Here is a 56,919-nt window from a genome sequence, read left to right on the forward strand (position 1 = left end):
GGGCGAAGTCGATCGTGAACCGGGTGCCGGGGGCGTCGCGGATGCCCTTCGAGTGGACGGTCAACCCCTACCGCGGCTGCACGCACGCGTGCGTGTACTGCTTCGCCCGCAAGACGCACAGCTATCTGGACCTCGACACCGGCCTGGGCTTCGACAGCCAGATCGTGGTGAAGGTCAACGCCCCCGAGCTGCTGCGCCACCGGCTCGCCTCGCCCCGCTGGCACGGCGAGCACATCGCGATGGGCACCAACGTCGACTGCTACCAGCGCGCGGAGGGCAGGTACGCGCTGATGCCGGGCATCATCGAGGCGCTGCGCGACCACGCCAACCCGTTCTCGATCCTCACCAAGGGCACGCTGATCCTGCGCGACCTCGATCTCCTGCGGCAGGCCGCCGCCGTCACGGACGTGGGCGTCTCGGTGTCCGTGGGCTTCGTGGACGAGCAGCTGTGGCGCACGGTCGAGCCGGGCACCCCCGCGCCGGGCCGCCGCCTGGAGGTCGTGCGCACCCTGAGCGAGCACGGCATCGGCTGCGGAGTCCTGATGGCACCGGTGATCCCGTTCCTCGGCGACCACCCGGACCAGCTGCGCGCCACGGTGCGGGCGATCGCCGAGGCCGGGGCGACCTCCGTGACACCGCTCGCGCTGCACCTGCGGCCCGGCGCCCGCGAGTGGTTCATGGCCTGGCTCGCCCGGGAGCACCCGCACCTGGTGCGGCGGTACGAGCGCCTGTACGCCGGCGGTGCCTACGCCCCGAAGTGGTACCAGCGCCGGATCACCCGGTACGTGCACGACCTGGCCCAAGAGTTCGGCATCGGCCCCGCCCGCGCGGGCGGGGCCCGCCGCATACCCGAGCCCGAGCGGGTACCGCCCGCCCCGGAGGGCACGCAGCTCACCCTGTTGTGACGTGCCGGTGCCGACAGGGGGCACCGGCACTGGGCCATCGCGGGGGTCACCGTGCTCCTTTCAGGTAATCGCCTCCTGGATCGGCGTCTTCGGGGCGGGCTTTCCGCGACGATGCCGCGGGGGTCGTGGGCCTCGCGGCCCCGAACCCTCCGCCCTGGGAGGCTCGATGAGAGCAACCGCCGTCTCGTTGTGCGGCGCCGCCGTCCTGGTGACCGGTCTGGTCGCGGCGGTCCCGTCCGCCGCGGGCACCACCCCCCGCGCCCCGCACACCCCGCACCACCTGGCGTGGAAGAAGTGCCCGACGAAGAACCACCCCGAGCTCCAGTGCGCGTCCGTGCGGGTACCGCTCGATCACGACCGGCCGCACGGCAAGAAGATCGCCCTGGCCCTCTCGCGGATCCCGCACACCGCGAAGCACTACCGGGGCCCGCTCCTCGTGAACCCCGGCGGCCCCGGCGGCAGCGGTCTGAGCATGGCCGGCTCCGTCGCCAAGGCGCTGCCCGAGAAGGTGGCCGCCGGATACGACGTCATCGGCTTCGACCCGCGCGGCGTCGGCCGGAGCAAACCCGCCCTGAACTGCCGCCCCGGCCACTTCACCCCGGTCCGGCCCTCCTCGGTGCCGTACACGCACTCCCTGGAGCTGGCCAACATCGACCGCGCGCGGACGTTCGCGCGGGCCTGCGCCTCCAAGTACGCGGACGTGCTGCCGTTCATCGACACGGTCAGCGCGGCCAGGGACCTGGACGTGATCCGCGCCCGCCTCGGCGACCGGCGGATCAGCTATCTCGGGTACTCGTACGGCACCTACCTGGGCGCCGTGTACGCCAAGCTGTTCCCCGAGCGGGTCCGTCGCATGGCTCTGGACTCCGTGGTCGACCCGCACAAGGTCTGGTACGACGCCAACCTCACCCAGGACCACGCCTTCGAGGCCCGCCACCAGGCCTTCCTGGCCTGGACCGCCAAGCACCACGCGAAGTACCGGCTCGGCTCGGACCCGGCGCGGGTGGAGTCGCGGTGGCACGCCATGCGCGCCGCCCTCGCCGAGAAGCCGGCCGGCGGGAAGGTCGGCGCGGCCGAGCTGGAGGACACCTTCATGCCGGGCGCCTACTTCGACGGCTACTGGCCGGTCCTGGCCGAAGTGTTCTCCGCGTACGCCTACGGCGGGAAGACGGCTCCGCTCGTGCGGGCGTACGAGAAGGCCGGGGCGCAGGGCGCGGCGGGCGAGAACAGCTACTCCGTCTACACCGCGATGGGCTGCCGGGACGCGGGCTGGCCGCGCGACTGGGCGCAGTGGAGCGGTGACCACTGGCAGGCGCACGCGAAGTCGCCCTTCATGACTTGGAACAACGCCTGGTACAACGCTCCGTGCGCGTTCTGGCGGGTGCCCTCGCTCGACCCGGTGGACGTGACGAACCGCTCCCTGCCTCCGGTGCTGCTGCTCCAGGCCACCGACGACGCGGCGACCCCTTACGGCGGTGCGGTCACGATGCACCGGAAGCTGCGCGGATCGAGCCTGGTCGTGGAGCAGGGCGGGGGCAACCACGGCGTCACCCTGCGCGGGAACGCCTGCCTCGACCGGCATCTGGCGAGGTATCTGACGTCCGGTGAGGTGCCGCGCCGCAACGGTGGGACCGGCGAGGCCGACGCGGTGTGCGAGCGGCTGCCCGAGCCCGGGCCGAAGGGCACGGCACGGGGTGCGCGGGCCGCCGGCCCGGGTACGGAGCTGCACGGCTCGGGTACGGAGCTGCACGGCCTGGTGGGGTTCCGCGGCTGACACCGCGCGTACGCGGTCAGGGCCCGGGCGCGGCGCACAGCCCGCCCCGGTCCTGGCCGGTCCCGGCCCTGGCCGCGGGGTCCGTCGGGGGCGTTGTCGGTGCCATGGTCCACCATGGGGATCATGAGCCGACTGACGCACATCCACGCCCCCACCGGAGTCGCGCCCGCGACGGCGTACACCCATGTCGTGACGGGCTCGGGCCGCCTCGTCGCCGTCTCCGGGCAGGTGGCCGTCGACGAGCGGGGCGAGCTGGTCGGCGCGGGCGACCCGGCGGCGCAGGCACGCCAGGTGTTCGAGAACCTGCGGCGCTGTCTGGCCGCCGCGGGTGCCGGTTTCGACGACGTGATCAAGCTGACGTACTTCGTCACGGACACGGCGTACATGCCGGCGGTCCGGGCCGCGCGGGACGCCTTCCTCGACCCCGACCGCCTGCCCGCCGCCTCGGCCGTCCAGGTCGCGGCCCTGGTGGCGCCCGAATTCCTGATGGAGATAGAGGCGTTGGCGGTGGTGCCCGAGTAGCACCCGAGGGACCGGCCCCGGTCGGCACCTCGCCCCGCCGCCGCACACGGAACCCGCACCACCGCGGGGGGTTCGCACCGCACCCGGCACACCCGGGACCACACCCGGCACCCGCACCGCTCCCGGCCCCCCGGGAACCACGTCCGGCACCTGCACCACGTGCGGAACCCCGCACCGCACCCGGCACCCACCCGCGTGCGCAACCCCACCCCGCACCCGACACCCGCACCACGCGCGCAACCGCTCAGGACCCCTGCGCCCGCACCGTCACCCGTGCCAGCGCCGCCGCGGCCGCCGCCGCGAGCCGCGGGTTGGCGGACGCGGCCGTGAGCACCGGTATGGCCCGCGCGTCCCCGAGCGCCCCGAGTCCTTCCACGCACGCGAGGGCGACCTTGCCGTAGGGGTCGTTGGGCGTGAGGCGGCGCTGGAGGGTGACGATCAGCGCGGGCGCCGACTCCGGGGCCCGCAGCTCCGTGAGCAGCCGCACCGGGTGCAGGGCGTAGGCGACCCGCAGCTCGTTCGTCGCGAGGGCGGCCGCCGCGCGCGCGGTGCGCGGGTCGCCGAGGCGCGCCAGGGCGTACGCGGCGGCGGCGCAGCGCGGCGGATCCCGGTGGTTGAGCAGCAGCACGAGGGACTCGAAGGCCCTGCGGTCCCCCAGCAGCCCCAGTCTGACCGCGGCCAACTCCCGCGCCCACAGCGGCTGTCCGGGAGCGTGCAGGACCTCCGCGAGCGCGTCCGGCTCACCGGCGGCCAGCAGTCTCCCGTACAGATCCAGCGCTCCCGACGCCGCTGCCTCGCGTCGTAAGCGATCCGTCACCGTCCGCAACTCCGCATCCATGCGGTGAGCCTAGTCGCGACGGAGGTCACAGACACCGGGGGCTGGCGCGCTCGTTACTCACGGGTTAATCTCATGTGAGCGGGGCACACTCCCCGTACGCAGTTCGCTCTCAGCATCTCGACTCATGACGGCCTGGTGACGCAGCCGTCGCGAGTGTTGTCGGTTCGGTACGCATGTACCGCAGGACGGTGTGGCTCCGGGACAGGGCCCGCCGGTTCTTCCTTCGTGCGCATTCCGCACATCTTCCGCACGCCGTATGTCACTTCACGCCCGCTTGCGTGCTTGCCACGCCCGCGCGTGCGTCCCGTGCCCGGCGTGCTGCTCGCCACGCGCCGTGCGCGTGCGCCCCTCAGTCGTCACTCACTTCCTGGAGTCCACCCATGGACGCTCCCCTCAACCCCATCAACACGGTCGCCGTCGTCGGTCTGGGCACGATGGGCACGGGTATCGCCGAAGTCCTGGTCCGCGCGGGCCGCGAGGTCGTCGGCATCGACATCAGCGAGCGGGCCGCCGCCCACGCCGTCGCCTCCTTGGAGGCCTCCACGGCGCGCGCCGTGCGCCGGGAGCGGCTCACCGAGCGCGAGCGCGACGACGCGCTCGCGCGCTTGCGCACCTCCACCGATCTGCGCGCCGCGGCCGACGCCGACCTGGTCGTGGAGGTCGTCCCGGAGTCGTACGAGATCAAGCAGCGGATCTTCCGTGAGCTCGACGGCCTGGTCAGGACCGACACCATCCTCGCGACCGGCACCAACGCGCTCTCGGTGACCCGCCTCGCCGCCGAATCCGCCCACCCCGAGCGGGTGCTCGGCATGCACTTCTTCAACCCGGCCCCGGCGATGAGGCTCGTCGAGATCGTCTCGTCCGTGCTCACCGCGCCGGCCGCCGTCGCCGCCGTCACGGATCTGGCGCACGCGCTCGGCAAGGAGCCCGTGGCCGTCGGCGACCGCCCCGGCTTCGTCGCCGACGGGCTGCTCTTCGGCTACCTCAACCAGGCGGCGGCGATGTACGAGTCGAAGTACGCGAGCCGGGAGGACATCGACGCGGCGATGCGGCTCGGCTGCGGCCTGCCGATGGGCCCACTCGCGCTGCTCGACCTGATCGGCGTCGACACCGCCCGCACGGTCCTCGACGCGATGTACGCCGAGTCGCGGGACCGGCTGCACGCGCCCGCCCCGATCCTCAAGCAGCTCAGCGAGGCGGGCCTGACGGGGCGCAAGGCGGGCCGCGGCTTCTACACGTACGCGGAACCGGGCGGTGGCGAGGTGGTGCGGGACTCCGCGACCCCCCTGGAGGGCACGCGGCAGGCGCGCGGGCGCGAGGTCCGCTCCGTCGGTGTCGCCGGGTCCGGCACCATGGCGTCCGGCATCGCGGAGGTCTTCGCCAAGGCCGGGTACGACGTGGTGCTCGTCGCCCGCACCGAGGAGAAGGCCGCGGCGGCCAAGGCCCGGATCGCGGGGTCCCTCTCGCGCTCGGTCGCCAAGGGGCGCATGACGTCGGAGGCCGCGGCCAAGACGTTGGACCGGGTCTCGCCGAGCGGGTCGTACGAGGCGTTCGCCGACGTCGACCTCGCCCTGGAGGCGGTCGCGGAGGACCTGGAGGTCAAGCGGCAGCTGTTCACGACGCTCGACAAGGTCTGCAAGCCCGGCGCCGTCCTCGCCACCACCACGTCCTCGCTGCCGGTCGTCGCCTGCGCCCGCGCCACCTCGCGCCCCGGTGACGTGATCGGCCTGCACTTCTTCAACCCGGCCCCGGCGATGAAGCTCGTCGAGGTCGTGCGCACGGTCCTGACCGAGGACGACGTGCACGCCACGGCCCGCGAGGTGTGCGCGTCCATCAAGAAGCACCCGGTGGACTGCGGCGACCGGGCCGGCTTCATCGTGAACGCGCTGCTCTTCCCGTACCTGAACAACGCGATCAAGATGGTCGAGGAGCACTACGCCTCCCTCGACGACATCGACGCCGCGATGAAGCTGGGCGGCGGCTACCCCATGGGCCCCTTCGAGCTCCTCGACGTCGTGGGCCTGGATGTCTCCCTGGCCATCGAGAAGGTGCTGCACCGCGAGTTCCGCGAGCCGGGCCTCGCGCCCGCGCCGCTGCTCGAACACCTGGTGGCCGCGGGCTGCCTCGGCCGCAAGACGGGCCGTGGCTTCCGCGAACATGCCAGGCGCTGACCGGCGCGCGGACCCCGGGCCCGGAGCACAGCGGGCGGTGCGCGCCGAGCGCGCGGACTGGGGCGGGCTGCTCGAACCCCCGGGCGGCCCCGTCCCGCATCCGCACCTGCCTGCGCACATGCAGTACGTTCAGGGCATGCCCAAGGCCGCCAAGACCCCTCGTACGACAGCTACGCCCGACGCTCCGGAGAGCGCCGCGGGCAGCCGCGCCGCAGCCCAACGGCTCAAGATGCGCCGCGAGCTGGCGGCCGCCGCCATGGAGCTCTTCGCCTCCAAGGGCTACGAGGCGACGACGGTCGACGAGATCGCCGCCGCGGCCGGGGTGGCCCGGCGGACCTTCTTCCGCCACTTCCGCTCCAAGGAAGAGGCCATCTTCCCCGACCACGACGACACCTTGATCCGCGCGGAGGCGGTCCTGAACGCGGCACCCGCGCACGAGCACCCGCTCGACACCGTGTGCCGCGGCATCAAGGAAGTCATGAAGATGTACGCGGCCTCGCCCGCCGTCTCCGTGGAGCGGTACCGCCTGACGCGGGAGGTCCCGACGCTGCGCGAGCGCGAGATCGCCTCCGTGGCGCGCTACGAACGCCTCTTCACCCGCTATCTCCTCGGCCACTTCGACGAGCAGGCGCACCACCACGGCAACGACGATCCGCTGCTCGCCGAGGTGGCGGCGTCCGCCGTGGTGACGGCGCACAACCACGTCCTGCGGCGGTGGCTGCGCGCCGGCGGCCAGGGGGACGTGGAGGCCCACCTGGACCATGCCTTCGGCATCGTCCGGCGGACCTTCGGCACCGGCATTCCCGCCGGGCGGGACACGGCGTCCTCCCCGGGGGCGGCCGCCGTCTCCGACGGGGGTGAGGTCCTCGTGGCCGTGGCCCGCACCGACGCGCCCCTCGACGAGGTCATGCGCACCATCGAAAAGGCCCTCCGCACCCGCGCCTGACTTCTCCTCCCCCGCCCCCCGCCCCGCTCCGTCTGGGGCTGCGCCCCTTTCCCCCCTATCGCCGCTCCGCGGCTCGTCCTCAAACGCCGGACGGGCTGAGACCCCCAGACGTGGGCCCGGCGCGTGGTTCTTCAGCCCGTCCGGCGTTTGAGGACGAGGCGCGCAGCGCCGTCAAGGGGGGTCCAGGGGGCGCAGCCCCCGGTTACGGGAAAGGGGCGGGACTGGGGCGCCCCGCGAGGGACAGCACCCGCACCCCACCTGACCTGCAATGATCGATCATCGCTCAGATGAAGCTCCCCGCCGTCAACTGAGACAAACTCTTGGCACTGAGTGTCTTGCCGACTGGCACGCGGTGTCATACGTTGATGTCGTCCGAGCGGCCGACGGGAGGAGAACCTCCCCCCACCGGCTGTCCCCGCAAGCCTCAGGCAAGCGCGCCCGGACGCCTGCGTCACAGGCACCCCCCGCGCCCCACCACGGCGCCGCCGCACAGCACCACCTCCGCCGAACCGACGGCACACCCCTCTTCAAGGACCACCCCGACGTACCCCCCAGAGCGCTCCCCGAAAGCGCCCTTCGCCGGAGGCACCCCATGCAGGAAATCCTGGACGCGATCCAGTCGCCGGACACCTCGGCCGCCGACTTCGCCGCACTGCCGCTGCCCGAGTCCTACCGCGCGGTGACCGTGCACAAGGACGAGACGGAGCTGTTCGCCGGGCTCCCCACGCGCGACAAGGACCCGCGCAAGTCGCTGCACCTGGACGACGTCCCGGTGCCCGAACTGGGCCCGGGCGAGGCACTGGTGGCCGTGATGGCGTCCTCCGTGAACTACAACTCGGTGTGGACGTCGATCTTCGAGCCGATGTCGACCTTCGGCTTCCTCGAGCGCTACGGCAAGCTCAGCGACCTCAGCAAGCGCCACGACCTGCCGTACCACATCATCGGCTCCGACCTCGCGGGCGTCGTGCTGCGCACCGGACCCGGCGTGAACGCCTGGCGCCCCGGTGACGAGGTCGTCGCGCACTGCCTCTCGGTGGAGATGGAGTCCTCCGACGGCCACAACGACACGATGCTCGACCCCGAGCAGCGCATCTGGGGCTTCGAGACCAACTTCGGCGGGCTCGCGGAGATCGCCCTGGTGAAGTCCAACCAGCTGATGCCGAAGCCGGACCACCTGAGCTGGGAGGAGGCGGCGGCTCCCGGCCTGGTGAACTCCACGGCCTACCGGCAGCTCGTCTCCCGCAACGGCGCCGGCATGAAGCAGGGCGACAACGTGCTCATCTGGGGCGCGAGCGGCGGACTCGGCTCGTACGCCACGCAGTTCGCGCTCGCGGGCGGCGCCAACCCCATCTGTGTCGTCTCCTCGCCGCAGAAGGCCGACATCTGCCGGGCCATGGGCGCCGACGCCATCATCGACCGCAACGCCGAGGGCTACACGTTCTGGAAGGACGAGCGCACCCAGGACCCCAAGGAGTGGAAGCGCTTCGGCAAGCGCATCCGCGAACTCACCGGCGGCGAGGACATCGACATCGTCTTCGAACACCCCGGCCGCGAGACCTTCGGCGCCTCCGTGTACGTCACACGCAAGGGCGGCACCATCACCACCTGCGCCTCGACCTCGGGCTATCTGCACGAGTACGACAACCGCTACCTGTGGATGTCCCTGAAGCGCATCATCGGCTCCCACTTCGCCAACTACCGCGAGGCCTGGGAGGCCAACCGCCTCATCGCCAAGGGCAAGATCCACCCCACGCTCTCCAAGGTGTACTCCCTGGAGGACACCGGGCAGGCCGCCTACGACGTGCACCGCAATCTGCACCAGGGCAAGGTCGGCGTGCTCGCGCTCGCGCCCGAGGAGGGCCTCGGGGTGCGCGACCACGACAAGCGCGCCCTCCACGTCGACGCCATCAACCGGTTCCGCGACATCTGAGGGGCGGGGACCCACCTATGACCGAGCGTCAGAAGGACCGGCCGTGGCTGATGCGCACCTACGCAGGTCACTCCACGGCCGAGGCGTCCAATGAGCTCTACCGGCGCAACCTGGCCAAGGGGCAGACCGGCCTGTCGGTCGCCTTCGACCTGCCGACGCAGACCGGGTACGACCCGGACCACATCCTCGCCCGCGGAGAGGTGGGCCGGGTCGGCGTCCCGGTGTCCCACCTCGGTGACATGCGGCGGCTGTTCCAGGACATCCCCCTGGAGCAGATGAACACCTCCATGACGATCAACGCGACCGCCATGTGGCTGCTCGCGCTGTACCAGGTCGTCGCCGAGGAGCAGGGCGCCGACATCGCACGTCTCCAGGGGACGACGCAGAACGACATCGTCAAGGAGTACCTGTCGCGCGGCACCCACGTCTTCCCGCCGGGCCCGAGCCTGCGCCTGACCACCGACATGATCACGTACACGGTGGCGCACATCCCCAAGTGGAACCCGATCAACATTTGCAGCTACCACCTCCAGGAGGCCGGGGCCACGCCGGTGCAGGAGATCGCGTACGCGATGAGCACGGCGGTCGCGGTGCTCGACGCGGTGCGCGACTCCGGGCAGGTGCCCGAGGAGAAGTTCGGCGACGTCGTCGCGCGGATCTCGTTCTTCGTGAACGCCGGTGTGCGGTTCATCGAGGAGATGTGCAAGATGCGGGCCTTCGGGCGCATCTGGGACCAGGTGGCGCGGCAGCGGTACGGCATCACCGACCCCAGGCAGCGGCGGTTCCGCTACGGCGTGCAGGTCAACTCGCTCGGCCTGACCGAGGCGCAGCCGGAGAACAACGTGCAGCGCATCGTCCTGGAGATGCTCGCGGTCACGCTGTCCAAGGACGCACGCGCGCGTGCCGTGCAGCTGCCCGCCTGGAACGAGGCGCTCGGACTGCCCCGCCCCTGGGACCAGCAGTGGTCGCTGCGCATCCAGCAGGTCCTCGCGCACGAGAGCGACCTCCTGGAGTACGAGGACATCTTCGCGGGCTCGCACGTCGTCGAGGCCAAGGTCGACGCCCTCGTCGAGGAGTCCCTGACGGAGATGGACCGGATCGAGCAGATGGGCGGCGCGATGGCCGCGGTCGAGTCCGGCTATCTGAAGGCGCAGCTGGTGTCCTCGCACGCGGAGCGCAGGGCGCGGATCGAGGCGGGCGACGACAAGATCATCGGCGTGAACGCCTTCGAGGCCACCGAGCCGAGCCCGCTCACCGCGGACCTGGACACGGCCATCATGACGGTCGACCCGCGGGTGGAGGCCCGGGTCGTGGACGCCATCGGCACCTGGCGCACCACCCGCCAGGAGTCCTCGGACCGGCAGGGCCTCGGGGACCCGTTCCACTTCCCCACCGTCGGCCAGGCACTCGACCGGCTCAAGGAGGTCGCGGCGGGCACCGGCAACCTGATGGAGGCCACCCTGGAGTGCGCGCGCGCCGGTGTGACGACCGGCGAGTGGGCGGGTGCCCTGCGGGAGGTCTTCGGTGAGTTCCGGGCGCCCACGGGCGTCTCGGGGGCGCCGGTGGCCGTCGCCGCGGAGGCGGGCACGCCGCTCGCCCTGGTCCGCGAGAAGGTCGAGAAGACCGCCGCCGACCTCGGCACCGGCAAGCTGCGCTTCCTCGTCGGCAAACCGGGCCTCGACGGGCACTCCAACGGCGCCGAGCAGATCGCGGTGCGCGCGCGTGACGCCGGGTTCGAGGTCGTCTACCAAGGCATCCGGCTCACCCCCGAGCAGATCGTGGACGCGGCCCTGGCGGAGGACGTGCACGCGGTGGGCCTGTCGATCCTCTCGGGCTCCCACGCGCAGCTCGTGCCGGACGTCCTGACGCGCCTGCGCGGCGCGGGCGCGCACGACATCCCTGTGATCGCGGGCGGCATCATTCCCGGCAGCGACGCCGAGGACCTGAAGGCGGCGGGCGTGGCGGCCGTCTTCACCCCCAAGGACTTCGGCATCACGGAGATCATCGGCCGTATCGTCGACGAGATCCGCAAAGCGAACCACCTCGACCCCCTGGAGGTCCCCGCATGACCCCGTCCCCTACGCGGCCCGGCGCCGTGAACCGGCTCCGCCCGCGTCGCTCCTGCCTGGCCGTGCCGGGCTCGAACCCGCGCTTCCTGGAGAAGGCCCAGGGCCTGCCCGCCGACCAGGTCTTCCTCGACCTGGAGGACGCCTGCGCGCCGCTCGCCAAGCCGGAGGCGCGGCACACCATCGTCAAGTTCCTGAACGAGGGCGACTGGACGGGCAAGACCCGCGTCGTGCGTGTCAACGACTGGACGACCGAGTGGACGTACCGCGACGTCGTGACCGTGGTGGAGGGCGCGGGCCCCCACCTTGACTGCATCATGCTGCCGAAGGTGCAGGACGCCCAGCAGATCGTGGCGCTCGACCTGCTGTTGACGCAGATCGAGAAGACGATGGGCTTCGAGGTCGGGCGGATCGGCATTGAGGCGCAGATCGAGAACGCGAAGGGTCTGGTCAATGTTGACGAGATCGCGGCGGCCTCGTCACGTCTTGAGACGATCATCTTCGGCCCCGCCGACTTCATGGCATCGATCAACATGAAGACCCTCGTCGTGGGCGAGCAGCCGCCCGGCTATCCCGCGGACGCCTATCACTACATCCTGATGCGCATCCTGATGGCGGCCCGCGCCCACGACCTCCAGGCGATCGACGGCCCCTACCTCCAGATCAAGAACGTCGACGGCTACCGCGAGGTGGCGGGCCGTGCGGCCGCGCTCGGCTTCGACGGCAAGTGGGTGCTGCACCCGGGCCAGGTGGAGGCAGCCAACGAGGTGTTCTCGCCGTCCCAGGAGGACTACGACCACGCCGAGCTGATCCTGGACGCGTACGAGTACTACACGTCCGAGGCGGGCGGCAAGAAGGGCTCGGCGATGCTCGGCGACGAGATGATCGACGAGGCCAGCCGGAAGATGGCCCTGGTCGTCTCCGGCAAGGGCCGTGCGGCCGGCCTGCGTCGCACCGGCAAGTTCGAGGCCCCGGAGGCGTAGGGATCATGCAATTCGGCCGCACCTACGAAGAGTTCGAAGTCGGCGCCGTGTACAAGCACTGGCCGGGAAAGACGGTCACGGAGTACGACGACCACCTCTTCTGCCTGCTCACCATGAATCATCATCCGCTGCACATGGACAGCAACTACGCGGAGAGGACGACGGACTTCGGCAGGAACGTCGTCGTCGGCAACTACATCTACTCGCTGCTCCTCGGCATGTCGGTGCCGGACGTCTCGGGCAAGGCGATCGCGAACCTGGAGATCGAGTCGCTGCGGCACGTGGCGCCGACGTTCCACGGCGACACGCTCTACGGCGAGAGCACGGTCCTGGACAAGACGCCGTCGAAGTCCAAGTCCGACCGCGGGATCGTCCAGGTGGAGACCAGGGGGTACAAGCAGGACGGCACGCTGGTGTGCGTGTTCCGCCGCAAGGTGATGGTGCCGACCGGGGCGTACATCGAGGAGCGCGGCGGCGAACAGCCCGGCCGCCCCGAGCCTTCCGCGCCCGCGGAGAAGAAGCCCGCCCCCGCGCAGAAGCCCGTGCCCGCGGAGAAGAAGACGGAGAAGTAGCCATGCCGCGTCTCGCCCAGACCGCCGGTCTGACCGACATCCAGCAGGAAATCCTGTCCACCGTCAGGGATTTCGTCGACAAAGAGATCATTCCGGTGGCGACGGGACTCGAGCACCGCGACGAGTATCCGCAGGCGATCGTCGACGGGCTCAAGGAGTTGGGCCTGTTCGGCCTGATGATCCCCGAGGAGTACGGGGGTCTCGGCGAGTCGCTGCTGACGTACGCGCTGTGCGTGGAGGAGATAGCGCGCGGCTGGATGTCGGTGTCCGGCATCGTCAACACCCACTTCATCGTGGCCTACATGCTCAAGCAGCACGGCACGCAGGAGCAGAAGGACCACTTCCTGCCGCGCATGGCGACGGGCGAGGTGCGGGGCGCGTTCTCGATGTCGGAGCCCGCGCTCGGCTCCGACGTGTCGGCGATCACGTCGAAGGCGGTCAGGGACGGGGACGACTATGTCCTGAACGGTCAGAAGATGTGGCTGACGAACGGTGGTTCGTCGACGCTCGTGGCCGTTCTCGTCAAAAGTGACGAAGGACACCCCGAGGGGACGGCCCCCCACAAGTCGATGACGACGTTCCTCGTGGAGAAGGAGGCGGGCTTCGGCGAGGTGCGGCCGGGGCTCACCATCCCCGGGAAGATCGACAAGATGGGCTACAAGGGTGTCGACACCACCGAGCTGATCATGGATGGCCTGCGCATTCCGGCCAATCGCGTCCTCGGCGGCACGACCGGACGGGGGTTCTACCAGATGATGGACGGCGTCGAAGTCGGCCGCGTCAATGTCGCGGCGCGTGGCTGCGGCGTGGCGCAGCGTGCCTTCGAGCTGGGCGTCTCCTACGCACAGCAGCGGCACACGTTCGGCAAACCCATCGCCCAGCACCAGGCGATTCAGTTCAAGCTCGCCGAGATGGCTACCAAGGTCGAGGCCGCCCATGCCATGATGGTGAACGCAGCACGCAAAAAGGACTCCGGCGAGCGTAACGACCTCGAAGCGGGGATGGCCAAGTATCTGGCGTCCGAGTACTGCAAAGAAGTGGTGGAGGACGCATTCAGGATCCACGGCGGCTACGGCTTCTCGAAGGAGTATGAGATCGAGCGTCTCTACCGGGAGGCGCCCATGCTTCTGATCGGTGAGGGTACCGCCGAGATCCAGAAAATGATCATTGGCCGTCGACTCCTCGAAGAGTATCGATTCCAGGGCTGAATGTCCGACTTGGGCCGATTTCTTCGAAAGTAAATCGAGAAGAAGATCACACCCAGTCAGCACGCTCCGGCGGCCGACTCGGCTTCCTAGCTTGCCCAGTTGTGGCTCGCAACCGATACGATCCCGGGAAAGCCGCCGTCCCCCCGTATGCAGTGCGGCATCATCCGCTACGAAGGTCATCCATGCCCCACAGCCAAACCTCTGCACCTCGCGTCAGCTTCCTCGGTGGACGCCTCGCGCGCGGAGCATCGCCGTGGCTCCTGCCGACCGTCGCCACCGCGGCACTCAGCCTGGCCGGGTCGCGCCGCTCCAAGGGCGCGGCCGCGATCGCCGTGCCCACGACCGCGCTCGCGGCGGGCATGCTGTGGTTCTTCCGCGACCCCGAGCGCGAGATCACCCCCGGCCGGGTCATCTCACCGGCCGACGGCGTCGTCCAGAGCATCATGCCCTGGAAGGACGGGCGCACCCGCGTCGCGATCTTCATGAGCCCGCTGAACGTCCACGTCAACCGTGCGCCGCTGGCCGGCACCGTGACGTCCGTCGAGCACATCCCGGGCGGTTTCGTCCCGGCGTTCAACAAGGAGAGCGAGAACAACGAGCGTGTTGTCTGGCACTTCGACACCGAGCTCGGCGACATCGAGATGATCCAGATCGCGGGCGCCGTCGCCCGGCGCATCGTGCCGTACGTGCCGCAGGGCACGAAGCTGGAGCAGGGCGAGCGCATCGGCCTGATCCGCTTCGGCTCGCGCGTCGACATCTACCTCCCCGAGGGCGTCGAGGTGGACGTAGAGGTGGGGCAGAAGACCGTGGCTGGGGTGACTCGCATTGACCGTGACTGATCCCGAGACACCGGCGGGCTGGGTGCCCGAGTCCGCCGAGAACGGCGTGAACGGCATGGACGACGTCGAGGAGGACATGCCGCTCTCGCTGCGCCTGTCGATAGCGGACACGCTGACCCTCGGCAACGCCACCTGCGGCTTCATGGCGGTGTACTTCACCACCACCGGCATCCTCATCCCGCACCTCACGGGCAGTGACGAGTCGGGCATGGCCCGTCACAGCGCGGCGACGGCCGTGATCCTGATGCTGTGCGCGGCGGTCTTCGACCTGTTCGACGGCCTCGTGGCCCGCAAGCTGCGGTCCTCCCCGATGGGCGCCGAGCTGGACAACCTCTCGGACCTGATCAGCTTCGGCCTCGCCCCGGCCTACTTCGTGCTCGTGTACGGCATGGTCGCCGACGACGCCCACCAGCGGGTGGCGGCGGTGGGCGCGATCGTGGTGCTCCTGGCGGTGGTGCTGCGGCTTGCGAGATTCTCCTGCGTCACCCTGCGCGACGGGGTGTTCCAGGGCATGCCGTCCCCGTTCGGTGCGCTCACGGTGGTCTCGATCGTGCTGCTCGAGCTGCCCTTCGTGGCCACGCTCCTCGCCATCATCGGCACCGCCTGGCTGATGGTCAGCAGGGTCGAGTACCCGAAGCCGCGCGGTCCCCTCGCGGTGGCCATGCTCGCCTGGATCGTGGCGGCCATGGGGCTTCTCGCCGCCTGGGCCTTCGACGCGCCGGGGGGGCAGCTGCTGCTCCAGACCGGGTGCGCCCTCCAGGCCGTGCTCGGCGCGGTGATCCCGCTGTTCGCCACGGCCCGCCGGGTGAACAACTTCCGGGACAACCGGCGTGAGGCGCGGGCCGCGCAGCTGCCGTAGCGGCACCCGTACTGCCTGTATGCCGCCCGAAGGGGCCCGAACCGTGTGGTTCGGGCCCCTTCGGCGTGAGTGGGCGCCTGCCGTTCCCCGTGCCCGGCAGCGAGGCCTCGGCCCGCCTGCCGGGGCCCCGGCCCCGGCAGGCGGGTACGGCGCCGGATCAGGTCAGGAAGTCGGTGGCGATGCCGGCCGCCAGGCGCTCAAGGAGGGGGCCCGCCTCGGCCACGCAGCGGGCGACGTCGGGTTCGATGTCGGTGAGGGCGTAGGCCCTCCGGATACCGGCGGTGCCGAGGGCCGAGGGGGGCAGCGCGAGGCGCCCGCAGACGGCGACGACCTCGATCCCCGCGGCCCGGGCGGCGGCCGCCACCCCGGCGGGCGCCTTTCCGTGCAGGGTCTGCTCGTCGAGGGACCCCTCCCCCGTGATGACGAGCGCCGCCCCGGCGAGCGCGGGCGCGAAGCCGAGCACGTCGAGCATCACCTCGATGCCGGGCCTGAACGACGCCCCGAGGCCCACGAGCGCCCCGTACCCGATCCCGCCCGCCGCGCCGGCCCCCGGCGCGTCCGCGTGCTCCAGGGCCTCCGGTCCGACGTCCCGGGCAAGGACCCGCGCGAAGTGGGCGAGGGCGGCGTCTAGCGCCGCCACGTCCTCGGGTGCGGCGCCCTTCTGCGGCCCGTACACCGCGGGCGCGCCCTTGGGCCCCGTCAACGGGTTGTCGACGTCGCTCGCGAGCACCACGTCGACGTCGGTCAGGCGCGGGTCGAGGCCGGACAGGTCGGCGGACGCGAGGTCCCGCAGCGGGCCGCCGCCGGGGGCGACGGGCTGCCCTTCGGCGTCCAGGAACCGCGCGCCGAGCGCCGCCAGCATGCCCGCGCCGCCGTCGGTCGTGGCGCTGCCGCCGACGCCGAACACGATCGTGCGCGCGCCCGCGTCGAGCGCGGCGCGAAGCAGCTCCCCGCTGCCGTACGTCGTCGCGGTCAGCGGCGCGAACGTGCCCTCGGGCAGCAGCTGCAACCCCGACGCCTCGGCCATCTCCACGACGGCGGTGCCGTCCCGCAGCGCGTACGCCGCCACCACCTCGTCGCCGAGCGGCCCGGTGACCCGCGCCTGACGGCGTTCGAACCCCGCGGCCACGGCCGCGTCGACCGTGCCGTCACCGCCGTCCGCCACGGGCAGGGCCCGCACCGACAGGTCCGGGACCACACCGAGCAGCCCCGCCGTCACGCGCTGCGCCACCTGGACGCCGGTGAGGGAGCCCTTGAACTTGTCCGCGGCGATCAGCACATGGCCGCGGCCCGTGCCTCCGGCGCCGTGTCCCGCGCCGACTCCCGCCGTCGTTGCAGCGTCCGCCACCTTGCATTCCCCTTGCTTTCGGGCCTTGCTCGCGTCAAGGCAGTCGCGCCGCTGCGACCATAACCGCAGGAGGGGCCCGCTGCCCATGGTCGACGGCTGTCACCTCCGCCGGTTCGGTGGCTCATTTCGTCTCATTGCCGTGAATGTCCACCCGGTTGCGGTAGGTGTCCCTCCGGATCTCCGCTGAAATGATCGATCACCTCGTGCCGCCGCTCCGGGACCGCGGACTACGCTTCGCTCCGTGACCACTCTCGACTACGCCACGTACATCGCGGGCCTCCCCCGCATCCTCGCCGGAGCCGCCAGCGTCATCCGGGACCGCGCCGGGCGCGTCCTGCTCGTCGAGCCCAACTACCGGGAGGGCTGGGCGCTTCCCGGCGGCACCGTCGAGTCGGACGACGGCGAGAGCCCGCGCCAGGGCGCGTTCCGCGAGACCGCGGAGGAGATCGGCCTGGACGTCGAGCCGGGCGGGCTGCTCGCCGTGGACTGGGTGGCGGGTACGGCGGAGCGACCGCCGCTGGTGGCGTTCCTGTACGACGGCGGGGTGCTGCCCGACGACCGCTTCGAGGCGATCAGGCTCCAGGAGGAGGAACTGCTGTCCTGGCGCCTCGTCGCCCGCGAGGAACTGCCAGCCTACCTTCCGGCGCCCCTCGCGGACCGGGTGCTCGCCGCGCTCGACGCGCTGGACGCGGGCACCGGCGCGGTGGAGCTGGAGAACGGACGCCGGGCCCGCTGACCCGGCGTCCGTGCGGGGCTCCCGCGGAGCCGGGCGGCTAGAACAGCGTGGTGCCGCTGTCGGGGACGCCGTTCTCGAACGCGAGGAGCCGCTGCTTGCGGTCGAGCCCGCCGCCGTATCCCGTCAGACCGCCGTTCGCACCGATCACGCGGTGGCAGGGCACGATGACGCTGATGGGGTTCTTGCCGTTGGCGAGCCCGACCGCGCGGGAGGCCGAGGGCCTGCCGAGGGCGGCGGCCAGTTCTCCGTACGTACGGGTCTGCCCGTACGGGATCTCCAGGAGCTGCTGCCACACGGAGCGCTGGAACGGGGTGCCGTCGAGGCGCAGCGGGAGGTCGAACTCGTAGAGGTCGCCCGCGAAGTAGGCCTCCAGCTGGGCGACGGTCGGGGTGAAGGGGGCCGGGTCGCGGTCTCCGAAGGTCTCGTCGGCGGGCCGGTGGCGCTGGTCGGTCATGTAGAGACCGCTCAGGGTGCCGTCGGTGGCGACGAGGGTGAGCGCCCCGTAGGGGCTGTCGATGACGGTGTGCTGACGGTGCATGGTGGACGCCTTGTGCGGTGAGTGCCCCGGGGCGGTGAACGCCCTCATGCGGGGAGGTGGTTGATGGCGTGGTCGTCGGTGGCCCACAGGTACTGCACGGCGTACGCCCGCCAGGGGCGCCAGGCGGTCGCGCGTGCCGTGAGCGCCGCGGGGGTGTGTGGCAGGCCAAGTGCCTGGGCGGCGCGCCGGATGCCGAGGTCGGACGGCAGGAAGGCGTCCGGGTCGCCGAGTGCCCGCATCGCGATGACCTCCGTGGTCCAGGGCCCGAAGCCGGGCAGCGCGGCGAGCTGGGCGCGGGCGCGCTCCCAGTCGTTCTCGACACCGAGTCGCAGGGTGCCGTCGGCGAGGTGGCGCACCAGGGTCGTCAGGGTCGTACGGCGGCTCCGGGGCAGGGCGAGGGATTCCGGGTCGAGGGCGGCGAGGGCCTCCGGCGCGGGGAAGAGGTGGGTGAGGCCGCCCTCCGGGTCGTCGACGGGCTCGCCGTGCGCGGTGACCAGACGGGCGGCGTGGGTGCGGGCGGCGGCCGTGGAGACCTGCTGTCCGAGGACGGCGCGCACGGCGAACTCGGCCTCGTCGACGGTGCGGGGCACCCGCCGTCCCGGGGCCTTGGCGACGAGCGGGGCGAGCAGCGGGTCGTCCGCGAGCTGGCCGTCGACGGCGACGGGGTCGGCGTCCAGGTCGAGCAGGCGGCGGCAGCGGCTGATCGCGATGGTCAGGTCGCGCGGATCGGTGAGGGTGAGCCGGCAGCCGATGTGGTCGGGGTGCGGGGTGAGGGCCACGATGCCATGACCGTAGGGCAGTCGCAGGGTGCGCCGATAGGCACCGCCGCGCCATTCCTCCACACCCGGCACGGCCGTGGCGGCGAGGTGCCCGAAGAGGTTGTCGGGGTTCAGGGGGGCGCGGAAGGGCAGCCGCAGCGAGATGGTGCCTAGGGCTCCGGCCGTACCGGGTGCCTCGGCGCGGCTGTCGGCCCCCGCCTGCGAGGCCCCGGCCGTGCGGCGCTCCGCCCGCACCGGGGAAGCCCCGTCCGCGAGGCGCACGGCGGCTTCGCCGCCGCGGCGGGCGCTGTCCGCGGTGCGCTTGGCGGCGCGCTGCCGGAGTTCACCGGGGGCGAGGGCGAAGACCTCGCGGACCGTGTCGTTGAACGTCCGGATCGAGGAGAAACCGGCGCCGAAGGCGATCCGGGCCATCGGCAGATCGGTGGTCTCGATGAGCAGCCGCGCGGTCTGGGCGCGCTGGGCGCGGGCCAGGGCGAGGGGTCCCGCTCCGAGTTCGGCGAGGAGCTGGCGTTCGACCTGGCGGGTGCTGTAGCCGAGGCGCTCGGCCAGGCCCGGGACCCCTTCGCGGTCGACGACGCCGTCACCGATCAGCCGCATCGCGCGGGCCACCAGGTCGGCGCGCTGGTTCCACTCGGGGGAGCCGGGGCTGCTGTCGGGGCGGCAGCGCTTGCAGGCCCGGAACCCGGCCTGCTGGCAGGCGGCCGCACTCGGGTGGAAGGTCATGTTCGCCGGTTTCGGCGGTACGACGGGACAGCTGGGGCGGCAGTAGATCCCGGTCGTCAGGACGGCGGTGAAGAACCACCCGTCGAACCGCGCGTCCTTGGACCGCACGGCTCGCACGCACCGGTCGAAGTCCCCGTACATCCCTGCGGGCGCTGCTGTCTCGCGTGCGGTGGTGTGCGGTGCGGTCGTCATGGGTCAAGGATCGGGGACGGCGCCGCGCCGGGCTGGCGGAAATCCGACATCAGCCTCGCGCGGCGAGGGCCCGCGCGAACGCCTCGTACGCGGCCTCGTCGAAGAGTACGAACCGCACCTCGTCGAAGTACTCCGGTGCCGCGGCCACGGCATCCCGCACCGTGCCCACGGCGATGCGTGCGGCGTCGTCCAGGGGCCAGCGGTACACCCCCGTGGAGATGGCGGGGAAGGCGACCGTGCGGCAGCCGAGCCCGGCGGCGACCCGCAGCGACTCCCGGTGGCAGGAGACGAGGAGCGCCGAGCGGTCCTCGGCCGGCGACCACACGGGCCCCACCGTGTGGATGACGTGGTCCGCCGCGAGCCGCCCCGCGGTCGTCGCCACCGCCTGCCCGGTCGGCAGCCCCTTGCCGTACCGCGCGGCACGCAGCTCGCGGCAGGCGGCGAGGATGTCGGGGCCGCCGCGCCGGTGGATGGCCCCGTCCACTCCCCCGCCGCCGAGCAGCGAGGAGTTCGCGGCGTTCACGAGGGCGTCGGCGCGCTGCCGGGTGAGGTCGCCCTGGACGAGGGTGATGCGGGCGGTCACGGGGCCTCCTGAGCCGGGGGCGGGGCTTGCCGGGCTGGGGGCGGGGCGGCGTCCCGGGTTGGGGGCGGGGCGGCTTCCCGTGCCGGGGCCGGGGCGGCTTCCCGTGCCGGGGCCGAGGCGGCCTCCCGCGCCGGAGGCGGAGCGGCCTCCCGTGCCGGGGACGGAGCGGCGTCCCGCGCCGGGGCCGAGACGGCCTCCCGCGCCGGAGGCGAAGCGGCCTCCCGCGCCGGAGGCGAAACGGCGTCCCGGGCGGCCCGTCCCGTGGCGGGCCGGGTGGCCCTCACGTCGTCCTCCGCAGGTGCTTCCAGACCGCCTTCGCCGCGTTGTGTCCCGACATGCCGTGCACACCGGGGCCCGGCGGTGTGGCGGAGGAGCAGAGGAAGACGGCGGGGTGCCGGGTGCGGTACGGGAAGGCGGTGAGGCGGGGGCGCAGCAGGAGCTGGAGTCCGCTCACCGCACCGCAGGCGATGTCGCCGCCCACGTAGTTGGCGTTGCGGGCGGCGAGCTGCGGCGGCCCGGCGGTCGCGCGGGCGAGGACGCGGTCGCGGAAGCCGGGCGCGAAGCGCTCGAGCTGCCGTTCGACGGCGTCGGTGAGGTCGCCGTCCCAGCCGTGGGGCACATGGCCGTACGCCCAGAAGACCTGCTTGCCCTCGGGTGCGCGGGACGGGTCGACGACGCTCGGCTGCACGGTGATGAGGAAGGGCCGCTCCGGAGCGAGGCCCTCGCGGGACGCGGCCCGCAGCGCCGTGCCGATCTCGGCGCTGTCCGCGCCGATCTGGACGGTTCCCGCGACGCGCGCCTCGGGCGCCGTCCACGGCACGGGGCCGTCGAGCGCGTAGTCGACCTTGAAGACGCCGGGTCCGTACCGGTAGCCGTCGTAGGAGTGTCCGAGACCGGCGATCCTGGCCAGCGCGGTGGGGGAGGTGTCGAAGACGTACGCGCGGGCGGGCGGCAGGTCGTCGAGCCGCTTGACCTCGTAGTCGGTGTGGACGATGCCGCCGAGGTCGATGAGGTACGCGGTGAGGGCGTCGGAGATCGACTGTGAGCCGCCGCGCGCCACGGGCCAGCCGCGGGCGTGCGCGGCGAGCGCGAACACCAGGCCGACGGCGCCCGTCGCGAAGCCGCCGAGGGGCGCCATGACGTGGGCGACGAGCCCGGCGAACAGCGTGCGCGCCCGCTCGTCGCGGAAGCGCCGCGTCAGCCACGTCGACGGCGGAAGGCCCACGAGCCCGAACCGGGCGAGCAGCACCGGGTCGCGGGGCAGCGCGGTCAGGGGCAGCGCCATGAAGTCCCGTACCAGGGTGTCCCAGTGCGCCGTGAAGGGTGCCACGAGCCTGCGGTAGGTGCCCGCGTCCCGCGGCCCGAAGGAGGCCGCCGTCTCGGCGACGGAGCGGGCGAGGACGGCGGCGCCGCCGCCGGGGAAGGGGTGGGCCATCGGCAGCTGCGGCTGGAGCCACTCAAGGCCGTACCGCTCGAGGGGCAGGGCGCGGAAGGCGGGTGAGTTGATGCCCAGCGGGTGCGCCGCCGAGCAGGGGTCGTGCCGGAAGCCGGGGAGGGTCAGCTCCTCGGTGCGGGCGCCGCCGCCGACGGTGCCCTTGGCTTCGAACACGGCCACGGAGAAGCCGCGGCGGGCCAGCTCCACGGCAGCGGTCAGACCGTTCGGTCCCGCCCCCACGACGACGGCATCGAGCATCGACGGCACCTTCGGACTCCTTCGTCAGCCGGTGGCCAGTGCCGCACAGGATATGCCGCCGCACCGGCGGTGCCGGGGCCGCGGCCGCCCACGACAGCGCCGGGACGATCAGATCGCGTGCGCGAGCACCTCGGCCACCCGGTGTGCCGTGGCCTCGTCCCGTGCCGCGGTGAAGGGCAGGGCGTTGCCGCCGGTGATGCTGAACGGCACGCCGTCGCGGGTGGTGTGCGCGCCGCCCGCCTCCTCGACCAGGAGCAGGCCCGCCGCGTGGTCCCAGGCGAGCTCCCAGGTGAACGCGACGGCGTCGAGGGTGCCGCGGGCGACGGCGAGATACTCCAGGCCCGCGGAGCCGCAGGGCCGTGGCGTGAAGCCCTCGGCGAGCAGGCCGAGGAGGGAGCGCTTCTGCTCGTCGGTGGTGAAGTCCGGGTGGGACGTGGCGACGGTCAGGGGGCGGCCGGGCTCGGGGGTGCCCGCGTGCAGGGGCTCGCCGTTCAGGGTGGCGCCCTTGCCGCGGACCGCGACCGCGCACTCGTCGAGCGCGGGGGCGTACGTCCACGAGGCGAGCACCACGCCGTCGAGGGCGAGGGCGACGAGCGTGCAGAAGCCGGGGTCCCCGTGCACGTACTGCCGTGTCCCGTCGACGGGATCGACGATCCACACGGGCGCGGTGCCCGCTATCGCGCCGTACGAGTCGGGGTCGGCGTGCACCGCTTCCTCGCCGACGACGACGGAGCCGGGCAGGAGGGCCGTCAGCTCGCGGGTCAGGAACTCCTCGGCGCGGCGGTCGGCGGTGGTCACGAGGTCGTGCGGGGCGCTCTTCTGGACGACGTCGTCCTCGGTGAGCTGCCGGAACCGCGGGGTGATCTCTTCTGCGGCCGCCTTGCGGATCACGCGTTCCACGTCGGCGGTCTGTCGTGCGAGAAAGTCGTCGATGCTTTCCTTGATTACCTGTGTCTCGATCATGCCTCCATGAGAGCACGTGCCACTGACATCGCGGACTCCCGGGGTGAACAACGGGTGGAATGCGGACGAAATCCTCTCTCCGCCCGCCACCGCGCGTAACCCACCCGTCACCTCACGCAACCGGTCCGTCACTGGGCGTTCCCTCTCCCCCTCGGCCCGGCCTCAGCGCCCGACCGCGTACCCCTGCATGCCCCGCGGGTTGGCGGCCGCCGACAGGACGCCGGTCCGCGGGTCCCGCGCCACCGCGCAGAGCCGCCCCTCCGACCAGGGGCCGCCCACCGTCACGTGGTGTCCGCGCCGCCGCAGTTCCGCCACGACCCCGGCGTCCGTGCGGGACTCCACGACGAGGCTGCCGGGGCGCATCCCGCGCGGGTAGAAGGACTCGGGGAAGGACTCGGTGTGCCAGTTCGGGGCGTCGACGGCGCCTTGCAGGTCGAGCCCGCCGCGTATCGCCGGGCGCAGCGCCACGGCCAGGAAGAAGTGGGTCTGCCACTGGTCCTGCTGGTCCCCGCCGGGCGTGCCGAAGGCCATGACGGGCACGCCGTCCTTGAGCGCGAGGGACGGCGAGAGGGTGGTGCGGGGGCGGCGGCCCGGGGTGAGCGAGTCCGGGAGGCCCTCCTCCAGCCAGGCCATCTGGAGCCGGGTGCCGAGCGGGAACCCGAGTTCCGGTACGACGGGATTGGACTGGAGCCAGCCGCCGGACGGGGTCGCGGCGACCATGTTCCCCCAGCGGTCGACGATGTCCAGGTGGCACGTGTCGCCCCGGGTGCCGCCGTCGTGGGCGACGGTCGGCTCCCCGGCGCCCGCGGCCGCCGTGTCGTTCGGCGCGCGGAGGTCGGGCGCACCGCCCGCGGCGAGTGCCCGCACATGGGCGGAGAGCAGGGGCGCACGTCCGCCGGGGCGGCCGGGGCGCAGCTCGTGGGAGGCCTGTTCGCCGATCAGGGCCCGGCGGCCGGCGTTGTAGTCCTCGGACAGCAGCTCGGCGAGCGGTACGGAAGCGGCGTCCCCGTACCAGGCCTCGCGGTCGGCCATGGCGAGCTTGCAGCCCTCGACGAGGAGGTGCACGTACGCGGCGGAGCCGGGTGGCGGCAGTTCACCGGGCAGCAGGGCCAGTTGCTGGAGGAGGGCGGGGCCCTGGCTCCAGGGGCCCGCCTTGCACAGGGTCCAGCCGTTCCAGTCGTAGGTGGCGGGGTCCTCGTAGCCCGCGGACCAGGACGCGAGGTCGGCGGCGGTGAGGGTGCCGGTGTGGTGCTCGCCGCTGGTGTCCAGGGTGGGCCTTGCGGCCTGGCGCACCAGGGCGTCGGCGATGAAGCCGGTGCGCCACACGGTGCGGGCGGCCTCGATCTGCGCGGCCCTGTCGGCTCCGCCCGCCGCCTCGGCCTCGGCGACCAGGCGCCGCCAGGTCGCGGCCAGGCGGGGGTTGCGGAACAGTTCCCCGGGGGTCGGTGGCCTGCCGCCGGGGAGGTAGACCTCCGCCGACGTGGTCCACTCCGTCTCGAAGAGTTCCCGTACCGTCTCGACGGTCCCCGTGACCCGTTCGACGGGCGGATGGCCGTCCTCCGCGTATCCGACGGCGTACTTCAGGACCTCGGCGAGCGTCTTGGTGCCGTGGTCGCGGAGCAGCAGCATCCAGGCGTCGAAGGCTCCGGGCACGGCGGCGGCGAGCGGTCCCGTGCCGGGGACCAGGGCGAGTCCGAGGGTGTCGCGGTAGTGGGCGACGGTCGCGCCCGCGGGTGCGACGCCCTGCCCGCACAGGACGCGCACGTCACCGCCCGCCGGCGCGAGGATGATCGGCACCTCGCCGGCGGGCCCGTTCAGGTGCGGCTCGACGACGTGCAGGACGAACCCCGCCGCGACGGCGGCGTCGTAGGCGTTCCCGCCGTCCTCCAGGACCGCCATCGCGGTCTGTGAGGCGAGCCAGTGGGTGGACGACACCATGCCGAAGGTGCCCTGGAGCGTGGGGCGGGTGGTGAACATACGGGCTCTCACCTCGTTGTTGACGCGCGTCGGACGGTCGAGTCCGCACTCGGGATCGGGCCTGGGGAGAATCTGGGGAGAATCTGGGGAGTTCGGACCGGAACTCTCCTCCGCCCGCTCCCCCAGCAGGCTATCGATCGCCCTGCGCCCCTTCTTCCCCGCGTCCGGCTTCCCCGCTTCCGCACCGCCAGCGACAAGTCGGGATCGTCCACCCGCGTGCCGAGGAGTTGTGCGCATTCCTCTGCCGCCAAGCGGAAGGGCTCACCATTTCCTGCTGTCCCGTATCCTCCTGGCGGACGTACCCATGTAAGTCATTCGCGACGGGTAGGTCGACAACTCTGCCGCCCCATTGAGGAAAACGGTCATGGCAGTCTTCACTCACCAGGTGACCATGCGCTGGTCCGACGTGAACGCTTACGGTGTCGCCAGCGACACGGCAATCGCCTCCTACGTGGAAGAGACACGCGCCGCGCTGATCAGAAAAGTCGTGACCGCCACTACGGTCCGAGAGTCCGCCGACTATTTCGCCTACCTGACCGTGCGCCAGCGCATCGACTACCTGATGCCTGTCCGGTGGCAGGAGCAACCACTGGAACTCGACCTGCGTGTACTACTCATCCGGCCTGCTGCTACTGAGCTGTGTGTCCGTCTCGCGAGCGAGGGTCACCCAGTGGCCGAAGCTCGCATCTTGTCCACTTGTTGGGATACGGCAAGGAACCGACCCCGCCTTCTCAACAACGAGCAACGAGAGTTCTTGTCCCAGTACCTGGTTCCGGAATCACGGACGTCGGCAGCCGCACCGGACAGTTTGGAACGGGCTCGCTGAAACGGCCGCCCGACCGCCAACCACACGCAGCAGGACGGCGAACACAAACTCGACATCGTCACCGGCGGCGCCGGGGCCCCCGGAGGCGGCCGTCCGGCAGGCGTACGTCACGCGCCGGGGGTCAGGACCCCGGCGCGTGACGTGTCAGAGGCGGCCTCGGCCGTCACTCGGCGGCGGCGCGGGCCGCGTCAGTCTCCGTGGAGGCGTTGCCGGTGGAGAGGGTGCCCTGGGCGCTCTCCAGGTGGGCGCGGACGAACCACTGGAACTGGTCCAGGTCCCTGACCTGCTCGATGAGGAGGTCCTCCGTCGCCGGGTCGAGCTCTCCGACCTCCTGGATCACCGTGCGGTAGCTCTCGATCACACCGGTGTAGACCAGGTCGAGTGCGCCCAGATGGGCGATGGCGTCGGCCCGGCCGATGCTGTAGTCGTCCCAGGTGCGCTCGGCGACCAGGGCGCCCGGGGTGCCCTTCGGGACCCCGCCGAGTGCGGAGATCCGCTCGGCCACGTCGTCCGCCATGTCGCGCACCCGGTCGACCTGCGGGTCGAGCATCTCGTGCACGGCGATGAAGTGCGGGCCGACGACGTTCCAGTGCACGTGCTTCAGCGTGAGGTGCAGATCGTTCAGCGCGTGCAACCGGACACTCAGCGCCGCGATCAGCTTCCCGCCGTCCTCGACGCTGATGCCCGGAACGGTGTAGCGGGGCGTAGAAGTGCTGGCCATGGTGTGCTCCTCAGCTGTCTCATCCGTCAACCTGCCGATGAACGCGTTCCCCGTACCAAAGCCGTTTAACACGGCAAATGGTCCCTAAATAGGAAACTCAGATCGGATACGGGGTGGTGCGTCCGTCGTCCTGCACCAGGTACCGCAGCAGATCGTCGAGGCAGACGCGCTCCTCGCCGGGGGGCACCACCGCGTGGGCCGAGGCCAGGAACGCGGTGATGTCGGCCGCCGCGGCATGCAGGACGGCGCGGTCACGACCCGCGGGACCCGGGGTGCCGAACAGTTCGATGCGTACGCGCGTGCCGCGGGCGGCGCCCGGCGACGGGGCGATCCGCACGTCCCCCTCGCCGACCGGACGACGGCAGCCCTCGGCGAGCTGCTGCCGGTCGAGACGCCAGCGGGTCGCCTCGTTGCCGTCGCAGTAGAACGTCATCGTGGCGGCGAACGGGTCCTCGGCCGTGTACGAGAGTTCGGCGGACAGCGGGGCACGCCCGCCGCCGGCGCCGGTCTCGAGCTCCATCGGCACCATCGCTCTGACCTCGGCCTCCACGGCGTTCCTCCAGTGGTTCGGGGGGTGGTGAACCCCGTATGCCCCGCGCGGCGCGGGAAATGCGGCGGAGGGACGGTCCGTACGACATAGGTGGGGTACGCACCCTGTTGCTTCTTTTCCTTGATCATTAAGCTGGGGCGGCCAGGCAGACGCCCTCCGAAGGAGTCCCGTGTCCACTGCTCAGCCCATACCGGACATTCTCTCGCCCGAGTTCGCGGCCGACCCCTACCCCGTCTACCGCGCCATGCGGGAACACACGCCCCTGCTGTGGCACGAAGCCACCAGGAGCTATGTCGTCTCGCGCTACGAGGACGTGTCCCGCGTCTTCAAGGACAAGGCGGCGCAGTTCACCACGGACAACTACGACTGGCAGATCGAGCCCGTGCACGGCCGGACGATCCTCCAGCTCAGCGGGCGCGAGCACGCGGTGCGCCGGGCGCTCGTGGCCCCGGCCTTCCGCGGCAGCGAACTCCAGAACACCTTCCTGCCGGTGATCCGCCGCAACTCCGAGGAGCTGATCGCCGCCTTCCGCGACCGCGGCTCCGCGGACCTCGTCGCGGACTACGCCACCCGCTTCCCGGTGAACGTGATCGCCGACATGCTGGGGCTCGACAAGGCCGATCACGAGCGGTTCCACGGCTGGTACACGAGCGTCATCGCGTTCCTCGGCAACCTGGCGGGCGACCCCGAGGTGGCGGCGGCGGGCGAGCGGTCCCGGGCGGAGTTCGCCGCGTACATGTTCCCGATCATCGCCCGGCGCCGGGAGCACCCCGGCGAGGACCTGCTGTCCACGCTGTGCGCCGCCGAGGTCGACGGGGTGCGGATGAGCGACGAGGACATCAAGGCGTTCTGTAGCCTGCTCCTCGCCGCGGGCGGCGAGACCACCGACAAGGCCATCGCGGGGATCTTCGCCAATCTGCTCACGCACCCCGACCAGCTCGCCGCCGTGCGCGCGGACCGCTCCCTCGTCGACCGGGCCTTCGCCGAGACGCTGCGGTACACCCCGCCGGTCCACATGATCATGCGGCAGACCGCGGTCGAGGTGGAGCTGGCCGGTGGCACCGTGCCCGCGGGCGCCACCGTGACCTGCCTCATCGGCTCGGCGAACCGGGACGGCGAGCGCTACCGCGAGCCGGACCGCTTCGACATCTTCCGCGACGACCTGACGACCACCACGGCGTTCTCCGCGGCGGCCGACCACCTCGCGTTCGCGCTCGGCAGGCACTTCTGCGTGGGCGCGCTGCTCGCCCGCGCCGAGGTCGAGACGGGCGTCAACCAGCTCCTCGACGCCCTGCCGGACCTGCGGCTCCCGGAAGGCTTCGCGCCCTCGGAGCACGGCGTGTTCACCCGGGGCCCGCAGACCCTGCCGGTGATATTCACCCCGAGCTGAGCCCCACCCTTTACCGCGTGCGGCGCGGATCGCCTCCGCGCCGCCGCCGTCACCGCGCCGCCGTCACTGCGCCACGGGCGTGAACTGCACGGGCAGTGCCGTCAGGCCCCGCATCCAGATGGAGGGACGCCAGGCGAGCTCGCCGGGGTCGACGGAGAGCACCAGGTCGGGCAGCCGCTCGAGGAGCGTCTCGACCGCGGTGCGCGCGATGACGTCGGCGAGCAGCGGCGCCGGGTAGGGGCAGCGGTGCTCGCCGTTGCTGAAGGACAGGTGCGCCGAGTTCTCGGAGCCGATCTGCGCCCCCGGCCAGATCTGCGGGTCGGCGTTGGCCGCGGCGAGGCCGAGCACCAGGCAGTCCCCCGCCCGGATGCGGCGCCCGCCGAGCTGGGTGTCGCGCACCGCCCAGCGGCCGATGAAGTTCTGCGTCGGCGTGTCGAGCCACAGGACCTCGTTGAGCGCCTGGCTGACGCTGAGGCGGCCGCCGGAGACGTTCAGGGCGAACCGCTCGTCGGTCAGGAGCAGCCGCAGCGTGTTGCAGATCCAGTTGGCGGTGGGCTGCTGGGCGGCGGCGATCACCGAGATCAGGTCCTGGACGATCTCCTCGTCGGACAGGCCCGCGGGGTGCGCCAGCATGCGCGAGGTGACATCGGCACCCGGGTTGCGCCGCCGCTCCTCGACGAGGTGGTGCACGCGCTCGCCGACGCGCACGTACGCGGCCACCGGATCGTCGCCCTCGGCGGCGTCCAACGACATCCGCAGGTCCTCCACGAGGGCCTCGGTGTCGGCGGTGCCGGGCGGCATGCCGACCATGTGCACGGCGGCACGCATCGCCAGGGGGTGGGTGTAGACGCTCATCAGCTCGGCGCTGCCGCGCCCGGAGAAGTCCGCGATGAGCTGGTCGGCGATGTACGCGCACTCGCGGCCGAGCTCGAATTGGTCGACGCCCTCCAGGGCTTCGGTGATGACGCCCGCGCGCCTGCGGTGCTCGGCGCCCTCGGTGAACAGGACGGACGGCTGGTGTCCCACGAACGGCATCAGGGGCCAGTCGGCGGGGATGTTGTCCCACTGGTTCCAGCGCCGCGAGTCGCGGGCGAACAGCTCGTCGTGCGCGGTCACAAAGGTGACCTCGGAGTAGCCGAGGACGAGCCAGGCGGGCACCCCGCCGTCGAGGAGGACGGGCGCGACCGAACCGTGCCTGCTGCGCAGGCTGCGGTAAAGGTCGAAGGGCGTCTGCTGGTACTCGAGACCGCTGAGGGGCACCGCGTCGGGGTGGGCGGCGTGGGCGGGGCAGCCGGGCGGCGGGGTGGCCGGCGCGGTTGCGGGTCCGGTCGCTTCGGTCATGCTGTCAGTTCCCGTTCCCGTGCCAGGTGGTGGAGGTGGTCGACCAGGGTGATCAGCACGTCCTTGCCGGACGAGCGGACCCGGGCGTCGCACTCGATGAGGGGGACGTGGGCGGGCAGCGCGAGCGCGGTGCGTATCTCCTCCAGGGAGTGGCGCGCCGCGTCGTCGTCGAAGCGGTTCACGGCGACGACGAAGGGCGTGCCGTGGTGTTCGAGCCGGTCGATCGCGTACCAGGACTCGTCCATCCTGCGGGTGTCCACGAGGACCACCGCGCCGAGGGTGCCCGCGAAGAGGCGGTCCCACAGGAACCAGAAGCGCTTCTGTCCGGGCGCGCCGAACAGATAGAGCACCAGGCGGTCGTTGAGGCTGATGCGGCCGAAGTCGAAGGCGACCGTGGTGGTGGTCTTGCCGGTCGACTCGGGCATCTCGTCGACCCCGGCGCCGGCCTGCGTCATCACCTCCTCGGTGTTCAGCGGCCGGATCTCGCTGACCGAGCGGACCAGGGTGGTCTTGCCGACGCCGAAGCCGCCCACCACGACGATCTTCAGGCCGTTTTCGGCCGTGTCGCGCAGCGGTGTCCGGGACGACGGCAGCTCAGAGGTTGCGGAGCCCATGGAGCACCTCCGTGAGAAGAGCGGAATCGGGGAGCGTGGCGGAGGCCGCCACGCGGGGATGTCGGGGGGTGATGCGGCCGGTCGCCTGTAGGTCCTCCAGGAGGATGCGGACGACGGTGATGGGCAGCGAGAGCTCGGCGGCGATCTCGACGACGGCGGTGGGGTGCCGGCACAGCTCCAGGATGCGCGCGTGCTCGGACTGCTGGCCGACGGCGGGCTCGCACTCGGCGACGATCAGCGTCACGAGGTCGAACGAGCCGCCGTCGGAGCGGCTGCGGCCCCCCGTGACCGTGTAGAGGCGGTCGGGGTCGCCGACGTCGACGGGCCGCCGCATCACGAGCCGCTGCCGCCGGGCTGCCGCGGGGTGCCGTGTGCCTGGGCCCGGGGCTCGGCCCGCAGGTGCTCGCCGATCTGGGACACGAGCTGGCTCATCTGGTGGCCCACGACGCCGGGGTCGGCGTCCTCGTCGGCGATGACGGCCAGGTGCGCGCCCTGGCCCGCCTCGACGACGAAGAGCAGGCCGCCGTGGAACTCGGTCATGGAGTGCCGTACGCCGCCGGAGCCGTCGCCGAACTCCATGGACGCGCCCTGGGCGAGTGCCTGGATGCCGGAGCAGATCGCGGAGAGCTGGTCGGCCTGGTCGAGGCTGAGGCCGGGGCTCCAGCACAGCTTCAGGCCGTCGCGGGACAGGACCAGGGCGTGCCGGGTGCCGGGGGTGCCGTCGAGCAGGGTGTCCAGGAGCCAGTTCAGGCTGTTGTCGGTGGTCTGCATAGTGGGTTCGGGGCGGTCACCGGGGGTGCGAACGCCCTTGCCTCCCTTTCGGTCATGGGGCGAGGGGTCAAGGCTGCCGGGGCGCGGTCCGGGCGGAACCGGCGCCCCGGGACGTAGGGGAGCCGGTCACTCGGCCCGCGGCGGCGGTTCGCTCCCGTCGGCGGCGCGGCGGGCGCGGTGGAAGGCGCCGAAGCTGGCGCCGATGTCACGCGGCGGACGCTGCGCGCCCGGGGCGGTGCTGCCGGGGCCGTCCGTGCCACCCGTGCCGCCGGTGGCGCCGGGGCCGCCAGGGGTGGGGCCGGGGGTGCCCTGGGTGCCCGAGGTGCGCGGGGCGTCCTCGCGGGCGCGGGCGTGGGCGGCCTGCCGCTGCTGGAGCTCGGCGTGCGCGGCGGCCATGGTGCGGCCCGGCCTGCGCACCGGGAGGCCGCCGAAGGTGGCGCCCCTGCCGTCGGTGCCGCCGTCGGCGGGGCTCGGGGTGGCCGGGGTGCCCAAGTGGCTGGGGGTGCCCGGGGTGCCCGGGGTGCTCTGGGTACCCGGAGTGCCCGGGGTGCTGTGGGTGCCGCCGTGGCGGGCGTGCCCGGCGACCTGCCCGTGCTCGTCGGGTCCGTCGGCGGTGCGCTCCCGCGCGGGGCTGTGCTCGTCGGGCGCGGCGTGGCGGGGGGTGCCGGTGCCTTCGGTGGGTGCGGTGTGCGCGGCGGCCGCGGTGCGGGAGTCCCCTGCGCCGCGGGGCGCGGGCACGGCGTCGGCGCCGGACAGGGCGGGCGCTGCGGCGGAGGATGCGGACGCTCCCGCGGCGGCGGGCGTGGTGACGGGAACGCGCTCGGCCTGTGCCTGCTGGGCGATCAGCTGCGGGGGCAGCAGGACGACGACGCCGGTGCCGCCACGGGCCGAGGGGCGGAAGCTGACGTTCATGCCGTACTTGACGGCGAGCCTGCCGACCACGGCGAGCCCGAGGCGGGTGCCCTGGAGCAGTGCGAGGTCGGTCATCTGCCCGGACACCGACTCCTCGGCGCGGCGCAGCGCCGCCTCGGACATCCGCAGGCCGCTGTCCTCGATGGTGATGACGACGCCGGTGCGGGACTCCTCCACGTACACGTGCACTTCGTCGGTGGGCGGCGAGAAGTTCGCGGCGTTGTCGGTGAGTTCGGCGAGCAGGTGCATCACGCCCTCGGCGGCGAAGCCGACGACGGCGACCCGGGTCGAGCAGTGCAGCCGCACCCGCTGGTAGGCGGCGATGCGGCCGACGGCGCCGCGCAGGATGGACTCCATCACGATGGGCTTGTTCCAGGCGCGGCTGGAACGGCCGCCCATGAGGAGCGCGAGCCGGTCGGTCATGAGGCCGAGCTGGGAGGTGCTGTGGTCGATGGCGAGCAGGTCGCCGAAGACCTCCTCGCCGTGCCGGTCCTGCATGGCGCGCAGGTCGGCGAGCATGCTCACGGACTTGGCCTGGACGCGGCTGAGGGCCTTGGCGCTCGCGGCCTGCGCGGCTGCGGCGCGCCGCTCGCTCAGGGCGAGTTCCCGTACGGCGGCCTCGGTCAGGTCGCGCAGCACGGGGTCCTGCGGCCACCGCACGCCCGCGAGGACCCGGTCCACGGAGGCGCCGCCGCGCAGCTTGTCGACGACGGCCGGGACGGTCTCGGTGGCGAGGCGCCGTACGTCGTCGGACATGCGCGCCACGTCGTCGGCTGCGCTGCGCCCCGCGGCGGCCGCGGCGGTCGCGCGCTGCTCGGCTTCGGCGAGTGCGGTCACACAGACGCGCAGCAGTTCGCGCTGGGACGGCAGGGCGGGCGGCCGGGTCTGCCGCAGTATCTCGTCGGGGGCGATGCCCTCGCGGGCGAGGCGTGCCACCGCGGGCAGGGTGACCTGTGCCAGGCCCATGTCCTCCGCGGTGCGGGAGTCCAACTGGGCGCGTACGCGCAGCAGTTCGTCCTCCGCGTCGGCGGCTCGGGCCCGTAGCCGGTTCGCCTTCGCGATGCCGACGCAGACGGCGACGGTGAGCAGCACCCAGCCGCCGGCCGCGGCGGCACCGGTCCAGCCGCGGGCGTCCACCGGCGCGAGCGCGGTGACGGCGGCACCCGCCACGGCGGCCACCGCCAGGAGACACACGGGCAGCGTGTATGCCGTTCGCCGGATGTTCGAGGTGCGGTCCGGACGACGATCGGCGGGCTGTGTCATTCCGTGGTCCCTCGGTGTCGGCACGGGTGGACGGGCCGTCGGCCCGCCCACGACTGAGTGCCGTCGCGAGGGAAGTCCGCCGTGTGGCGCTGTCTTCCGACGGCACTTGTGGTGGTCATGCTAGCCACAAGATCGCACAGTGGAAGCGAGCATTCAGCGCCGGGGGGCTCCCGCCGGAAGGTTCGTCGTGAAAGGGCCTGTTCATACCCCGGTGCGTGGTATTCGGAGCGCTCCCGGGGCGGAGCCCGACACCCCAGGCCAGGCGGCCCGCACCCCGTCACGGCCGAGCACGTGGCGCGCGTAGACCGTCCACATCTCCTCCGAACGAGCCCACCCCGAGGCCGGAACCATGCGCTCGGGTAGTCGTTTTTCAGCCAACCTGTGCCCCATTCCGCACGCTGCGGCGCCGGAAGTGACGGCAGCGGCAAGGCCGGTCTCGTTAACGGGACACGGTAAAGAAAAATGGCGGGAAACCGGCGGACACCTGAGAAAGGACATTCCCTTCGTGTACGCAGGTCCCACCTCCGTTTCGGCACGCCGTACGTGTCTTACGAGAAAGGAATACGCGAGTCCCGGAAGTCGGCTTCCCTTCTCCCCCAAATAGGTGGGGGGTTACGGTCAGGACCCGAGGGAAAGAAGCGACGCCCCAGGTCAACGAGGTCCGCACTGAGGACGACGCGGAACTCTCGCCGAGCGGTTCTCCCTGATTTCCGCGACCAGCGCCCCGACGGGGTCCGGCACCGTGACCCCGCACCGGACCAACCGCTTCGGCCCTCTTGAGATCTGTTTGCGCCATGACCGTCTGGAGTTTTTCGTGACCGATCTTCAAAAGCCCTACGACGAGTCGAATGAGCGTACGCATCGTGTCGCGCATCGACTGATCGGCCGTGGGGTGGGTCCTGAGCAGTTGCCGACGGTGGACGCGTCGGCGCCGGTGGCGGGCCGGTCGGCCGCCGCCGCCACGGACCCGGTCGGCGCCGATCCCTTCGGGGGCCGGGTCGTGGGGGCGCTCGCGGAGTTACGGGGCCGGGGTGTCGGTCTCGTACCGCATCTGCCCGTCACCCGCTTCCTGATGGAGCGCGGCCCAGGCTTCGACCGCTTGCTGGAGGCCATGCTCCTGAGGCTGCCCGAGGGCATCGACGCGGACGGCCTCGTCGCCACCCTCACGGCCGTGATCGACCGGCACGACCTCCTGCGGGCCCGACTCACCGAAGCGGACGGCGGCGGGCTCGTCGTCGGCGCGCCGGGCTCGGTGGACGCCGCGGCACTGTTGCACCGGTCGGCGCACTGCGGTTCGTGGAGCGGGGAGGGTGCGGGGGCGGGGGCCGGGCGCACCCCGCTCCTCGCCGAACTCGGCCTGGCCGCCGCCACGTTGGATCCGGCGGCGGGTGTGGTCGCGCAGTTCGTGTGGTTCGACCCGGGCCCCGAGCGGGCCGGGCGCCTGCTCGTCGCCCTGCACCGCATCGTCGTCGACGAGGTGTCCTGGCGCGTCCTCGTGTCCGACCTGGCCACCGCCTGGCGCCACGTCCGTGAGGGGCGGAGCCCCGAACTCGCTCCCGCCAGCACGTCCGTGCGCCGGTGGTCGTACGCCTTGGTGGAGGAGTCCGGCCGTCCCGGGCGCACCGCGGAGCTGGATCTGTGGCGTGCGGTCGTCGAAGGCCCGGACCCGGTGCTCGGCGCGCGCCGCCTGGACCCGGCCGTGGACGTGGTCGCCACCCTGTCCGAGACCCGAGTGCGGTTGCCCGCGGATGTCACCGGGACGCTGCTCTCCACGCTGCCCGACGCGTTCCGCTGTGACGCGGACAGCTGGCTCCTCGCCGGGCTCGCGATGGCCCTCACCAAGTGGCGGGCCGCGCGCGGCGTCGACGAGGCGTCCTCGCTCATCCGCGTGGAGGGCCTCGGCCGCGAGGAAGCGGCCGTCCCCGGCGCCGATCTGTCCCGCACGGTGGGCTGCCTCACCAGCGTCTTCCCCGTCCGCCTGGACGTCACGGGCATCGACCTGGAGGAGGCCTTCGCCGGTGGCAGGGCGGCGGGCACGGTCGTCAAGACCGTCAAGGAGCAGCTCCTCGCCCTGCCCGACAAGGGCATCGGCTACGGCCTGCTGCGCCACCTCAACCCCGAGACCGCCGCCGTCCTGGAGCGGCACGGCAGCGGACAGATCTCCTTCACCTACCGGGGCCGGTCCGCCGCCGCCGACCTGCCCGCGGGCCCGCGCGGCCTCGGCTTCACCCAGGACGCGGGCGTCGCCGAACTGGCCGAGCTGGGCGCCGGGCACGACCCGCGGATGCCCGCGCACGCCGAACTCGCCATCGACGCGTACGTCACCGACACCCCCGAAGGCCCCCGCCTCGGCGCCCTCTTCACCGCCCCCGAAGGCGTGCTGACCCGGGCGGAGGTGGCAGAACTCGCCGCCCTGTGGTGCGCGGCCCTGCGCGGCCTCGCCCGGCACGCCGAGCAGCCCGGCGCGGGCGGCCCGACCCCCTCCGACGTGCCCCTGGTCCACGTCGCCCAGACCGACATCGACGCGTGGCAGCGGCGCTGCCCCGGCCTCGAGGACATCTGGCCCGTGTCACCGCAGCAGAAGGGCCTGCTCCTGCGCTCCGTGACGGCTGTGACGGCTGTGACGGCCGAGGAGTCCGGCGCGGCCTCGGATGCCTGCCTGTGCCAGTACGTCCTTCGCCTGTCCGGTGACGTCGACCCCGCCCGCCTGCGCAGGGCCGCGCAAGCGGTCCTCGCCCGGCACGACGCCCTGCGCGCCGCCTTCGTACCCGGCCCGGGCGGCGAACTCGTCCAGCTCGTCGCCGGCAGCACCCTTGACCTGCTCTGGCTGGAAAGCGACCTGAGCCGCCTCGACGCGTCGGTACGGGAGGCGGCCCTGGAGAAGTTCCTGGCCGACGACCTGGGCGCGCGCTTCGACCCGGCACGGCCGCCCATGCTGCGGATGGCCCTGCTCACCCTGGCACCCGACCGCCACGAACTCGTCCTCACCGTCCACCGCGCCGTGTGCGACAGCCGGTCCCTGCCGCCGCTCGTCCAGGACCTGCTGCACCTGTACGCCACCGACGGCGACCCCTCGGCCCTGCCTGCGGCCCCCAGTTACCGCGACTACCTGGCCCGGCAGGCCCAGCAGACGCGGCAGGCCCGGCAGAGCCGCGCCGCCTCGGCGCGGGCCCGGTGGCGCGAACTCGACGGCGTGCGGGAGCCCACCCTGCTCTTCGCCGACGCGGACACCGACACCGACGGCACCGACGGCACCGACGGCACCGACACCGCCATGGGCACCGACACCAGGGCCGCCATGGTGACCGGCACCGGCACGGACACCAGGGCCGACGGCACCGACACCGGCACCGGCCTGTCCGACGTGCCCCTGCCCGCGGCCCTCGCCCGCGACCTGCCACTCCGCGCCGCCGAGCACGGCGTCACCCTCACCACCCTGGTCCAGGGTGCCTGGGGCATCCTCCTGAGCTGTCTCACCGGGCGTCAGGACGTCCTCATGGCCGCCGTGTCGTCGGGACGCCCGTCCGCACCCACCGGTCGGGACGCCGCGGTCGGCATGTTCCTCCACACGCTTCCCGTCCGCGTGCGATGTGCTCCCGGAGCCACGGTCGGTGAGGTGCTCGCGGATCTCCACTCCCGGAGGGCCGGGCTCCCGGACCGTCAGCACCACGGTCTCGCCGACATCCGCGGTGACGCGGGGCTCAGGGCCCTCTGCGACACGGCGGTCGACTTCGAGTCGTTCCCCGTCACCCGCGAGGCCATCACCGGGGCGGGCGCCAAAGCCGGGGCCGGTGCCCAAGCCAGTGCCGAGGTCGGCGCCCAAGCCGGTAACGAGGTCGGAGCCCAGGCCGGTAACGCCCCCGGCTTCACCGTCACCAGCATCCGCTCCTCCCCCGCGAGCCACTGGCCAGTGACGCTGTCCGTCGACCCCGGTGCCCCCCAGGCCCGGCTGGCGATCCACTACCAGCGGCGCGTCCTCGACCGGGCGACGGCCGACCGTCTCGCCGCCCGCTTCGCGCACGTCCTGAGCCGCGTCGCCGAGGAACCGCACGCCCGCGTCGCGGACCTGGGCGTCCCGACCTCCGACACGGCCGCCCCGCTCGCGGCGAAGCGGCACCGAGTCCCTCCCGCCACTCCCCCGGAGCAGCGGCTGTGCGCCCTGGTCGCGCGCGTGCTCGGCGTCGAACGGGTCGGCACGGCCGACGGCTTCCTCGCGCTGGGCGGTGACTCCCGGGCGGCCACCGGACTCGTCGGCAGGATCGGCAAGGAGTTCGGGGTCACCGTGACCGTCCGGGCGGTCTTCGAGGCAAGGACCATCGCCGAGCTGGCACGCACCGTGCGGAACGCGTCCGTCAGCAGCCGCCCCGAGCTCCGCAGGATCGACCGGAGCACTCTCACGTGACGCGGACGTGCCCCGGACGTGCCCCGAAGTGGCTTGGGGCGCCCCGGCGTGACGCAGTCGGCTAGCGGCCCCGCGTGTACTTCTGCCACGCGGTCGTCGCGATGCGCCCGGTGCTCCCGACGTCCAGGCCCCCGTGCGGGGAGATGGTCCTCGCGGGAGCGCCGGGCGCGGCGACGACCCGCAGCCGGGGGGCGTGGACCGCGGGACTCGTCGTGTCGGTGTAGGTGTTGCGCCACACCACGGCGACCGTCGCGGACTCGCCGCGCCCGAGCGTGACCGAGTGCGGGCCGGGGTCGGGCACGCCGGTGGTGATCTGTTCCGTCCCCTTCAGGGTGCGTACGCCGAGTGGTTCGTGGTCCTCGTCGAGTGCCCGCAGGTCCGGGTACCCGTGGAGGCGGTAGGTGCCGGTGCCGCAGTGTGTCGCCGTCACCGTCGTCGCGCGCAGGCCCATGGCCGCGTGGACGGGGCCGGGCTCGACCAGGAGGCCGGACCTGCCGGAGCAGTCGCGGGACGCCTCGGCCGGACGGTCGGGGATCTCGGCGGCGGCCGACGGGACGCCGTACCGGGGCGCACCGGTGTCCAGGGCGTCCGGTTCGAGCCTGTCCGGCGTGACCGCGAAGGAGAAGGAGGGGGTCGTCGGCCCGGCGGACGGTGGCGGGCCGCCCTGCCCCGCCACCCGCGTCGCGGGGCCGCCGGCGTCGTCCCCGCCGGATTCGCCCGACCCGCACCCGGCGGTGAGCAGGACGAGGGCGCAGAGGGCGACGGCGTGGCGCGGCGTGAGAGGAGTCACGCCGGGATCATGCCACGCGCGCCCGCACATCCGTTCGCACTCTGGGCGGCACGTCCGGAGCGGACGGCCCGCCCGGTCAGGCGAGCGCCGGGATGATCTCCGCGCCGTAGGCGTCGATGACGGCCTCCCGCGCGTCGTGCATGGCGTACAGGGCGAACTGGTCCACGCCGAGGTCCTTGAGGGTGCGCAGCTTGTCGATGTGTGCGGCGGCGGGCCCGAGCAGGCAGAAGCGGTCCACGATCTCGTCGGGCACGAAGGCGGTGTCGGGGTTCCCGGCGCGCCCGTGGTGGCGGTAGTCGTAGCCCCCACGCTGCTTGATGTACGCGGTGAGCGCCTCCGGCACCATCGCGGAGCGCTCGCCGTACCTGGAGACGAGGTCGGCGACGTGGTTGCCGACCATCCCGCCGAACCACCGGCACTGCTCGCGGGCGTGGTCCAGGTCGGCGCCGACGTAGGCGGGCGCCGCCACGCAGACGGTGACGGCCGACGGGTCGCGTCCCGCGTCGGCGGCGGCAGCGCGCACCGCCTTGACCATCCACTCCGTCAGACAGGGGTCGGCGAGCTGGAGGATGAACCCGTCGGCCTTCTGCCCGGCGAGGGCGAGGGCCTTCGGGCCGTACGCGGCCACCCACACCGGCAGTCTGCCGTCCCGCACCCAGGGGATGCGCAGGCGCTGCCCTTCGACGTCGGCCTCCCGGCCCTCGGCGAGGTCGCGGACGGCGTCTATGCACGCGCCGAGGCGCGCCAGGGTATTCGGGGGGCGGCCCGCGACGCGCATCGCGGAGTCGCCGCGGCCGATGCCGCACACGGTGCGGTTGCCGTACATGTCGTTGAGCGTGGCGAAGGTGGAGGCGGTGACCTCCCAGGTCCTTGTGCCCGGGTTGGTCACCATGGGTCCGACCGTGAGGTGGTCGGTGTGCTCCAGGATCCGGCTGTGGATGACGAACGGCTCCTGCCACAGGACCGCCGAGTCGAACGTCCAGCCGTAGCGGAAGCCGCTGCGCTCCGCGCGCCGCATCAGACCGACCACCTCGGAGGCGGGCGGATCGGTCTGGAGGACGAGTCCGAAATCCACGAGGGGACCTCCTAGATCGATGGCGGTGAGGGCTTGGCCCGGGTGCGGGGCCCGGCCCGGGTGCGGGACCTGACCCGGGTACGGGACCTGAACCAGATGTGGGGCCTAGCCCAGGTACTGGCAGGTGGCGCGCGGGGTGTAGACGCCGTGTCCGGCACGTCCGGTGAACTCCCGCCCCTCGACGACGGGTTCACCGCGCGAGAGGACGGTCTCGACGCGGCCGGTGACCTGTCTGCCCTCGTACGCCGAGTAGTCGACGTTCATGTGGTGGGTCTCGGCGGAGATCACCTGGGTCGCCGCCGGGTCGTAGACGACGACGTCGGCGTCCGCGCCCGGCGCGATCGTGCCCTTCTTCGGATAGAGGCCGAACATGCGGGCCGGCGTCGCGCAGGCGATCTCGATCCAGCGGCGGCGGCTGATGTGCCCGTCGACGACGGCCTGGTGCAGCAGGTCCATGCGGTTCTCGACGCCGGGCAGACCGTTAGGGATCTTGGAGAAGTCGCCGCGGCCCAGCTCCTTCTGGCCCGTGAAGCAGAACGGGCAGTGGTCGGTGGAGACGACCTGGAGGTCGTTGGTGCGCAGGCCACGCCACAGCGCCGCCTGGTGCTCGCGGGGCCGCAGCGGCGTCGAGCACACGTACTTGGCGCCCTCGAAGTCCGGCTCGGCGAGGTTGTCGGTGGACAGGAACAGATACTGCGGGCAGGTCTCGCCGAAGACGGGGAGCCCCTTGTCCCGCGCGGCCGCGAGCTCCGCGACGGCCTCCTCCGCGGAGACGTGCACGACGTACAGCGGGGCGCCCGCGACCCGGGCGAGCTGGATCGCCCGGTGCGTGGCCTCGGCCTCCAGGAGGACCTTCCTGACCTCGCCGTGGTGGCGGGGGTCGGTCTCGCCGCGCTGAAGTGCCTGCTCGACCAGGACGTCGATCGCGATGCCGTTCTCGGCGTGCATCATGATCAGGCCGCCGTTGTCGGCGGAGCGCTGCATGGCCCGCAGGATCTGCCCGTCGTCGCTGTAGAAGACGCCCGGGTAGGCCATGAACAGCTTGAAGGAGGTGATGCCCTCCTCCACGAGCAGGTCCATCTCCTTCAGCGTCCGGTCGTTGACGTCGGAGAGGATCATGTGGAAGGCGTAGTCGATCGCGCACTTGCCGTCGGCCTTGGCGTACCAGGCGTCCAGGCCCGAGCGCAGGGACCGGCCCACGGTCTGCACGGCGAAGTCGACGACGGTGGTGGTGCCGCCCCAGGCGGCGGCCCGCGTGCCGGTCTCGAAGGAGTCCGACGCGAAGGTGCCGCCGAACGGGAGCTCCATGTGCGTGTGGGCGTCGACACCGCCGGGGACGACGTACCTCTCGCTCGCGTCGATGACGCGGTCCGCGGTCCAGGCCGCCGCTGCCTCGGTGCCGCGGGCGGCGAGCGCCGCGATCCTGCCGTCCTCGATCAGCACGTCGGCGTGCAGTTCCTCGGCGGCGGTGACGACGAGCCCGCCGCGGATCAGGGTGCGGGTACTCATGGTGATGCGCTCCCTAGGTGAGACGTACGTACGCGGATGGGCGCCAGGCCCTAGGCGTCCCGCAGGGCCTGTCCGAGGATCGCGGCGCCCTCCTCGGCCTCGGCGACCGTCAGCGAGAGCGGCGGTGCGATGCGCAGCACGCTGGTGCTGTGGCCGCCGCCCTTCCCGATGAGCAGGCCGCCCTCGCGGGCCGCTTCGAGCACGGCGGCGGCCGCCTGCGGGTTCGCCTCGTCCGTGCCGGGCCTGACGAGTTCGACACCGATCATCAGACCGCGGCCGCGCACCTCGTGGACGAGGGGCAGCTGCGCGCAGATCGCTCGCAGCCGCTCGATGAGCAGGCCGCCGACGCGCCGGGCGTTGCCCTGGAGGTCGTGTTCCAGGAGGTACGTGAGGTTGGCGAGGCCCGCGGCCATGGTCACCGGTGAGCCGCCGAACGTGGAGATGGAGCTGGCGTCCAGGCTGTTCATGATCTCCGCGCGGCCGACGACACCGCCGATCGACATGCCGTTGCCGATGCCCTTGGCGAAGGTGAGCAGGTCAGGGGGTCCCGAGGCGCCGTGTGCCTGCCAGCCCCAGAAGTGGTCGCCGGTGCGGCCCCAGCCGGTCTGCACCTCGTCGGCGATCCACAGGATGCCGTGCTCGGCGAGGACGTCGCGGAACGCGGCGTACAGACCGTCGGGGGGCGAGGTGAAGCCGCCGACGCCCTGCACCGGCTCGGCGATCAGCGCGGCGACGCCGCGCGCCTGCCCGAGCATGTCCCGCAGATCGGCGACGCACGCCTCGATGAACTCGGCGTCGCTCAGGGCCGCGTAGGGGCCACGGGTGCGGACGCCGCCGTGGACGTACAGCGTCTGCAACGGCGACAGGCTCGTGGGCGACCACGTCTGGTTGCCGGTGATGCCGACCGCGGTGAAGGAGCGGCCGTGGTAGCTGTTGCGCATCGCCAGGATCTGGTTGGAGCGGCGGTGCGCGGTCGCGAGCAGCAGGGCCGTGTCGTTCGCCTCGGTGCCCGACGTCGTGAAGAACACGCGCGGGTCCGGGATGCCGGAGAGCGTGGCGACGCGCTCGGCGAGTTCGACCATGGGGCGGTTCAGATAGAGCGTCGAGCTGTGGATGATCCGCCCCGCCTGGTCCGCGACGGCCTTGGTGACCTCGGGCAGCGCGTGGGCCGTCATGGTGGTGAGGATGCCGCCGAAGAAGTCCAGATAGCGGCGGCCCTCCGCGTCCCAGACGTGCCTGCCCTCGCCGTGGGTGAGTTCGAGCGGGGTGTCGTAGTACAGCGCGAGCCAGTCCGGCAGGACGGCGCGGTGTCGGCTGTGCAGGTCCTTCACGGTGTGACCAGCCCTTCGTACGCGTCCGGGCGGCGGTCCCGGTAGAACGCCCACTGGGTGCGGACCTCGTCGACCAGGCCGAGGTCGAGGTCGCGCACGACGAGTTCCTCCGCCTTGTCGCTCGCCGGTTCGCCGACGAACTGCCCGCGCGGGTCCACGAAGTAACTCGTGCCGTAGAAGTCGTTGTCGCCGTACTCCTCCTGGCCGACGCGGTTGATCGCCGCCACGAAGTACTCGTTGGCGACGGCCGCCGCGGGCTGCTCCAGCTGCCACAGGTGGGCGGAGAGGCCGCGCGAGGTCGCGGAGGGGTTGTAGACGAGCTGGGCGCCGTTCAGGCCCAGCTGGCGCCAGCCCTCGGGGAAGTGCCGGTCGTAGCAGATGTAGACCCCGACGCGGCCGACGGCGGTGTCGAAGACCGGCCAGCCCGCGTTGCCCGGGCGGAAGTAGAACTTCTCCCAGAAGCCCTTGACTTGGGGGATGTGGTGCTTGCGGTACTTCCCCAGGTAGCTGCCGTCGGCGTCGATGACGGCCGCGGTGTTGTAGTGGAAGCCGGACTGCTCGATCTCGAAGACGGGCACGACGATCACCATGCCGGTCTCCCGGGCGAGGTCCCGCATCCGGCGTACGGTGGGTCCGTCCGGCACCGGCTCCGCCCAGCGGTAGTGCTCGTCGTCCTGGACCTGGCAGAAGTAGGGGGCGTTGAAGACCTCTTGGAAACCGATGACCTTCGCGCCCTGCCGCGCGGCTTCGCGGGCGTGCTCCTCATGCTTGGCGATCATGGATTCGGTGTCGCCGGTCCAGGTCGCCTGGACCAGTGCGGCACGTACGACGTTGGCCATGAGCTGCTCCTTCGACGGGACGTCAGAGAGCCTCTACGCCCGTAGACTTCGTGCGTAGACAGACGAACGTAAGCCCCATCGACGGCCTTGCCAAGACCATCGTCGCCTCACGGCGCAGTCGATCACGTTTCGCACCCGAGCGGGTGAGGGCCCGCCCCCGGGAGCGCTCCTGGGCTTTCCCTTCAGGTGGTGTACCCCGCGACGCGCAGGGCGTGCACCAGGTCCCAATGGTGTTCGTCCGAGGCTCCCTTGGCGCCCGCGAGGAGCAGCGGGATGAGCCGGGGCGGGTCGGTGTGGGCGCAGGCCGCGACGTCCTCGGCGGTGCGCACGCGTACGTACGCGTCGAGCAGCGCCCTGGCCTCGCGGTCCCGGCCCGCGTCACCGAGCGCGAGCAGGGACTCGGCGATCTCCGGGGCGGGTCTGGCCACGCCCTGGCGCAGCAGCTTGCGGCAGTCCTCGGCGCGGCCCGCCCCCGCGAGCGCGTCGGCGACGGCGACGAGCCGGTCGGGCGGCAGCGAGGCGGCCTCCCACAGCAGGGTCGACCAGTCGGCGCCCAGTCCCGCGCGGTGCAGCTCGTCGGCGAACAGCGGCAGCCGCGCCGCGGGCCACCCCGCCGCCTCCACGAGGACCCCGTGCGCCTCCCCGCTGCGCCCCTCGCCGCGCAGCCGGATCAGTGCCGCGACCGCTTCGGCGGTGGCTCGTTCGTCGGTGACGCCTTCGCCCGTACCGCCATCGCCGGTGGCACCATCGCCGGTGCCGTCATCCCAGGTGACCCCTTCGCCGGTGCCTGCGGGCCGGTCCTGCGGCGCCGGGCGCCGGGCGTCGTCGGGGGCCGCGCCGGTGGGCCGCGCGTAGCGCACGCCCCTGGACGTGCGGGCGGGCACCGGCTGCTCGCCCTCCGGTACGGGCACGGCCGGTCCGGCCTCGTCGTCGGCCGCGACGACGAGCCCCGCGAAGCGTGCACCCCGGGCACCTCGGTCGCCGCGGGCGCCGCGATCTCCGCGGGGGCGGCGGCGGGAGCCGGGTTGACGTGGGACGCGGGGGGTTCGCGAGGGCGCGGGGACCGCGGGCGTGGTGCCCGGGGAGGGATCGGAGCCGGAACCGGCCGTGGGCGTTCCGGCGGGCGTCGCGGCGGCGGCCCCGTACAGCTCCGGCGCGCGACGGGCACCCAGGGCGGGCCTCTCGGCGTCGTACCCGTCCTGGGCCCCCGGGGGGTCGGGCGTGCCGTGCGTACGGCTGTCGTGCCCGGCGGGGAGGGCTGGGGTGCCAGGGGTGGCGCCCGGGGTGCCGTTCCCGGCTGGGGCTTCCGGCGTGTCGTACGCGCTGCTCCCGCCTGGGACATCGGGCGTGCCGTACGTGCTGTGGAGGCCGGGGGCGTCCGGCGCACCGTACACCCCATATTCCCCGTACGTCCCGTACGAATCCCGCGCACCGTACGCCCCGTACGCCCCGTACGCCTCATACGCCCCGTGCCTGTCGTTCAAGTCATGTGCGGCGGCGTGCCCACCGGCCGGGGCGCGGCCCGGACCGCCCCGGGCCCCGGCACCCGCGTCGGGCCCGGGCTGCCCGAAGTCCACCCACTGGGGCGCCCGCACCCGGTCGAGGCGCTCCATGCGGGCCTGGAGTTCGGCGCAGCGGGCCACGGCGCGCTCGTGGTCGTCGCGTACCCATGCCAGGTCCAGGTGGATGCGGTCCACCTCGTCGTCCGTGGCGGCGACGGCGAGGGCACGGGCGAGCTCCTGCTGGCGCTCCTGGGCGAACCGCTGTTCCTGGAGCATCAGGTCGAGCCGGTCGCTGAGGAGTTCCCTGCCGCCGGGCCCGCGGTCGTACGCGGTGACCGACGCCGCGTGCAGCGTGCGCGCCCGCACCGTCTCCGACTGCACCGCGCCCACGCCGACAGCGGCCGCGAGGTCGTGGAGGAGCGCCTGCACGACGTCCCAGGGCGGCACCTCGGCACCCTCCAGGCAGGCCCGCATGCCGTCCGGGTCACGGGACCAGAACACCCCGCACCACCCGTCGCCCTGATCGAGCCGCGCCAGGAGCTGACTCAGGTACTTCGCGAACTCCCGGACCTGGTCCGGGAGTTGTCCCTCTGCCATCGTCGGGCACCGCCCCCTGGGAGACTGGAAGTCTGCCGGTCCGGAAGATAACACCAGACGCGTTACGGGACGGCTACCCGCGGTTTTCCAAAGTCTCTGTTAATTACTTGGACGTGCGGCGAGAAGCGTGCCTAGTCTGCGCACATGTCCAGTCCCGAGGCGAGCAGACGCTAGCCACCGGCACGCCGGTGGCCGCCACCTGACGCCGCCATGGGGCCGCGCTGTGCGCACCTGCCCCTGTCGGCCCCCGCGCCACCGGACCGCCACAGTGCCGTAGTCACGGACTGCCTCCTTCCCTCGTTTCTCCCTGCTTCTCCCCTTTCTCCCCTTTCTCCCCTTTCTTCAGTCCTCACCCGCGCGCGGCCACCGCCGTACGACCCGCGCCGCCCGGTGTCACGCCGTGCTGCCCAGCGCCGTCCGGTGCGGTCCAGTGCGGTCCGGCGTCGTCCGGTGCCGTCCGTGGGTGGGGCGATCCACGATGTGGTTGCGGAGTCTTGCTGTGCCATCCGTCCTGTATCTGCTCGCTCTCGCCGTGTTCGCCCAGGGCACGTCCGAGTTCATGCTGTCCGGCCTGCTGTCGGACATCGCCGCCGACATGGAGGTGTCGGTCCCGGCCGCCGGGGCACTGACCTCGGCCTTCGCCGTCGGAATGATCGTCGGGGCACCCCTGCTCGCGGCCCTGGGCCTGCGCATGCCGCGCCGCCGGGCCCTCCTCGGCTTTCTGGCCGCGTTCCTGCTCGCCCATGTGGTGGGCGCCCTGACGACCAGCTTCGGGGTGCTGCTCGCCACCCGCGTCGTCGGCGCCCTCGCCAACGCCGGTTTCCTGGCCGTCGCCCTCACCACGGCGACCGCCCTGGTACCGCCGGACGCCAAGGGCCGGGCCACCTCGGTCCTGCTCGGCGGCACCACCCTCGCCTGCGTCGCGGGCGTACCGGGTGGTGCGCTGCTCGGCCAACTGTGGGGATGGCGCACCGCGTTCTGGGCGGTGGCGCTGATCACGCTGCCCGCACTCGTCGCCGTCGCCCGCGCCGTACCGGCGGACACCCCCGCCGCCGGGAACGTACCGTCGGACACCCCCGCCGCCAGGGACGTACCCACGGGATCCCTCGCCCCCGCGCGCCTGCGGGCCCGTACGGAACTGCGGGCCCTGCGTGCGCCCGGGCTCCTGGTCACCCTGCTGCTCGGGGCCCTGGTCAACGGGGCGACCTTCTGCGCCTTCACCTACCTGGAACCCCTGGCGACGCGTGTCACCGGCATCGATGACGCGTGGATCCCCGCGCTGCTCGCCCTGTTCGGGCTCGGCTCCTCGGTCGGGGTGGCGCTCGGCGGGCGCCTCGCCGACAGCCGTCCGGTGCCGCTCCTGGCGGGCGGCACGGTCGCGCTCCTCGCCGGGTGGGTGGTGTTCGCCCTCACGGCGGGGAACCCGGTGGCGGTGGTGGTGTGCGTCTTCGTCCAGGGCGCGCTGTCGTTCGCCGTCGGCTCCACCCTGATCTCCCAGGCGATGTACGCGGCCGCGCAGGCACCGACGCTCGCGGGCGGTTTCGCCACCGCCGCCTTCAACCTCGGCGCGGCCCTCGGGCCCTGGGCGGGCGGCCGGGCGATCGCCGGGGGCCTCGGCCACCGCTCGCCGCTGTGGGTCGGCGCCCTGCTGGTGACCCTGGCGCTGGCCACGGCGGGCACGGCGTGGGTGACCGGACGCCGACGCGGCAGCGCCGACGGCAGGAAGGAGACCTCCCCGGCCACCTGAGACTCAGGCCCGGCGGCCGCACGCCGCGACCCGGGAAACCGTCACCCGGGAAACCGTCACCCGGGAAACCGTCACACGGGAACAGGAACCGGCGTGCACCGCCGGGCCACCTCGTCCATCGAGAGGCCGAGGGCGTCCGCGAGCGCGGCGACGGTGAAGAAGGCGGGGGTGGGGGCCCGGCCCGTCTCGATCTTGCGCAGCGTCTCCGCCGAGATCCCGGCGGTCGCGGCGACCTCCACCATGCTGCGCTCGCCGCGCGCGGTCCGCAGCAGCCGGCCTAGCCGCTCGCCGCGTTCGTGCTCTTCAGGGGTAAGGGGGGTGCGCACCATGGGTCCATGCTACCCCGACCACCATTCAAATACCGGTATAGTAATTGGCATGGTTGAACTCAAGACAGATGCGTCCATCGAGGCGATGCGGGAGGCGGGCCGGGTCGTGGCACGCGCCCTGGACGCGGTGCGCGGGGCCGCGGCGGTCGGCGTCACCCTGCGGGACCTGGACGAGGTCGCGCACCAGGTGCTCAAGGACGCGGGCGCCACCTCACCGTTCCTGCACTACCACCCGGACTTCGCGCCGGTGCCCTTCCCCGCCACGCTCTGCACGTCGGTGAACGACGCGATCGTGCACGGCGTCCCGGACGACTACCGCCTGCGCGACGGCGACCTGCTCTCCGCGGACTTCGGCGCGAGCCTCGGCGGCTGGGTGGGCGACTCGGCGATCAGCTTCACCGTCGGCACCGCACGCCCCGAGGACCTCCGGCTCATCGAGACCGCCGAGCGCGCCCTGGAGGCGGGCATCGCCGCAGCGGTCGTGGGCAACCGCATCGGGGACATCGCGCACGCGATCGGCACGGTCTGCCGGGAGGCGGGGTACGGCATCCTGGAGGGCTTCGGCGGGCACGGCATCGGCCGCCGGATGCACGAGGACCCGGGAGTGCCGAACGAAGGGCGCCCCGGCCGCGGCATGCCGCTGCGGCACGGCATGGCGATCGCCATCGAGCCGATGCTGCTCGGGGGCGGCGAGGACACCTGGCACGTCGCACCGGACGGCTGGACGCTGCGCACGGACGACGGCAGCCGCGCCGCCCACGCGGAGCACACGGTGGCGATCACCGACGCGGGCCCGCGCGTCCTCACGGCGCTGTGACGCGTGAGACGGGCGGGATGCGCGGGACGCGCGGAACGGGCGCGACGCACGAAATGCGCGGGACGCACAGGCCGCACGGAACGGACGGGACGCACAGGCCCCACGGAACGGACGGGACCCGCCGAACGCGCGGGACGCACCGACCGCGCGGCTCGAGCTAGCCCTGCGCCTTGGTCTTCTCGGAGTCCTCAGCGGGAAAGAGGATCGTGCTGAGCAGGTAGCGGTTGCGCTCGGGCGAGGGCTCGTTGGCGATCCGCGGGGCGACCACGGCGGTCATCTCGCGGATCAGGTCCGCGACCTCCTCGGGGCTCAGCCACATGGTGCGCTGGCGGTAGCCCACCGCGTCCTCGGCCGGCTCCGCGCCCGGGCGGTCGAGGTAGGCGTTGAACTCGGCGATCAGGGTGGCCATGGTCACGGCGAACAGCTGCCGGTGTCCCTCGGGCGGCACGGCGGCCGCGGCGGCCGTACCCTCCTCGATCGGGGCCTCGCTCATGCGGAAACGGCGCTCCACGGCGCCCCGCACCCGCCGCTCCTCCTCGATCTCCAGCAGTCCGTGGTCGGCGAGCAGGCTCACATGGCGGTAGAGAGTGGCCTTCGACGCGTCGGGCAGCAACGCGCACAGCTGCGAGGTGGTCAGCGTCCGGCCGCCGGACATGGCATGCATGATGCGTAACCGCAGGGGATGCAGGAGCAGTTCGAGCGAGTCCATCCGCATACGATCTCATAAGTGACACCGCTCTCACGGAGCGTGTCCGAGCCACTTTCCGAGCGGCGGTGACACCGCCCGCACCGCCGTCGGGACGGACCGCGGCCGGACCTCGCCCCCCGGCCCGGGAGGCCCGCGGCGTCCCACTCCGGGACGGCGCGGACCTCCCCCTCCGCCGCGGAAGGCTACGGCTGCGGCTTCACCACCATCGCCGAACCGCCGCCCCTGCGTTCCTTCTCGGCGGCGGCCCGCCACCGGCCTCCCGGCAGCCGCTCCACACCGGTCGCAGCCCCGATCTCCGGGTTCTGCTTGAAGGAGTGGCCGATCGCCTCGAGACGGCGCCGCTCACCGCTGTCCCACAGGCCCGGTTCGAGCTCCGTCTGCGCGGCGTTGCGCTGGCTGGCGCGCGGCTCCGCGATCGCGTCGACCAGTGACAGGTCCCGGTCCAGATAGCCGGTCAGGGTCTGCAAGACGGTGGTGATGATGGTCGCGCCGCCGGGTGAGCCCACCGCGACGACCGGCCGGTCGTTCTTGTCGAGCACGATGGTCGGCGCGAGCGACGAACGCGGCCGCTTCCCGGGGCCCGGCAGGTTCGGGTCGTGCACGGCCGGGTTGGCCGGCGCGAAGGAGAAGTCGGTCAGCTCGTTGTTGAGCAGGAAGCCGCGCCGCGGGACGGTGATGCCGCTGCCGCCCGTCTGCTCGATGGTGAGGGTGTACGCGACGACGTTGCCCCACTTGTCGGCCACCGTCAGATGCGTGGTGTTCTCCCCCTCGTACGTCGTCGGGGCCGCCCTGCCGCCGTCGGCGCACGGCGCGGGCCTGCGCGGGTCGCCGGGCGCGAGCGGGCTCTTGAGCACCTTGTCGTCCTTGATCAGGCACTCCCGCGCGTTCGCGAACCGCTGCGACAGGAGTCCCTTCCTCGGCACGTCCTCGAAGGCGGGGTCGCCCACCCAGCGCCCCCGGTCGGCGAACGCGATCCGGCTCGCCTCGATGAAGCGGTGCAGATAGCGGGCCTTCGACGCCTTGGAGAGGTCGGTGCGCTCCAGGATGTTCAGCGCCTCACCGACGGTGGTGCCGCCGGACGACGACGGCGCCATGGAGTAGACGCCGAGCCCGCGGTAGGACGTCCGCGTCGGGGTGCGGCGCTCGACCCGGTAGTCGCGCAGGTCCTTCATGGACAGATCACCGGGGCGGGCGGTGCGCCCGGAGTCCGGGTCCACGGGCGGCCTGTTCACGGTGCGGACCACGTCGCGCCCGAGTGCGCCGCGGTAGAGCGCGTCGACGCCCTCGTCCCCCAGCTCCTCGTACGTGCGCGCGAGGTCGGGGTTCTTGAACGTCGAGCCGACCACGGGCAGCTTCCCGCCGGGCAGGAACAGGCGGGCGGTGGCGGGGAAGTCCGCGAACCGCGCGCGGTTGGTCCTCGTCTGGTCGCGGAACGTCTCATCGACCGTGAAGCCGTTCCGCGCGAGCCGTTCGGCGGGTTCCAGGAGCGTGCCGAGGCGCTTGCTCCCCCAGGAGTCGAGCGCCTCCTGCCAGGTGGCGGGCGTGCCGGGGGTGCCGACGCCCAGGCCGCTCGTCACCGCTTGCGCGAACGGGATGGGCTTGCCGTCCTCCAGGAACAGCTCGGAGTCCGCGGTGCGCGGCGCGGTCTCACGGCCGTCGAGGGTGCGCACGCTGCGGGACTCGGCGTCGTAGTACACGAAGTACCCGCCGCCGCCGACCCCCGCCGAGTACGGCTCGGTCACCCCGAGCGCCGCCGCGGTGGCGACCGCCGCGTCCACGGCGTTGCCGCCCTTCCTCAGGACCTCGATGCCGGCGGCGGACGCGTCCGGGTCGACGCTCGCCACCGCCCCGCCGGAGCCCGTGGCCACCGGCGTCTTCTCCGGGCTCGCCGCCCTCGCCGCGGCCCGCCCGGGGTCGGCGCCCGATTGCGCTGTGCGCGAAGGCGAAGAGGGCGCGGCGGCACCGACCGACACCAACACCCCTCCGACCGCCCATAGTGTGAGATTGCGTACGACACCGCGACGCATTCGTACCTCCAGTCAACAGCCGTCTGCGCAGGGTAACTTCGTGCACTCTGCCCCGCCACGGGCACATCGAACGTGGCTCCGAATGGCCGCTAGCATGCGCCCTCATGACTGAAGAGCTGCGGTCAGCGCGCGATCACCAACCAGGCGGCGACCCGCTATCTGGCCCGGCACCACGAGCGGCTCGCCCGCAAGCACGGCGGCGGCTCCTTCGTGCTGCTCCTGAAGGTCGTGAACTCGCAGGCGTACGGGCCCGACGTGGTCGAGCTGGTCGACGACGTGACCCGTGCCGCCCAGGAGCCGATCCCGGCACCGCCGCAACAGCGCACCTCGCACCGCGCCAAGTGACCACGCACCGACGTCACGTATACCACCAATGCCGCTAATGTGACGTAGTCGGCAATTTCCGGGCACCGGGCAACCCCTACGGACCGTCCGCACTCTCTCTCCGGGCAGGCAGTGAACATTCGCACGGAGGTACGTTTCCTTGAGGTCCCGCAGGTCACCGAGCTCTTCGAGCCACCGCTCCGCACGCCCCCGCCACGTCGCCGTCGCGGGCGTCGCGGTCCTCGCTGCGACCCTGTCCGCCTGCTCCGACGGCGGTTCCGGCGGTGACTCCAAGGCGGCCGAGAAGCCCAAGGTCTCCGTGAACCTCACCGGTGACAAGGCCAGGGCGGGCGTCCCCGTCACCGTGCGGCTCACCACCGGGGACACCCGCCTGAAGGACGTCGCGGTCGCCGACGCCGAGGGGACGAAGCTGGCCGGCGAGGTCGCCGCCGACGGCCGCACCTGGACCTCCGCGCGCAGGGCGGCCCCGGGCACGAGCTACAGCGTGCGGGCCGTCACCGACAAGGGCGGCGAGGCGAAGCGGTCCTTCAGGACGGCCGCGCCCGAGCAGGTCAACAAGGTCACCATCACGCCGGGCAGCAATCTCAAGACCGTCGGCGTCGGCCAGCCGCTCTCGATCGTCTTCGACCACCCGGTCACGAACAAGGCCGAGGTGGAGAAGCACCTCGAGGTCAGCACGTCGAACAACACCACGGGCTCCTGGGGCTGGATCAAGAACTACGACGGCAAGGACCGCGTCGACTGGCGCCCCGAGAAGTACTGGAAGTCCGGTACGAAGGTGCGCCTCGACGCCCAGCTGAACGGCATCGACTCGGGCGAGCGGGGCGGCTGGTTCGTACGCGACTACGACACCGCCGTCACCGTGGGCCGCGACCAGGTCGTCAAGGTCGACCTGGACCGCAAGACGGCGACGCTGACGCGGGACGGCAGGGCGGTCAGGACGGTGCCGATGTCCGCGGGCACGCCGGGCGGCGAGAAGGCCTCCTGGGGCGGCACGTCGGTCCTGATGTCCAAGGAGGGCACGATCAACATGCGCTCCGAGACCGTCGGCCTCGGAGACAGCTACAACAAGATGGTCGACTACTCGATGCGGCTGACCTGGTCGGGCATGTACGCCCACGCGGCGCCCTGGAACGCCGCCTTCTTCGGCAACACCAACCACAGCTCCGGCTGCGTCGGCATGAGCACCTCCAACGCCTCTTGGCTGTACGGCCAGGTCCAGGTCGGCGACCCGTTCGAGGTCTCGGGCTCCGGCTCCAAGGGCGTGCCGGACCCGGGCAACGGCTACGGCGAGTGGAACCTGTCGTGGGCGGACTGGCAGGGCAGGAGCGCGGTGCGCTGAGGCCCCGTACCCGGGCAGGGGACTTAAGCACGCACCTATCGTTACCCGTACGTAACTTACCGACGGGTTACCGGAGGTAAGTCCGCGCGGTTACCGTCGGGTCACTTTGCACTGGCACGAGTGAGGAGTGACCCGTGGGAACAGAGCGCAGAGGTCTGCGTACGACTGCTGTGGGCGCGGCGTCGGCGACGCTTGTCGCCGGCGCCGCGTTCGGCCTCACCCCCACCGCGCAGGCGGCGCCGGCGGCCGCCGCCACGAGCGTCCGTTTCGTCGACATAGCCGGGGACGGCGGCACGAGGCTGGCCGCCAACGTCGTCGCCCCCGCGGACGCGGGGAGCGGCGCGAGACACCCGGTCATCGTGCTGCCCACCAGCTGGGCGGTGCCGCAGATCGAGTACCTCGCGCAGGCCAAGAAGCTCGCGGCGACCGGCTACGTCGTGGTCAGCTACAACTCCCGCGGCTTCTGGCAGTCCGGCGGCGAGATCGAGGTCGGCGGCCCCGAGGACATCGCCGACGCCTCCAAGGTCATCGACTGGGCCCTGGAGAACACCCCAGCGGACCCCGACAAGGTCGGCATGGCGGGCGTCAGCTACGGCGCGGGCATCAGCCTCCTGGCCGCCGCGCACGACAAGCGGGTCAAGGCCGTGGGCGCCCTCAGCGGCTGGGGCGACCTCGTCGGCTCCATCTACAGCGGACGCACCCAGCACCTCCAGGCGGCCGCGCTGCTCGGTGGCGCCGGGCAGCTCACCGGCCGCCCCAGCGCCGAGCTCCGCACCATCCTCAAGGACTTCCTCGCCTCCAACCTCGACAAGGAGCCCGACATGCTCGCGTGGGGCGCCAAACGCTCCCCCGCGACCTATCTCGACCGCCTCAACAAGAACGGCGCCGCGATCCTGCTCGCCAACGCCTGGGGCGACACCGTCTTCCCGCCCAACCAGTACGCGGGCCTCTACGAGAAGCTGACGGGCCCGAAGCGCCTGGAGTTCCGCCCCGGCGACCACGCCACGTCGGAGGCGACCGGACTGCTCGGCCTGCCCAACGACACCTGGACGAACACGCGGCGCTGGTTCGACCGCTACCTCAAGGGCCAGCGCAACGGCATCGACCAGGAGCAGCCGGTCCAGCTCAAGTCGCGTTCCACGGGCGGCTACGAGGGCTACCCGGACTGGAAGTCGGTCGGCGCGACCAGCAGGAAGCTCGACCTCGCGGACGGCGCGACCGTGGACACGAACGTCGACTCCGGCGCCAACGGCGGCCTCGTGCTGCTCTCCAACGCCCTCGACCAGTTCCTGAAGCTGCCGCCGGTGGCGTCGATCCCGCTGCTGCCGCGCCGCTACGCGGCCGTGTGGCAGTCCGAGCGGGCCGCGCGGGAGGAGCGGGTGCGGGGCACGGCGAAGCTGCACACCACGCTCACCAGCACCAAGGAGAGCGGAACCCTCATCGCCCACCTCTACGACGTGGGCCCGCTCGGCCTCGGCAAGCTGGTCAGCAACGCGCCGTACACCTTCCACGGCAGGACTCCCGGCAAGCCGTTCACCGTCGACCTGGAGCTGTTCTCCACGGCCTACGACGTCCCCGCGGGGCACAGGCTCGCCCTGGTCGTCGACACGGTCGACCCGCTCTACGCCGAGCACAACCCGTCCGGCGCGCAGCTGACCTTCTCCTCGCCGGAGACCGACCCGTCGTACGTGTCGATCCCCCTGCGCGAGCAGTGATCTCCGGCTGCTGCCGGGCGGGCCTGGCCCTCCAGCTGCTGCTCCCGTCAGGGGCCTGGGGCCCTGGGAGGGCCCCCGCCCGGCAGCAGCGTCCCTGGTTCGGCCGGGGCGACATCCACGGCCTCTGTCTTGGGACTGCGCTGCTGACGCTTGGACACCCGGTGGGCGAACCACGAAAGCAACATGCACATCCCGATGTAGATCGGTGAGATCACCATGACCACGGGGATGAAAGGCAGATCGTAGTCGAGATTCGACGCGATGAGCTTCCCGGCGTGGAGGAACTCCTCATAGGTGATCAGATAGCCGAGCGAGGTGTCCTTCAGGGCCACGACCAACTGGCTGATGATGGCGGGCAACATGGCCCGCACCGCCTGCGGCACCAGGACGTACGACATGACCTGCGTCTTTCTCATGCCCAGCGCGTAGGCGGCCTCCCTCTGCCCGCGCTCCACCGAGTTGATGCCGGAGCGGAACACCTCGGCGAGCACGGAACCGTTGTAGAGCGTGAGCCCGGCGACAAGGGCCGGCAGCAGCTGGACCTTCAGCGCCACGAAGACGAAGAAGATCATCACGAGCACGGGCATCGCGCGGAAGAACTCCACGACGACGGTGGCTGCCCAGCGGACCGGCCGGTGCTCCGAGAGGCGCCCGGTGGCCAGGAGCGCACCGAGGGCGAGCGCGAGCACCGCGGAGATCGCGAACGCCTTCAGGGTGTTGCCGAGCCCCCGCAGGAGCAGTTCCTGGATGCCCCGGTACTCGAAGGGCGACCACTTGGTACGGGTGAACTGGTCCGTGTCGAACAGCAGGTACACGGCCCAGCAGACGAGAGCGACGATCAGGACGGTCGACAGGACGCCGTAGAGCAGATGCCTGCGGCGGGTCCTCGGGCCGGGGATGTCGTAGAGGGCGGTGGCCTCGGGGGCGGGGGCCGGAGCGGCGGCGGTGGCGGTCATCGGGCGACTCCCCAGCGCTTTTCGAGGATGTGGAAGACGGCGCTGATGGCCAGGGTGATGATGAGGTAGCCGAGGGCGATCCAGACGAAGGTCCAGATGATGCTGTAGCCGAGTTCGTTCAGCGTCTTGTACGTGCCGAGGAGTTCGGTGACGCTGAAGGCGCCCGCGATGGCGGAGTTCTTGGCGAGCGCGATGAGCGTGGAGCCGACCGGTGCGATCACCGATCTGAAGGCCTGCGGCAGGACCACGGCGGACAGCGTCTGACCGAAGGTCATGCCGAGGCTGCGGGCGGCCTCGCCCTGCCCCCGCGGCACCGTGTTGATGCCCGAGCGCAGCGCCTCGCAGATGAACGCCGAGGTGTAGCAGCCGAGGGCGAGCACCGCGAACACCTTGAAGGGCAGCACGAGCCCGAACCGCGGCAGGCCGAGGAGCACGGCGAAGAAGAGCAGCGTCAGCGGGGTGTTCCGCAGGACCGCCACCCACACGGCGCCGAACAGCCGGAAGGAGCCGACGGGCGCCACCCGGAAGGAGGCCATGAGGAAGCCGAGGGCGAGCGCGAGCAGCGAGGCGTACACGGTCAGTTCGAGGGTGCCGACGAAGCCGTCGCCGAAGGTGGAGAAGTTGTCGGTCAGTACGTCCATGACGCCTCCTCAGCTCGCCGGATAGCGGTCGATGGGCGGGGGTTTTGGCGCCGGGACGCCGGAGAGGCCGAGGGTCGCGTCGTAGGCCTTCTTCCAGTCGCCGTTCTTCTCGCGGGCGGCGAGGGCGTCGTCGACGGCGAGCCTGAGCGCGTTGTCGCCACGGGGTACGCCGATGCCGTACGGCTCCTCGGAGAAGGGCTTGCCGACCAGCTTCAGCTCGTCGGGCACCTTGGCGGCGTACCCGATGAGGATCGCGTCGTCGGTGGTGACGGCGTCGACCTGATAGGTCAGCAGATTGTCGACACACACGGAGTACGTGTCGTACGCGACGAGCGTCGCCTTCGGGTAGTCCTTCTGGATGCGCTGGTAGGGCGTGGAGCCCGCGGCGGAGCACACCTTCTTGCCCGCGAGGTCCCGCGGGCCCTTGATGTCGTCCTCGTCGTGCCGCACGAGCAGGCCCTGCCCCGCCATGTAGTAGGGGCCCCCGAAGCCGACGAGCTTCTTGCGGTTGTCGTTGATGGTGTAGGTGCCGACGTAGAAGTCGATCTGCCCGTTCTGCAACGCGGTCTCGCGGTTGGCGGAGGCGATCGTCCTGAACGAGATCCGGTCCGGGTCGAGACCGAGGGAGGCCGAGATCATCTTGGCGATCTCGATGTCGAAGCCGGAGTAGCGGCCGCTCGCCGGGTCCTTCTCGCCGAGGTAGGGCTGGTCCT

The 56,919-nt window shown here is 72.3% G+C and carries 47 protein-coding genes and 1 pseudogene (2 of these 48 only partly in view); 21 read left to right on the top strand and 27 right to left on the bottom strand.

What is annotated here, in order from left to right; genetic code table 11:
* The 3 genes from ACH4DX_RS09735 to ACH4DX_RS09745 all read left to right on the top strand — a co-directional run.
* On the top strand, window positions 1–905 hold the 3' portion of the coding sequence (locus ACH4DX_RS09735; RefSeq protein WP_398154688.1) for an Rv2578c family radical SAM protein. It extends 127 nt beyond the left edge of the window; 905 of the gene's 1,032 nt are visible here — the last part of the coding sequence; the start codon falls outside the window, past its left edge; its stop codon occupies window positions 903–905.
* A 166-nt stretch (window positions 906–1,071) separates the two neighbouring features.
* Window positions 1,072–2,679 (top strand): alpha/beta hydrolase, encoded by a 1,608-nt coding sequence (locus tag ACH4DX_RS09740; protein WP_398154689.1) that lies wholly within the window; start codon window positions 1,072–1,074, stop codon window positions 2,677–2,679.
* Window positions 2,680–2,802: 123 nt separating this feature from the next.
* The gene (locus ACH4DX_RS09745; RefSeq protein WP_398154690.1) at window positions 2,803–3,201 is read left to right on the top strand and encodes a RidA family protein; all 399 of its coding nucleotides are present in this window, start codon (window positions 2,803–2,805) and stop codon (window positions 3,199–3,201) included.
* Window positions 3,202–3,445: 244 nt separating this feature from the next.
* Here the strand turns inward: ACH4DX_RS09745 and ACH4DX_RS09750 are convergent, their stop codons facing one another.
* Window positions 3,446–4,039 (bottom strand): adenylosuccinate lyase, encoded by a 594-nt coding sequence (locus ACH4DX_RS09750; protein ID WP_398154691.1) that lies wholly within the window; start codon window positions 4,037–4,039, stop codon window positions 3,446–3,448.
* 380 nt (window positions 4,040–4,419) lie between these two features.
* Between ACH4DX_RS09750 and ACH4DX_RS09755 the strand changes: the two genes are divergently transcribed.
* The 9 genes from ACH4DX_RS09755 (at window position 4,420) to pssA (ending at window position 15,613) form a co-directional block, all read left to right on the top strand.
* Complete coding sequence (locus tag ACH4DX_RS09755; RefSeq protein WP_398115023.1) at window positions 4,420–6,210, top strand: 3-hydroxyacyl-CoA dehydrogenase family protein; 1,791 nt, start codon at window positions 4,420–4,422, stop codon at window positions 6,208–6,210.
* A gap of 118 nt (window positions 6,211–6,328) precedes the next feature.
* Window positions 6,329–7,156, top strand: coding sequence for a TetR family transcriptional regulator (locus ACH4DX_RS09760; RefSeq protein WP_398154775.1), 828 nt, complete (start codon window positions 6,329–6,331; stop codon window positions 7,154–7,156).
* Between the two features lie 592 nt (window positions 7,157–7,748).
* Window positions 7,749–9,086 (top strand): crotonyl-CoA carboxylase/reductase, encoded by a 1,338-nt coding sequence (gene ccrA, locus ACH4DX_RS09765; RefSeq protein WP_398115027.1) that lies wholly within the window; start codon window positions 7,749–7,751, stop codon window positions 9,084–9,086.
* A 17-nt stretch (window positions 9,087–9,103) separates the two neighbouring features.
* Window positions 9,104–11,155 carry a protein meaA gene (locus tag ACH4DX_RS09770; protein WP_398154692.1) on the top strand — a complete coding sequence of 684 codons (2,052 nt, stop codon included), beginning with the start codon at window positions 9,104–9,106 and terminating at the stop codon, window positions 11,153–11,155.
* Window positions 11,152–12,135: an HpcH/HpaI aldolase/citrate lyase family protein gene (locus ACH4DX_RS09775; RefSeq protein WP_398115031.1), complete on the top strand. Its 984-nt coding sequence runs from the start codon at window positions 11,152–11,154 to the stop codon at window positions 12,133–12,135. The genes ACH4DX_RS09770 and ACH4DX_RS09775 overlap by 4 nt, the downstream gene beginning before the upstream one ends.
* Window positions 12,136–12,140: 5 nt before the next feature.
* A complete protein-coding gene (locus ACH4DX_RS09780; protein ID WP_398154693.1) occupies window positions 12,141–12,707 on the top strand; it encodes a MaoC family dehydratase in 567 nt (188 codons plus the stop codon).
* A gap of 2 nt (window positions 12,708–12,709) precedes the next feature.
* Window positions 12,710–13,915: an acyl-CoA dehydrogenase family protein gene (locus ACH4DX_RS09785; protein WP_398154694.1), complete on the top strand. Its 1,206-nt coding sequence runs from the start codon at window positions 12,710–12,712 to the stop codon at window positions 13,913–13,915.
* Window positions 13,916–14,097: 182 nt separating this feature from the next.
* Window positions 14,098–14,754 (top strand): phosphatidylserine decarboxylase, encoded by a 657-nt coding sequence (locus tag ACH4DX_RS09790; RefSeq protein ID WP_398115037.1) that lies wholly within the window; start codon window positions 14,098–14,100, stop codon window positions 14,752–14,754.
* The gene (gene pssA, locus ACH4DX_RS09795; RefSeq protein WP_398154695.1) at window positions 14,741–15,613 is read left to right on the top strand and encodes a CDP-diacylglycerol--serine O-phosphatidyltransferase; all 873 of its coding nucleotides are present in this window, start codon (window positions 14,741–14,743) and stop codon (window positions 15,611–15,613) included. The genes ACH4DX_RS09790 and pssA overlap by 14 nt, the downstream gene beginning before the upstream one ends.
* Window positions 15,614–15,770: 157 nt before the next feature.
* Here pssA and ACH4DX_RS09800 read toward each other — a convergent pair whose 3' ends face one another.
* Window positions 15,771–16,892, bottom strand: coding sequence for a glycerate kinase (locus tag ACH4DX_RS09800; protein WP_398116079.1), 1,122 nt, complete (start codon window positions 16,890–16,892; stop codon window positions 15,771–15,773).
* Window positions 16,893–17,202: 310 nt separating this feature from the next.
* Between ACH4DX_RS09800 and ACH4DX_RS09805 the strand changes: the two genes are divergently transcribed.
* On the top strand, window positions 17,203–17,697 hold the full coding sequence (locus tag ACH4DX_RS09805) for an NUDIX domain-containing protein (RefSeq protein ID WP_398115040.1): 495 nt from the start codon (window positions 17,203–17,205) through the stop codon (window positions 17,695–17,697).
* A 37-nt stretch (window positions 17,698–17,734) separates the two neighbouring features.
* On the opposite strand, the gene ACH4DX_RS09810 is transcribed toward ACH4DX_RS09805, so the two are convergent.
* From ACH4DX_RS09810 to ACH4DX_RS09835, 6 genes are all read right to left on the bottom strand, one after another.
* The gene (locus ACH4DX_RS09810; protein ID WP_398154696.1) at window positions 17,735–18,235 is read right to left on the bottom strand and encodes a methylated-DNA--[protein]-cysteine S-methyltransferase; all 501 of its coding nucleotides are present in this window, start codon (window positions 18,233–18,235) and stop codon (window positions 17,735–17,737) included.
* A 44-nt stretch (window positions 18,236–18,279) separates the two neighbouring features.
* A complete protein-coding gene (locus tag ACH4DX_RS09815) occupies window positions 18,280–19,878 on the bottom strand; it encodes an AlkA N-terminal domain-containing protein (RefSeq protein ID WP_398154776.1) in 1,599 nt (532 codons plus the stop codon).
* Between the two features lie 100 nt (window positions 19,879–19,978).
* A complete protein-coding gene (locus tag ACH4DX_RS09820) occupies window positions 19,979–20,512 on the bottom strand; it encodes an O-acetyl-ADP-ribose deacetylase (RefSeq protein ID WP_398154697.1) in 534 nt (177 codons plus the stop codon).
* Between the two features lie 280 nt (window positions 20,513–20,792).
* Window positions 20,793–22,205: a phytoene desaturase family protein gene (locus ACH4DX_RS09825; RefSeq protein ID WP_398154698.1), complete on the bottom strand. Its 1,413-nt coding sequence runs from the start codon at window positions 22,203–22,205 to the stop codon at window positions 20,793–20,795.
* A 108-nt stretch (window positions 22,206–22,313) separates the two neighbouring features.
* Window positions 22,314–23,168, bottom strand: coding sequence for an inositol monophosphatase family protein (locus ACH4DX_RS09830; RefSeq protein ID WP_398115047.1), 855 nt, complete (start codon window positions 23,166–23,168; stop codon window positions 22,314–22,316).
* 162 nt (window positions 23,169–23,330) lie between these two features.
* The gene (locus ACH4DX_RS09835; protein WP_398154699.1) at window positions 23,331–25,145 is read right to left on the bottom strand and encodes a gamma-glutamyltransferase family protein; all 1,815 of its coding nucleotides are present in this window, start codon (window positions 25,143–25,145) and stop codon (window positions 23,331–23,333) included.
* Between the two features lie 364 nt (window positions 25,146–25,509).
* On the opposite strand from ACH4DX_RS09835, the gene ACH4DX_RS09840 reads away from it, so the two are divergent.
* Complete coding sequence (locus tag ACH4DX_RS09840; protein ID WP_398154700.1) at window positions 25,510–25,971, top strand: acyl-CoA thioesterase; 462 nt, start codon at window positions 25,510–25,512, stop codon at window positions 25,969–25,971.
* 163 nt (window positions 25,972–26,134) lie between these two features.
* On the opposite strand, the gene ACH4DX_RS09845 is transcribed toward ACH4DX_RS09840, so the two are convergent.
* Together ACH4DX_RS09845 and ACH4DX_RS09850 are read right to left on the bottom strand one after the other, a co-directional pair.
* Window positions 26,135–26,692: a Dps family protein gene (locus ACH4DX_RS09845; RefSeq protein WP_398115052.1), complete on the bottom strand. Its 558-nt coding sequence runs from the start codon at window positions 26,690–26,692 to the stop codon at window positions 26,135–26,137.
* A gap of 97 nt (window positions 26,693–26,789) precedes the next feature.
* Window positions 26,790–27,242, bottom strand: a complete 453-nt coding sequence (locus ACH4DX_RS09850) for an SsgA family sporulation/cell division regulator (RefSeq protein ID WP_398115054.1) — start codon at window positions 27,240–27,242, stop codon at window positions 26,790–26,792.
* A gap of 169 nt (window positions 27,243–27,411) precedes the next feature.
* On the opposite strand from ACH4DX_RS09850, the gene ACH4DX_RS09855 reads away from it, so the two are divergent.
* Window positions 27,412–28,632, top strand: coding sequence for a cytochrome P450 (locus ACH4DX_RS09855; protein WP_398154701.1), 1,221 nt, complete (start codon window positions 27,412–27,414; stop codon window positions 28,630–28,632).
* A gap of 63 nt (window positions 28,633–28,695) precedes the next feature.
* On the opposite strand, the gene ACH4DX_RS09860 is transcribed toward ACH4DX_RS09855, so the two are convergent.
* From ACH4DX_RS09860 to ACH4DX_RS09880, 5 genes are all read right to left on the bottom strand, one after another.
* On the bottom strand, window positions 28,696–29,973 hold the full coding sequence (locus tag ACH4DX_RS09860) for a cytochrome P450 (protein ID WP_398154702.1): 1,278 nt from the start codon (window positions 29,971–29,973) through the stop codon (window positions 28,696–28,698).
* Window positions 29,970–30,587: a GTP-binding protein gene (locus ACH4DX_RS09865; protein ID WP_398115059.1), complete on the bottom strand. Its 618-nt coding sequence runs from the start codon at window positions 30,585–30,587 to the stop codon at window positions 29,970–29,972. Before ACH4DX_RS09865 ends, ACH4DX_RS09860 begins: the two co-directional genes overlap by 4 nt.
* Entirely contained in the window at window positions 30,568–30,924 is a 357-nt protein-coding gene (locus ACH4DX_RS09870) for a DUF742 domain-containing protein (protein ID WP_398115061.1), read from the bottom strand. The genes ACH4DX_RS09865 and ACH4DX_RS09870 overlap by 20 nt, the downstream gene beginning before the upstream one ends.
* Window positions 30,921–31,358 carry a roadblock/LC7 domain-containing protein gene (locus tag ACH4DX_RS09875; protein WP_398115062.1) on the bottom strand — a complete coding sequence of 146 codons (438 nt, stop codon included), beginning with the start codon at window positions 31,356–31,358 and terminating at the stop codon, window positions 30,921–30,923. The genes ACH4DX_RS09870 and ACH4DX_RS09875 overlap by 4 nt, the downstream gene beginning before the upstream one ends.
* Window positions 31,359–31,484: 126 nt before the next feature.
* On the bottom strand, window positions 31,485–33,464 hold the full coding sequence (locus tag ACH4DX_RS09880; RefSeq protein WP_398154703.1) for a sensor histidine kinase: 1,980 nt from the start codon (window positions 33,462–33,464) through the stop codon (window positions 31,485–31,487).
* Between the two features lie 883 nt (window positions 33,465–34,347).
* Between ACH4DX_RS09880 and ACH4DX_RS09885 the strand changes: the two genes are divergently transcribed.
* Window positions 34,348–37,935, top strand: coding sequence for a condensation domain-containing protein (locus ACH4DX_RS09885; RefSeq protein ID WP_398154704.1), 3,588 nt, complete (start codon window positions 34,348–34,350; stop codon window positions 37,933–37,935).
* A gap of 61 nt (window positions 37,936–37,996) precedes the next feature.
* On the opposite strand, the gene ACH4DX_RS09890 is transcribed toward ACH4DX_RS09885, so the two are convergent.
* From ACH4DX_RS09890 to ACH4DX_RS09915, 6 genes are all read right to left on the bottom strand, one after another.
* Window positions 37,997–38,725 carry a DUF4232 domain-containing protein gene (locus ACH4DX_RS09890; RefSeq protein ID WP_398154705.1) on the bottom strand — a complete coding sequence of 243 codons (729 nt, stop codon included), beginning with the start codon at window positions 38,723–38,725 and terminating at the stop codon, window positions 37,997–37,999.
* Between the two features lie 76 nt (window positions 38,726–38,801).
* Complete coding sequence (locus tag ACH4DX_RS09895; RefSeq protein ID WP_398154706.1) at window positions 38,802–39,800, bottom strand: TIGR03842 family LLM class F420-dependent oxidoreductase; 999 nt, start codon at window positions 39,798–39,800, stop codon at window positions 38,802–38,804.
* Between the two features lie 105 nt (window positions 39,801–39,905).
* The gene (hydA, locus tag ACH4DX_RS09900) at window positions 39,906–41,309 is read right to left on the bottom strand and encodes a dihydropyrimidinase (RefSeq protein ID WP_398115070.1); all 1,404 of its coding nucleotides are present in this window, start codon (window positions 41,307–41,309) and stop codon (window positions 39,906–39,908) included.
* Window positions 41,310–41,359: 50 nt separating this feature from the next.
* Window positions 41,360–42,640 carry an aspartate aminotransferase family protein gene (locus tag ACH4DX_RS09905; protein ID WP_398154707.1) on the bottom strand — a complete coding sequence of 427 codons (1,281 nt, stop codon included), beginning with the start codon at window positions 42,638–42,640 and terminating at the stop codon, window positions 41,360–41,362.
* Entirely contained in the window at window positions 42,637–43,479 is an 843-nt protein-coding gene (locus tag ACH4DX_RS09910; protein WP_398154708.1) for a nitrilase-related carbon-nitrogen hydrolase, read from the bottom strand. Before ACH4DX_RS09910 ends, ACH4DX_RS09905 begins: the two co-directional genes overlap by 4 nt.
* A 182-nt stretch (window positions 43,480–43,661) precedes the next feature.
* Entirely contained in the window at window positions 43,662–45,578 is a 1,917-nt protein-coding gene (locus ACH4DX_RS09915) for a hypothetical protein (RefSeq protein WP_398154709.1), read from the bottom strand.
* 499 nt (window positions 45,579–46,077) lie between these two features.
* On the opposite strand from ACH4DX_RS09915, the gene ACH4DX_RS09920 reads away from it, so the two are divergent.
* Window positions 46,078–47,325: a Cmx/CmrA family chloramphenicol efflux MFS transporter gene (locus ACH4DX_RS09920; protein WP_398154710.1), complete on the top strand. Its 1,248-nt coding sequence runs from the start codon at window positions 46,078–46,080 to the stop codon at window positions 47,323–47,325.
* A 71-nt stretch (window positions 47,326–47,396) separates the two neighbouring features.
* Here the strand turns inward: ACH4DX_RS09920 and ACH4DX_RS09925 are convergent, their stop codons facing one another.
* Window positions 47,397–47,654, bottom strand: a complete 258-nt coding sequence (locus ACH4DX_RS09925; RefSeq protein ID WP_398115079.1) for a helix-turn-helix domain-containing protein — start codon at window positions 47,652–47,654, stop codon at window positions 47,397–47,399.
* A gap of 49 nt (window positions 47,655–47,703) precedes the next feature.
* On the opposite strand from ACH4DX_RS09925, the gene map reads away from it, so the two are divergent.
* Complete coding sequence (gene map / locus ACH4DX_RS09930; protein WP_398154711.1) at window positions 47,704–48,471, top strand: type I methionyl aminopeptidase; 768 nt, start codon at window positions 47,704–47,706, stop codon at window positions 48,469–48,471.
* Window positions 48,472–48,628: 157 nt separating this feature from the next.
* On the opposite strand, the gene ACH4DX_RS09935 is transcribed toward map, so the two are convergent.
* Entirely contained in the window at window positions 48,629–49,180 is a 552-nt protein-coding gene (locus tag ACH4DX_RS09935; RefSeq protein WP_398115082.1) for a helix-turn-helix domain-containing protein, read from the bottom strand.
* 182 nt (window positions 49,181–49,362) lie between these two features.
* Entirely contained in the window at window positions 49,363–51,207 is a 1,845-nt protein-coding gene (gene ggt / locus ACH4DX_RS09940) for a gamma-glutamyltransferase (protein ID WP_398115084.1), read from the bottom strand.
* 117 nt (window positions 51,208–51,324) lie between these two features.
* Between ggt and ACH4DX_RS09945 the strand changes: the two are divergent.
* The 3 genes and pseudogenes from ACH4DX_RS09945 to ACH4DX_RS09955 all read left to right on the top strand — a co-directional run.
* Window positions 51,325–51,552, top strand: a pseudogene (locus tag ACH4DX_RS09945) (hypothetical protein); the annotation flags it as partial.
* 139 nt (window positions 51,553–51,691) lie between these two features.
* Window positions 51,692–52,894: an Ig-like domain-containing protein gene (locus tag ACH4DX_RS09950; protein WP_398154712.1), complete on the top strand. Its 1,203-nt coding sequence runs from the start codon at window positions 51,692–51,694 to the stop codon at window positions 52,892–52,894.
* A 134-nt stretch (window positions 52,895–53,028) separates the two neighbouring features.
* Window positions 53,029–54,609: a CocE/NonD family hydrolase gene (locus ACH4DX_RS09955; protein WP_398154713.1), complete on the top strand. Its 1,581-nt coding sequence runs from the start codon at window positions 53,029–53,031 to the stop codon at window positions 54,607–54,609.
* Window positions 54,610–54,656: 47 nt separating this feature from the next.
* On the opposite strand, the gene ACH4DX_RS09960 is transcribed toward ACH4DX_RS09955, so the two are convergent.
* The 3 genes in view from ACH4DX_RS09960 to ACH4DX_RS09970 are tightly spaced (at most 9 nt apart) and all read right to left on the bottom strand, a layout consistent with a single transcriptional unit that may run on beyond the window.
* Window positions 54,657–55,565, bottom strand: coding sequence for an amino acid ABC transporter permease (locus ACH4DX_RS09960; protein ID WP_398154714.1), 909 nt, complete (start codon window positions 55,563–55,565; stop codon window positions 54,657–54,659).
* Window positions 55,562–56,206, bottom strand: a complete 645-nt coding sequence (locus ACH4DX_RS09965) for an amino acid ABC transporter permease (protein ID WP_398115092.1) — start codon at window positions 56,204–56,206, stop codon at window positions 55,562–55,564. The genes ACH4DX_RS09960 and ACH4DX_RS09965 overlap by 4 nt, the downstream gene beginning before the upstream one ends.
* Before the next feature lie 9 nt (window positions 56,207–56,215).
* Window positions 56,216–56,919, bottom strand: the 3' portion of a protein-coding gene (locus ACH4DX_RS09970; protein WP_398154715.1) for a glutamate ABC transporter substrate-binding protein. The gene runs 205 nt beyond the window's last position; the window shows 704 of its 909 coding nt (coding positions 206–909); the start codon falls outside the window, past its right edge; it ends in the stop codon at window positions 56,216–56,218.

Source organism: Streptomyces sp. NPDC017940, assembly GCF_044328435.1.
In the GTDB taxonomy this organism is placed as follows: domain Bacteria; phylum Actinomycetota; class Actinomycetes; order Streptomycetales; family Streptomycetaceae; genus Streptomyces.

Bases quoted from the DNA above. Each gene is read 5' to 3' on its own strand.
- ACH4DX_RS09935 (WP_398115082.1), bottom strand. From the start codon at position 49,180: ATGGACTCGCTCGAACTGCTCCTGCATCCCCTGCGGTTACGCATCATG.
- ACH4DX_RS09750 (WP_398154691.1), bottom strand. From the start codon at position 4,039: ATGGATGCGGAGTTGCGGACGGTGACGGATCGCTTACGACGCGAGGCA.
- ACH4DX_RS09790 (WP_398115037.1), top strand. From the start codon at position 14,098: ATGCCCCACAGCCAAACCTCTGCACCTCGCGTCAGCTTCCTCGGTGGA.
- ggt (WP_398115084.1), bottom strand. From the start codon at position 51,207: ATGCGTCGCGGTGTCGTACGCAATCTCACACTATGGGCGGTCGGAGGG.
- ACH4DX_RS09925 (WP_398115079.1), bottom strand. From the start codon at position 47,654: ATGGTGCGCACCCCCCTTACCCCTGAAGAGCACGAACGCGGCGAGCGG.
- map (WP_398154711.1), top strand. From the start codon at position 47,704: ATGGTTGAACTCAAGACAGATGCGTCCATCGAGGCGATGCGGGAGGCG.
- ACH4DX_RS09740 (WP_398154689.1), top strand. From the start codon at position 1,072: ATGAGAGCAACCGCCGTCTCGTTGTGCGGCGCCGCCGTCCTGGTGACC.
- ACH4DX_RS09825 (WP_398154698.1), bottom strand. From the start codon at position 22,205: ATGCTCGATGCCGTCGTCGTGGGGGCGGGACCGAACGGTCTGACCGCT.
- ACH4DX_RS09910 (WP_398154708.1), bottom strand. From the start codon at position 43,479: ATGGCCAACGTCGTACGTGCCGCACTGGTCCAGGCGACCTGGACCGGC.
- ACH4DX_RS09810 (WP_398154696.1), bottom strand. From the start codon at position 18,235: ATGCACCGTCAGCACACCGTCATCGACAGCCCCTACGGGGCGCTCACC.
- ACH4DX_RS09835 (WP_398154699.1), bottom strand. From the start codon at position 25,145: ATGTTCACCACCCGCCCCACGCTCCAGGGCACCTTCGGCATGGTGTCG.
- ACH4DX_RS09775 (WP_398115031.1), top strand. From the start codon at position 11,152: ATGACCCCGTCCCCTACGCGGCCCGGCGCCGTGAACCGGCTCCGCCCG.
- ACH4DX_RS09875 (WP_398115062.1), bottom strand. From the start codon at position 31,358: ATGCAGACCACCGACAACAGCCTGAACTGGCTCCTGGACACCCTGCTC.
- ACH4DX_RS09860 (WP_398154702.1), bottom strand. From the start codon at position 29,973: ATGACCGAAGCGACCGGACCCGCAACCGCGCCGGCCACCCCGCCGCCC.
- ACH4DX_RS09745 (WP_398154690.1), top strand. From the start codon at position 2,803: ATGAGCCGACTGACGCACATCCACGCCCCCACCGGAGTCGCGCCCGCG.
- hydA (WP_398115070.1), bottom strand. From the start codon at position 41,309: ATGAGTACCCGCACCCTGATCCGCGGCGGGCTCGTCGTCACCGCCGCC.
- ACH4DX_RS09960 (WP_398154714.1), bottom strand. From the start codon at position 55,565: ATGACCGCCACCGCCGCCGCTCCGGCCCCCGCCCCCGAGGCCACCGCC.
- ACH4DX_RS09770 (WP_398154692.1), top strand. From the start codon at position 9,104: ATGACCGAGCGTCAGAAGGACCGGCCGTGGCTGATGCGCACCTACGCA.
- ACH4DX_RS09915 (WP_398154709.1), bottom strand. From the start codon at position 45,578: ATGGCAGAGGGACAACTCCCGGACCAGGTCCGGGAGTTCGCGAAGTAC.
- ACH4DX_RS09840 (WP_398154700.1), top strand. From the start codon at position 25,510: ATGGCAGTCTTCACTCACCAGGTGACCATGCGCTGGTCCGACGTGAAC.
- ACH4DX_RS09780 (WP_398154693.1), top strand. From the start codon at position 12,141: ATGCAATTCGGCCGCACCTACGAAGAGTTCGAAGTCGGCGCCGTGTAC.
- ACH4DX_RS09865 (WP_398115059.1), bottom strand. From the start codon at position 30,587: ATGGGCTCCGCAACCTCTGAGCTGCCGTCGTCCCGGACACCGCTGCGC.
- ACH4DX_RS09845 (WP_398115052.1), bottom strand. From the start codon at position 26,692: ATGGCCAGCACTTCTACGCCCCGCTACACCGTTCCGGGCATCAGCGTC.
- ACH4DX_RS09965 (WP_398115092.1), bottom strand. From the start codon at position 56,206: ATGGACGTACTGACCGACAACTTCTCCACCTTCGGCGACGGCTTCGTC.
- ccrA (WP_398115027.1), top strand. From the start codon at position 7,749: ATGCAGGAAATCCTGGACGCGATCCAGTCGCCGGACACCTCGGCCGCC.
- ACH4DX_RS09815 (WP_398154776.1), bottom strand. From the start codon at position 19,878: ATGTACGGGGACTTCGACCGGTGCGTGCGAGCCGTGCGGTCCAAGGAC.
- ACH4DX_RS09760 (WP_398154775.1), top strand. From the start codon at position 6,329: ATGCAGTACGTTCAGGGCATGCCCAAGGCCGCCAAGACCCCTCGTACG.
- ACH4DX_RS09785 (WP_398154694.1), top strand. From the start codon at position 12,710: ATGCCGCGTCTCGCCCAGACCGCCGGTCTGACCGACATCCAGCAGGAA.
- ACH4DX_RS09755 (WP_398115023.1), top strand. From the start codon at position 4,420: ATGGACGCTCCCCTCAACCCCATCAACACGGTCGCCGTCGTCGGTCTG.
- ACH4DX_RS09830 (WP_398115047.1), bottom strand. From the start codon at position 23,168: ATGATCGAGACACAGGTAATCAAGGAAAGCATCGACGACTTTCTCGCA.